General features: G+C 48.7%; 39 protein-coding genes. 30 read left to right on the top strand and 9 right to left on the bottom strand.

Going from position 1 to position 57,231, the window contains the following annotated elements:
• Positions 1-959: 959 nt before the first annotated feature.
• From KTH89_RS08815 to KTH89_RS08805, 3 genes are all read right to left on the bottom strand, one after another.
• Positions 960-2,132, bottom strand: coding sequence for an ROK family protein (locus KTH89_RS08815; protein ID WP_238721414.1), 1,173 nt, complete (start codon positions 2,130-2,132; stop codon positions 960-962).
• Between the two features lie 138 nt (positions 2,133-2,270).
• Entirely contained in the window at positions 2,271-3,782 is a 1,512-nt protein-coding gene (locus KTH89_RS08810; protein WP_158347058.1) for a response regulator, read from the bottom strand.
• The gene (locus KTH89_RS08805) at positions 3,760-5,559 is read right to left on the bottom strand and encodes a sensor histidine kinase (protein ID WP_238721413.1); all 1,800 of its coding nucleotides are present in this window, start codon (positions 5,557-5,559) and stop codon (positions 3,760-3,762) included. The genes KTH89_RS08810 and KTH89_RS08805 overlap by 23 nt, the downstream gene beginning before the upstream one ends.
• A gap of 288 nt (positions 5,560-5,847) precedes the next feature.
• Between KTH89_RS08805 and KTH89_RS08800 the strand changes: the two genes are divergently transcribed.
• The 18 genes from KTH89_RS08800 to uvrA all read left to right on the top strand — a co-directional run bounded on the left by KTH89_RS08800 (position 5,848) and on the right by uvrA (position 35,477).
• Positions 5,848-7,260, top strand: coding sequence for an ABC transporter substrate-binding protein (locus KTH89_RS08800; protein WP_238721412.1), 1,413 nt, complete (start codon positions 5,848-5,850; stop codon positions 7,258-7,260).
• Positions 7,261-8,042: 782 nt separating this feature from the next.
• Positions 8,043-8,924: a carbohydrate ABC transporter permease gene (locus KTH89_RS08795; RefSeq protein WP_158347055.1), complete on the top strand. Its 882-nt coding sequence runs from the start codon at positions 8,043-8,045 to the stop codon at positions 8,922-8,924.
• Complete coding sequence (locus tag KTH89_RS08790) at positions 8,924-9,754, top strand: carbohydrate ABC transporter permease (RefSeq protein WP_158347054.1); 831 nt, start codon at positions 8,924-8,926, stop codon at positions 9,752-9,754. Before KTH89_RS08795 ends, KTH89_RS08790 begins: the two co-directional genes overlap by 1 nt.
• A gap of 58 nt (positions 9,755-9,812) precedes the next feature.
• The gene (locus KTH89_RS08785) at positions 9,813-11,399 is read left to right on the top strand and encodes an alpha-amylase family protein (protein ID WP_238721411.1); all 1,587 of its coding nucleotides are present in this window, start codon (positions 9,813-9,815) and stop codon (positions 11,397-11,399) included.
• Between the two features lie 51 nt (positions 11,400-11,450).
• A complete protein-coding gene (locus KTH89_RS08780) occupies positions 11,451-11,822 on the top strand; it encodes a hypothetical protein (RefSeq protein ID WP_238721410.1) in 372 nt (123 codons plus the stop codon).
• A 39-nt stretch (positions 11,823-11,861) separates the two neighbouring features.
• Entirely contained in the window at positions 11,862-13,055 is a 1,194-nt protein-coding gene (locus tag KTH89_RS08775) for a serine hydrolase domain-containing protein (protein WP_238721409.1), read from the top strand.
• Between the two features lie 17 nt (positions 13,056-13,072).
• Positions 13,073-15,622: a hypothetical protein gene (locus tag KTH89_RS08770; protein WP_238721408.1), complete on the top strand. Its 2,550-nt coding sequence runs from the start codon at positions 13,073-13,075 to the stop codon at positions 15,620-15,622.
• Positions 15,623-15,695: 73 nt separating this feature from the next.
• Positions 15,696-16,505 carry an SGNH/GDSL hydrolase family protein gene (locus KTH89_RS08765; protein ID WP_238721407.1) on the top strand — a complete coding sequence of 270 codons (810 nt, stop codon included), beginning with the start codon at positions 15,696-15,698 and terminating at the stop codon, positions 16,503-16,505.
• 1,019 nt (positions 16,506-17,524) lie between these two features.
• Entirely contained in the window at positions 17,525-20,605 is a 3,081-nt protein-coding gene (locus tag KTH89_RS08760; protein WP_238721406.1) for a hybrid sensor histidine kinase/response regulator, read from the top strand.
• Between the two features lie 132 nt (positions 20,606-20,737).
• Complete coding sequence (locus tag KTH89_RS08755; protein WP_238721405.1) at positions 20,738-21,571, top strand: RNA polymerase sigma factor; 834 nt, start codon at positions 20,738-20,740, stop codon at positions 21,569-21,571.
• Between the two features lies 1 nt (position 21,572).
• The gene (locus KTH89_RS08750; protein ID WP_238721404.1) at positions 21,573-21,935 is read left to right on the top strand and encodes a hypothetical protein; all 363 of its coding nucleotides are present in this window, start codon (positions 21,573-21,575) and stop codon (positions 21,933-21,935) included.
• A complete protein-coding gene (locus KTH89_RS08745) occupies positions 21,932-22,249 on the top strand; it encodes a hypothetical protein (RefSeq protein ID WP_158341850.1) in 318 nt (105 codons plus the stop codon). The genes KTH89_RS08750 and KTH89_RS08745 overlap by 4 nt, the downstream gene beginning before the upstream one ends.
• Positions 22,250-22,663: 414 nt before the next feature.
• Positions 22,664-24,607, top strand: coding sequence for an extracellular solute-binding protein (locus tag KTH89_RS08740; RefSeq protein ID WP_238721403.1), 1,944 nt, complete (start codon positions 22,664-22,666; stop codon positions 24,605-24,607).
• 33 nt (positions 24,608-24,640) lie between these two features.
• Complete coding sequence (locus tag KTH89_RS08735; protein ID WP_238721402.1) at positions 24,641-27,229, top strand: hybrid sensor histidine kinase/response regulator; 2,589 nt, start codon at positions 24,641-24,643, stop codon at positions 27,227-27,229.
• A 227-nt stretch (positions 27,230-27,456) separates the two neighbouring features.
• Complete coding sequence (locus KTH89_RS08730) at positions 27,457-28,428, top strand: diguanylate cyclase domain-containing protein (RefSeq protein WP_238721401.1); 972 nt, start codon at positions 27,457-27,459, stop codon at positions 28,426-28,428.
• Positions 28,429-28,982: 554 nt separating this feature from the next.
• Positions 28,983-30,470: an ATP-binding protein gene (locus KTH89_RS08725; RefSeq protein ID WP_238721400.1), complete on the top strand. Its 1,488-nt coding sequence runs from the start codon at positions 28,983-28,985 to the stop codon at positions 30,468-30,470.
• A gap of 164 nt (positions 30,471-30,634) precedes the next feature.
• Entirely contained in the window at positions 30,635-32,620 is a 1,986-nt protein-coding gene (gene uvrB, locus KTH89_RS08720) for an excinuclease ABC subunit UvrB (RefSeq protein ID WP_158341840.1), read from the top strand.
• A 16-nt stretch (positions 32,621-32,636) separates the two neighbouring features.
• Entirely contained in the window at positions 32,637-35,477 is a 2,841-nt protein-coding gene (gene uvrA, locus KTH89_RS08715; RefSeq protein WP_238721399.1) for an excinuclease ABC subunit UvrA, read from the top strand.
• Positions 35,478-35,512: 35 nt separating this feature from the next.
• On the opposite strand, the gene KTH89_RS08710 is transcribed toward uvrA, so the two are convergent.
• On the bottom strand, positions 35,513-36,652 hold the full coding sequence (locus KTH89_RS08710; protein ID WP_238721398.1) for a DUF6033 family protein: 1,140 nt from the start codon (positions 36,650-36,652) through the stop codon (positions 35,513-35,515).
• Between the two features lie 268 nt (positions 36,653-36,920).
• Between KTH89_RS08710 and KTH89_RS08705 the strand changes: the two genes are divergently transcribed.
• The 10 genes from KTH89_RS08705 (at position 36,921) to KTH89_RS08660 (ending at position 47,445) form a co-directional block, all read left to right on the top strand.
• Positions 36,921-37,835, top strand: coding sequence for a diacylglycerol/lipid kinase family protein (locus tag KTH89_RS08705; protein ID WP_158341834.1), 915 nt, complete (start codon positions 36,921-36,923; stop codon positions 37,833-37,835).
• A 196-nt stretch (positions 37,836-38,031) separates the two neighbouring features.
• A complete protein-coding gene (gene mreB / locus KTH89_RS08700) occupies positions 38,032-39,024 on the top strand; it encodes a rod shape-determining protein (protein WP_158341832.1) in 993 nt (330 codons plus the stop codon).
• Between the two features lie 135 nt (positions 39,025-39,159).
• Complete coding sequence (recD2, locus tag KTH89_RS08695; RefSeq protein ID WP_238721397.1) at positions 39,160-41,385, top strand: SF1B family DNA helicase RecD2; 2,226 nt, start codon at positions 39,160-39,162, stop codon at positions 41,383-41,385.
• Positions 41,382-42,098: a ComF family protein gene (locus KTH89_RS08690; protein WP_275061765.1), complete on the top strand. Its 717-nt coding sequence runs from the start codon at positions 41,382-41,384 to the stop codon at positions 42,096-42,098. Before recD2 ends, KTH89_RS08690 begins: the two co-directional genes overlap by 4 nt.
• An 86-nt stretch (positions 42,099-42,184) precedes the next feature.
• Positions 42,185-42,640 carry a hypothetical protein gene (locus tag KTH89_RS08685; protein ID WP_158341826.1) on the top strand — a complete coding sequence of 152 codons (456 nt, stop codon included), beginning with the start codon at positions 42,185-42,187 and terminating at the stop codon, positions 42,638-42,640.
• The gene (locus tag KTH89_RS08680; RefSeq protein WP_238721395.1) at positions 42,615-43,571 is read left to right on the top strand and encodes a hypothetical protein; all 957 of its coding nucleotides are present in this window, start codon (positions 42,615-42,617) and stop codon (positions 43,569-43,571) included. The genes KTH89_RS08685 and KTH89_RS08680 overlap by 26 nt, the downstream gene beginning before the upstream one ends.
• A 58-nt stretch (positions 43,572-43,629) precedes the next feature.
• On the top strand, positions 43,630-44,511 hold the full coding sequence (cdaA, locus tag KTH89_RS08675; protein WP_158341824.1) for a diadenylate cyclase CdaA: 882 nt from the start codon (positions 43,630-43,632) through the stop codon (positions 44,509-44,511).
• Positions 44,489-45,766 carry a CdaR family protein gene (locus tag KTH89_RS08670; protein ID WP_238721394.1) on the top strand — a complete coding sequence of 426 codons (1,278 nt, stop codon included), beginning with the start codon at positions 44,489-44,491 and terminating at the stop codon, positions 45,764-45,766. Before cdaA ends, KTH89_RS08670 begins: the two co-directional genes overlap by 23 nt.
• 51 nt (positions 45,767-45,817) lie before the next feature.
• A complete protein-coding gene (gene glmM, locus KTH89_RS08665) occupies positions 45,818-47,167 on the top strand; it encodes a phosphoglucosamine mutase (protein ID WP_238721393.1) in 1,350 nt (449 codons plus the stop codon).
• 14 nt (positions 47,168-47,181) lie between these two features.
• Positions 47,182-47,445 carry an HPr family phosphocarrier protein gene (locus tag KTH89_RS08660; protein WP_158341818.1) on the top strand — a complete coding sequence of 88 codons (264 nt, stop codon included), beginning with the start codon at positions 47,182-47,184 and terminating at the stop codon, positions 47,443-47,445.
• 1,001 nt (positions 47,446-48,446) lie between these two features.
• On the opposite strand, the gene KTH89_RS08655 is transcribed toward KTH89_RS08660, so the two are convergent.
• The 5 genes from KTH89_RS08655 to KTH89_RS08635 form a co-directional block, all read right to left on the bottom strand.
• Positions 48,447-49,322 carry an alpha-1,2-fucosyltransferase gene (locus KTH89_RS08655; protein ID WP_238721392.1) on the bottom strand — a complete coding sequence of 292 codons (876 nt, stop codon included), beginning with the start codon at positions 49,320-49,322 and terminating at the stop codon, positions 48,447-48,449.
• 216 nt (positions 49,323-49,538) lie between these two features.
• A complete protein-coding gene (locus KTH89_RS08650) occupies positions 49,539-51,485 on the bottom strand; it encodes a DUF2142 domain-containing protein (RefSeq protein ID WP_158341814.1) in 1,947 nt (648 codons plus the stop codon).
• The gene (locus KTH89_RS08645; RefSeq protein ID WP_238721391.1) at positions 51,482-52,141 is read right to left on the bottom strand and encodes a hypothetical protein; all 660 of its coding nucleotides are present in this window, start codon (positions 52,139-52,141) and stop codon (positions 51,482-51,484) included. The genes KTH89_RS08650 and KTH89_RS08645 overlap by 4 nt, the downstream gene beginning before the upstream one ends.
• A 64-nt stretch (positions 52,142-52,205) precedes the next feature.
• Positions 52,206-53,666 carry a glycosyltransferase family 39 protein gene (locus KTH89_RS08640; RefSeq protein WP_238721390.1) on the bottom strand — a complete coding sequence of 487 codons (1,461 nt, stop codon included), beginning with the start codon at positions 53,664-53,666 and terminating at the stop codon, positions 52,206-52,208.
• A 13-nt stretch (positions 53,667-53,679) separates the two neighbouring features.
• Entirely contained in the window at positions 53,680-54,618 is a 939-nt protein-coding gene (locus tag KTH89_RS08635; RefSeq protein ID WP_158341808.1) for a glycosyltransferase family 2 protein, read from the bottom strand.
• Between the two features lie 195 nt (positions 54,619-54,813).
• On the opposite strand from KTH89_RS08635, the gene KTH89_RS08630 reads away from it, so the two are divergent.
• A complete protein-coding gene (locus KTH89_RS08630) occupies positions 54,814-55,560 on the top strand; it encodes a glycosyltransferase family 2 protein (protein ID WP_238721389.1) in 747 nt (248 codons plus the stop codon).
• Between the two features lie 159 nt (positions 55,561-55,719).
• The gene (locus KTH89_RS08625) at positions 55,720-57,210 is read left to right on the top strand and encodes an MBOAT family O-acyltransferase (RefSeq protein ID WP_158341804.1); all 1,491 of its coding nucleotides are present in this window, start codon (positions 55,720-55,722) and stop codon (positions 57,208-57,210) included.
• Positions 57,211-57,231: the final 21 nt, after the last annotated feature.

The raw sequence follows: 57,231 nt of genomic DNA, 5'->3' as shown, positions 1-57,231 counted from the left end.
TAATACTCCCTCGCAATCAATTATTTTATAATTAATTGCTTCGCTGCACATTTTCACCACCTTGTCAAGTACTTTTTTTATCTTAAGTTGACAACATTGTATGCGCTCCTGGGGAGACACAAAAGGCCCCGGCGGCCGGCAGCCCCCAGATACCGTCCCCTCTCCAGCCTAAAGCAACGTGCATACCCCACCCCGTGGAAGACCCGAGTCCGGCATGGAGTTTCTTTTCCCTCCGGATTTAGAACTTTCGGTGGTTGTGAGGAAAGTTATTTTGATCGGATGATTTTATAATGGGGGGTGTGTTCTGGCAGGTCAGTAATGGAGTGGCTATTGACGGCAGAGAGAAACAGAGAAAAACAGAAGGGAACAGAGGAAAACAGATATCCAATGGTTGTACTGGTGGGAATGGCTTGCTAGGCATTTGCGCTTGCATAAGCGGGAGATGGGGGAGGGGAGTATTTTATAAAATTTGGATTACTTTTTTCGTTTTGAGTTATATATCTTAATGTTAAGAAATAGTAAGACACATATAAGATGAAAATGTATCTATTTATTTGTATTTAAATGTAAAATATATTTATAAAAGAGTAGGCTTATTTAAATGTGGAGTTCATATGTGTAATAGAGGTTATAAAGACGTAGAAGAGACGAAGATGATGGCAAAAGGTGCAGGATGCGATAATGTGTGGCGTATACATAGGACCCAGATATGAAGGGGCATAAGCAAGTTCTAATGAACACTTAAAGATTTAATATAAAAGGCAGATGTTTATTTTTAGCATCTGCCTTTGCTTAATTATTAGTGTGTTAAATTATCGGTTTGCTTTATAGTTAGTATGCTTAGTGGTTAGTATGCTTAGCAGTTAATTTACGTAGTATTCAGTTGCTTAATAACCAACATATGTAGCCTGGAATTCTGTGATTCGTTTGCTGTGGTATTTACTTTTGGAGGATTACATTTATATAGTAATCTTTCCGGTGAACAGCTGATCCAGGACGATGCAGACAGATCCGTATAGGGCGCTGTTATCCTCGAAACGGGTCTTGAAGATGCGGATCGTGCGGTTGTTTTTGAAGATGCTGATCTGATTGACCGTGTAGGCTATGGAGGCCAGGATCTCATCGGGGAGATAGAAGGCTGAATGGCCGAAAACCACGGTGCTGATATCTATGATGTTGATCAGGTTGTTCAGTGCATAGGCGAATTGCTCGGAGACATTCTCAAGGATGCTGTAGGCCTTGGGAGAGGTCTTGCAATATTCCATGGCTTCCCGGAAAACCGTAAATTCTGTTCCGCAGGCCTCGTTTATTTTGGATAGGATCACGGGCACACTGGCGTACAGTTCCAGACAGCCCCGGTTTCCGCAGTTGCACTTGGGGCCGTCGAAGTTGATCGTGGTATGGCCCAGCTCTCCGCAGGAGCCGGTGAGGTTGTTGACCAGCTGCCGGTTGGATACGATGGCGGAGGCGATTCCGTTTGTGAGCCCGATATATAGGAAATTCTCTTTTTCCCGGCCGATGCCGTAGTACATTTCGCACAGCGCGGCGGCTTGCATATCGTTTTTTACGTAAACGGGAATCGGAAGCCTGGGCTGTAAGTATCCCAGGATGTCCAGTTCTTTGATATCGAAGAAGTTCGTTACATTTTTAATAATGCCGTGAAGCGTGTCGACGACGCCGATGGTGGAGATCCCTATCCCCAGAACCAGCCTTTCGCTTAAGTGCAGCAGATGATCCGCCAGATGCCAGATCCTTTGCAAAATCGTATCCGGGGTTTCATCCGGCCGGAATTCTTCCCGCTTGGCCGCAATCAGGTTCAGGCTGAAATCACTCAGTATTCCAAATAAAAAATCTTTGGATACCCATATTCCGGCAACTAACGGAGAGTTTGGAGAGATGGTCAGATATTTGGGGTTACGTCCCACATTCTTCACATCATTTTCCATATCAGATTCTACGATAATATTCTGCTGCAGCAACTCCGATGTGATGTTGGTCAGGGTCATAGAGGTCAGTTTCGATGCCTTAGCCAGATTATTTCTGGTAGTCTTGCTGCTGGTCGATATCAGCTGCAAGATCAAAGCGCGGTTAAATTCCTTAACACCGATAAGATTTAATCCTGACTTTTTCATGAACAATTACTCCTGATTAATAAAATATTTTTATTATTTTATTCTAACTCATTTCGCAGACGATGTAAACCTTTAAAAGACAAAGATATTTACCTAAAAAGACAAAGTTATTTTTCGATAGCAAGGCAGATGTAATTCTCAGATCTCCCGCAAAAACTGTTTTGGGGACAGTCCGGTTTCTTTTTTAAAGACTTTACTGAAATACAGCGGATCGTCATAACCCACGAAGGCCGCCACATCTTTGATCATCAGCTTCGGATTCGAGGCGAATAGTTTTTTTGCCTTGGCGATCCGAAGCTTTACAATATCATCCAACAGATTGGTATTTTTGTTTTCACGGTAAAGCTTGCTTAGATAAGCCGGGGTGAAGCCAAAGTGATCGGAGATCTGTTTGATGCTGATCGGTTCGGTGTAGTGCTGATGGATATAACTGTCAATGCGAAGCAGAATTTCATTTTTGTCATGGCTGTTTCCCTGGGAATTGCTCATCTCGCAGAAAAAGTCGTAAAAAACGGAGATGATATTTACATAGAGCGCCTCGTAGGATTCGGAGAATATGACGGCGTCGTTGACCAGCTCCATGGAGGAGGCGCTGTTGGTTGTCAGCTGCTGGCTGTTCAGACAGTTGCTCATCAGGACATTTAAGTATTCGGTCACACCGAACTGTGTCATTTTCTGCTGCTGCAGGGCTTGCAGGAAATGCCGTAGCACAGTTTTAAACAGCGAAATGTTGCGCTGTGTAAATAGATCGGCCAGCTGATTTAAGTAGTTGCTGAGCAGTTCATCGTAGGGAAGCCGGTAATCCGGCTGCTTTTTCTGATAGAATAGCAGCTGGGATTTGCCGATGACGATTCCCCGGCTTAACTGGAAACGCAGGTTCTGGATCGACTTGCCTACGGAGCGGATGCTGGGGGCATCGGCGCTGACGATGACGGTCAGCGGGGTGGGATGCGTGAGAACCGGTTTAAAAATGCTGCGGATCTGCTCCTCACGGCTGAGGTTCTGACCGGGTTTTAGGGAAAACATCATGTTTTTTTCAAAGATGGACTTTCCGGGGATAATCCAATAATCCTGCACCATGTCCGTATTCTGTTCAAACAACGCGTTGAGATCAAAGGAGTCGCAGTAATTCTTTGGTACCGCGTCAAAAGCGGTGGGGAGAAACGGAAAATTACCCATGCATAGAATTGCCAGACAGTATTCCGGATTTCTCCCGTCTTCCTTAACCGGGGGGAGGGGCGGTGCGGGATTGGTGTTCTGCATGCCCTCCAGACATTTTTGTTCATAAGCCTTTTTCAGATGTTCCTGGATCTCATTTTCATCAATGGGTTTTAGCAGGTAGGCAAAAACCCGAAGCTGTATGGCGCGTTTGGCATAGGAAAAGTCACTGAATCCGGTAAGGATCATACAAAGGATATGAGGAAAGTGCTGATTGATATGTTCGATCAGCTCCAGGCCGTCTATGACCGGTATGTGGATGTCGGTGATGACCACGTCGATCTGATTCCCCTTTTTTGACAAGAGGTCGATGGCTTCCTGGCCGTTGTAAGCGCTGCCTACGATTTGATAATTTTGCTGAAAGGATTTGATGGTACCTGCCAGGCTTCTGAGGATCAAAGGCTCGTCCTCAACAAGTAAAATATTCATCATCTAATTTTCCTCCTATTTCGATTAGGGTGCCGCCTTCTGCGAGGGACCGGATATGGAAGGTCAGGCTGTCCGGATAGCGCATTTTCAGCCGGGCGATTGTGTTGATTAAGCCCATGCCGCCGATTTTCAGGGAGGCTATGGTGTTGGATGAATTATCCATGAATTCCGATAACTTTTTCTGAATTTTTTCCGCTTCTTCATCGTTAATCCCGACTCCGTTGTCCTGAACCGTAATGGACCAGTAATAATCGTTTTTAATCGTGCAGGCGATCTTTAAGTGCCAGGGAGGCACCACTTTTTTAAATCCGTGCTGGAAACTGTTCTCCAGAAGCGGCTGCAGGAAGAGCTTGGGAACCCGGAACGCATCGATGTCCAGCTTGGAATTTATGTACAGATCGTAGTCAAACAGCCCCTCGTAACGGATTTTCATCAGATTCAGATAGGTTTCCGCGTCGTTGATCTCTTCGCGCATGGGAACGCCTTCCTGGTCGTAGGCTGAGATATACCGGAGCATACGGGCCAGATAGTCGCAGATCTGCCCTATTTTTTCCGTATCCTGTTCCCTGCTCATGGCTTTGATGATGGTCAGGATATTGCAGATGAAATGCGGATTTACCTGGGATTGGAGTGCGATCATATTGGCCCTGGCTTCATAGGCTTTGGCCTTTACGTTCTCCTCCATGGAATTTTTCAGACGTTTCATCATTTCGTCAAAGGCCATGGTGAGACCGGCAAGTTCGTTGGAATACTGGCTGGTGTCCACATTCAGGTACGGAGAGTTTAAGGTGATCATGTTGACGGAAGCGGTCAGCTGGCGGAGGGGCTCCGTCGTGTTCTTCATGATTTTAAACAGGACTGCCAGACAGATTAAAAGGATGCAGACACTGATGAGGAGTACGGATACGCATAGCCGGAAGACGATCTGGAAGACCTGATTCTGGTGCTGGGCCAGTAACAGGAACCATCCGTTCTCCAAGCGAACGGCGCTGTAGACATGATTATCCGCTATGGTATAGGACGGCGTCAGATCCGGGGGGCTTCCCTTCCGGTCAAAGGGGAGGCCGGCCAGAGCAGGAATCTTATCCGACGTACCATAAATCGCCGTTCCGTCGGCCGCATACAGGTAACTGTCCACATTGGGGACGTCCAAAACCATAATCTGTTCGATAAACTTGGAGGGACACTGGATCTCCACGATTCCGGTAGGCAGATCAATGACAATGGAATCAAAGATTTCCCGGTACAAAGATATGAATTGGGTCGGTTTTGAATTCCAGGTGTCCGAAGACAAGGGGGTGATATTGGAATTGCTGTGTATAATCGGGAGCGATTGGTACCACTGCAGATAATCTTCGGAACTGAGTTTATCATTTACCATAGATTTGCTGTAGGGGATACCGGTGGATATAAAGTTCCGTTTGTCGTTAAACAGGTTTATACGGAACCGGGAGGAAGAGTTGGGAACCGTGATGGAGGTAATAATATTGTAAATAGACATGGAAAGTTCCTGGTTTGAGACCTCTCGCATCCGGGTATCGTGGAAGGCTCTGATAATGTCCGGGTTCGTGGACACATACAGAGAAATTTTGTCCATATCATCAAAAAGAAGCGTCAGTTCATTGCCTGTCTTGGCAGCCAGCTCATTTAGATTATTCCGGGATGTTTTGGATATCTCCCGGTATACGTAGTTGGAGAAAAAGATCAGGAAAATCAATACCATGGATATGATAATGATAGAACTTTTCAGGAATAACTTTTTTTGGAAACTACTCTTCATGATACAATAACCTCCGTAAGCACAAGGATTTTGCTGCTGTATATCAGCATTATTATAGAATATGGAGATGGAAAAAGATACTCGATACAAAATATTTCCATATTTTAGGCTGTGATTTTCCATTTCGATTTTTGAAAAGAGCCCCTATAATAAAGGACATGAAAGAAATGTAAATTTACACGATTTCAAGCGCGCTGTAAGAACACGCAGCGCAGGGGATATGCAGGCAACGGCAGCCCCGGATTTTCAGTAACCGGAAAGAGGGAAGAATTTAAAGGAGGATTTCGTATGAAAAGTAAAGTTTTAAAAAAAATCTTGGCAGTTTCTATGGCGCTGGCCATGACTGCAGGTATGACAGCATGCGGCGGAAAAGGGGAAGAACCCGCGCCCGCGGATACACCGGCGGCAAAACCGGCCGAGTCGGAAGCGCCGGCAGCGGACGCCGGCGGATCGGACAGTGAACAGGCAGGAGAGGAAGACTTCTCCATTCTGGAGGGAAAGACCATTTCCTTTATGACCAGCCAGGCGAAATTCTTTGACGCCTATAACACCATGGCGGAAGCGATCAAAGCGGATTATGGCTGTGAAGTAGAATTCCAGGTAATCCCGGATGAAGAATACGACTCTTTGATTAAAGTAAAATTATCCACTTCCGAAGTACCCGATGTGTACGAGGCGAACCTGCCAAGCTTAAACGAGGCGTACGGAGCTCCCCAGTACTGTGAGGATCTGAGCAATGAACCGTGGGTGGCAAGACTTGTGAATCCGGGCCTGATCAAAGATATCGTAGACGGGAAGATCTACGGCATGCCGAAAGAATCTTCTTCGGGATACCAGGCCGTATACTACAACAAAAAAGTACTGGCGGACTGTGGAATCACCGATCCCCAGCCTAAGACCTACCAGGAATTCCTGGACCTCTTAAAGACAGTTAAGGAAAAAGGAAACGGTGTGGTACCTTTCTATCAGACCAACGCGGACACCTGGACCACCCAGATCTTCATGACAGGAGGAATCGCCTGCGCATTAGGAGATAAAGCGGTCGAGACCACGGATAAATTACTGAAAAATGAAATCAAATGGACCGACATTCCCGAGACCTCCCAGGTACTTCAGAATTACGTAGATCTGTACAAAGACGGATATATGAACAACGATATGATGTCTGTAGGCTATGACACAGCGGCTGAAGCCATCTGCACCGGCAAGGCGGCCATGTATCTGACCATCGAGCAGTGGGCGGCGGACGCCATGAAAAAATATCCCGACTGTGAAATGGGATCCTTCGTAATCCCTCATGCAGACCATGCGCTGCTTCCCACCGGAAATTACGTACAGGGCCTGTTCGTACCGAAGGCCGGCAAGCAGGTAGACGCAGTCAAAGCCTTCCTTCAGGTATGGTCCATGCCCAAATACCAGAATCTGTACTATGAAGAAAATCCCGGCTTCCCCGCCTACAGCGACGTGGACGGCGGCGATGTGGTACCCGTTGTACAAAGCCTTGTAGACCAGTACATCACCACAGGAAACTATGTATTTGAAATGAACAGCCTGATGGCTGCATCCAGCGGAATCAACGTAGATGTCTGGAACTATTACATCGAAGCGCTTCAGGGCGACAAGACACCGGATGAAGTATTTAAAGCAGTCCAGACCGACTATGTAGACTACATGGAACAACAGGGAGCGGAAGGCTTCTAATATCAGCCCCCCTATCTGAATAAAGACCGGAGCGGTCTGTCACAAGGGCTGGCGGCGCGGCGCCAAAAGCAGCAGAATAAAAACCGCATCAGCCAGCCCATACCCGCTCCTTTCATACAAATTTTAGATAAAAAAACGAAACAAATGATCTGATCCCATTACAACAATTCAGACAAAAGAAAGCATTACCGTTCCATTAAAAACAAGAAACACATATCATATATAAGAAATATTGTCCCATAATCCAATCATAAGTAAGTGTCAAATGAATCTGAACATGCCATTACAATGATGAAAATATAAAATATAACGATGAGAACACGGTTCTGAACATACCGCATCTACTGCATCTTCTGAATAAAACCCATAGAATCCACAGAACATGCAAACCATGCAAACCATAAAAGAACCATACAAATAATATCGTCAACAACGCAGAAGCCATACAAAACATTTAGAACATGGCGCTTCGCTTTCACCAGGAGAGGGAGCGTGGAGCGGGAAGTACGGGACAGGGCAAAAGAAACGGGGGCAAATCGCTTGAGGCCGGGCCCTAGAACGGGTTACGGAGATGGTGTGAGAACCTTGCAGAGCCCGGGGCGTGTCTGAGCCGAATGGCGAGTTTGCCCCGGGCTCTGCGAATAAGAGGTTCTCACGCCGTCGGAGTTACCCGTTCTTGGGTCCGGCCGAAGCGATTTGCCGCCGTTTCTTTTGCCCTGTCCCGTACTTCCCGCTCCACGCTCCCGGCCCCAGCTAGTGGGCCACAGTAAGGAGGAATCTGAATGGAGAAAAGAAAGAATAAGTTTTATCCTAATTATTTTACATTTCCGGCTATTCTTATATTTACTATATTTTTTGCGCTGCCGATTATTGCCGGGTTTGTCTTAAGCTTTACGGACTGGAATATGAAACGTCTGTATGAACCCCATTTTAATGGGCTGAAGAATTTTACATATCTGTTTCAGGATGAGTATTTCCTGCTGGCTTTAAAGAACACGTTTATCTTTGCGATCCTTACCACGGTACTGATTGTGGTGCTGGGGTTACTGTTAGCGTTGGTTTTGAATAACGCGGTAAAGGGAAAGAGCTTTTTTAGAACGCTGTTTTATCTGCCGGCTGTGCTGAGTTTTATTGTTATTGGTATTATGTTTACGTCTGTATTTAAAATGAATAACGGAGTGTTCAACCAGTTTCTGACTATGCTGGGGATGGAAGGGCTGGTAAATGACTGGCTGGGAAATAAGACCACGGCCATGGGCTGCATTATCTTTGTACAGGTCTGGAAATGGAGTGGTTTTGCCATGGCGATCTTCCTGGCGGGTCTGCAGGGAATCTCCAAAGATTATTACGAAGCGGCTCTGATCGACGGAGCGAACAAATGGCAGCAGTTCAAATCGATCACATTTCCGCTGCTGGCGCCGGCATTCACCGTAGTCGTTACGATGAACACGATCGGCGGTTTCAAAGTGTTTGAGCAGGTGTACGTTATGACAGGCGGCGGCCCGGGTAATGCCACACAGGTTTTAAGCACCTACATTTATAAAGCCTTCTCAAAAGGGACGCTGGGAAGATCGACGGCTATGGGCCTGGTGCTGTTCCTGATGATCGCGGTGATCTCGGAGATTATCAACCGTATGCTGCGTAAGAGGGAGGTAGATCTGTAATGAATGCAAAGACCAAAAAAATAATGAGCTCCGGTATCCTGACGTTACTTATGGCGGTGATCAGCCTTGTAATTATCATTCCTCTGCTGGTGATGATACTGGGATCTTTTAAGAACCCCACGGAAGCGCAGCTATTTAATCTGCACCTGCCTACGGAATGGCATTTTGAGAACTACAGCTATGTGATACAAAAGGGCGGGATCGGCCTCGCATTTATCAACAGTTTGATTATTACCGTGGTCGTGACGGTATTTGTCCTGATCAGTGGAAGCCTCTGCGCCTTTGTGGTTTCCAGGAAAAACACCAGATATACGAATTTTGTGTACAATCTGTTTTTACTGGGGATGATCTGCCCTATCCAGATCGTTACCACCTTCGGCGTGTTAAAAAGCCTGAATCTGGTGGGTACGTTCCTGGGCGTTATGGCGGTGGAATCTGCTTTGCAGCTGCCCTGGACGATATTTACCCTGTCGGGCTTTATCAAGAATGTGCCAAGGGATCTGGACGAGGCCGCCTTCATCGACGGGGCTTCTCCGGCCAGGATGTTTTTCACGATCATTATGCCGCTGATGAAACCGATCCTGGCTACCGCGCTGGTTACGACGGCCATGTATGCGTGGAATGAGTTCATGATTCCCATGTATTTCTTTAATTCCTCATCGAAATGGACCATGCCCCTGACCGTCTATAATTTCTTCGGACAGTACGCCAGCAACTGGAATTATGTGTTTGCGGATCTGGTACTGACTGCTCTGCCGATCGCGATTCTGTATCTGTGCTGTCAGAAATACGTAATCTCAGGACAGACGGCGGGCGCGGTGAAAGGTTAAGTACAGAAGAGCAATTGGCACGGTAAATGCGCGGCTGCATGCGCCGCAGGAGGGAAAAATGGATATGCGGTTTCGTCAGGTACATTTGGATTTCCATACTTCGGAACAGTTAGAACATATAGGGGAGAGATTTGATAAAAAGCAGTTCCAGCAGGCACTAAAAACAGGGCATGTGGATTCCGTCACGGTATTTTCCAAATGCCAGCACGGTTGGTCCTACCACCCGACAAAGGTGAATCAGATGCATCCGCATCTGCAGTTTGACCTGTTGGGGGAGGAATTAAAGGCGTGCAGGGAAATCGGTGTAAATGCCCCGGTATATCTATGTGCCGGCCTGGATGAGAAGGAAGCGGTCCGGCATCCTGAATGGCTGGTCAGAAACCGGGATGAGAGCTGCAGCTGGACGGGGAATTTCACAGGGGACGCCGGCGTGCATCTGCTCTGTTTTAATACGGGATATCTGGAACTTCTGCTGGACCAGATCGGTGAGGTTATGCAGAACTACAGCCCGGATGCGCTGTTTCTGGATATTGCCTCCGTTCACCCCTGTTATTGTGCCGCCTGCAGAAATGATATGATAAATAAAGGAAAAGATCCACGGGATGGGCAGGCGGCGATGGAGCAGGCGGAGGAAGTATTCCAAAAGTATGCCCAAAGGGTCCGGGAGACTGTGCGCCGGTACAGCAGTACCTGTGAGATCTTTCACAACGCCGGGCATCTGATCCGAGGCCGGAGGGATCTGGCGGCTTATAACACCCACCTGGAACTGGAAAGCCTGCCGACCGGCGGCTGGGGATATGATCACTTTCCGATGTCAGCATCCTATGTGGCGAATCTGGGCATGGACTATCTGGGCATGACCGGGAAGTTTCATACCACATGGGGAGAATTCGGCGGTTTCAAGCACCCGAATGCACTGCGGTATGAGACCGCTCTATGCCTGGCCCTGGGGGCAAAATGTTCCGTGGGAGACCAGCTTCATCCTTCCGGGGAGATGGATATGGCTACCTATGAACTGCTCGGTAAAGCTTACGGGGAGGTAGAAGAGAAGGAACCATGGTGCCGGGACGCGCGGAATTGTTATGATATAGGGATTCTGGGGGATGAGGCGGTGAACTGCCGGGTTTCCGACAAAAGTGTCCGGTCGTTTGCAGATATCGGAGCCAACCGGATCATGCTGGAAGGGCATTACCTGTACCGTTTTATTGACCTTGAGGAGGAGTTTCATTCGTATAAATTGCTGATTCTGCCGGATACCATAAGGCTGGATGATAAGCTGGCCAAACGCCTTGCGGATTATCTGAACGGCGGCGGAAAGCTGCTGATGAGCGGGCAGAGCGGTCTTGAGAAGGAGCGGGAGTGTTTTGCTCTCGATTTTGATACCGTATACAGGGGAGAGAACCCTTATAAGCCGGATTATATGATCCCTGGTTTTGCATTGAGCACCGGAGGCAGCGCCCATGTGATGTATGAACGGGGATATCTTATCGAGCCCGGCCCTTCGGCAAAGGTATTTGCCGGACGGCAGAATCCATATTTTAACAGAGATCTGCTTCACTACAGTTCCCATCAGCATACCCCTAACGACGACCGGGTCACCCTGCCGGCTGCGGTGCTGGACGGGAATATTGCCTATATCGGCTAGGATATTTTTACGGACTATGGAAAATTAGGATCGCTGCACCACAAGGAGACGGTGCGGTACGCGGTCGATCAGTTGCTGGGCCGGGAGAAGACACTTGTAACGGATCTGGCGGACCGGGGTATCACCACACTGACAAAGCAGCCGGGAGAAAGCCGCTATATCCAGCATCTGCTGTTCGCTCACACCACGAACCGCGGGACCTTTACCTGGGAAGGCCGGGAGAATCCCATGGAAGTGATCGAAGATATCGTTCCGCTGTATGGGGTAAATGTGTCCCTGAACCTGCCGGAAAGGGTAAAAAGCCTCTATCTGGCTCCACAGAAGACAAGACTTCATTTCCAAAGAGAAGGTGAACGGATCACCTATCAGGTGCCAAAGGTGGACTGCCATCAGATGGTTGTTATTGACGTGGAACCCATGTAGGATAAAATCATTACCTAAATTGCCTAAGGAGTAAAAAAAATGACCGGCCGTAATTTTTTAGTCACTGCGGAAGCAGGAATACACAGAATTGTCCAGGAAGAAATGAAACAGCAGCAGTTCGCCGGTGCATCCATCCGGATCCTGCACAAAGGCGTACCGATTTTTTGCGGAAACTATGGGTATGCGGACCGGGAAGCCGGCAGTGTAGTCCGGGATGATACGATATTCAGGCTCTATTCGCTGAGTAAGCCTATCGCTGCGGCAGCCGCTTACATACAAATAGAGCGCGGACTTCTGGATCTGGAAGATCCGGTTGCCAGATATCTTCCGGCATTTGCAAAGATGCAGGTTTATACGGTAAAAGGCCTGGTCCCTGCTAAAAGGCCTATCCTGGTCAGGGAATTATTGAGCATGACATCCGGGTTAGTCTATCCGGATCCCGACCCGGCGGGCGAGTATATGCGGGAGGTATTCACCAGAGCGGGAATCAGGAGCCAAAATGGGAATTCCATGACTACGGCGGAGGTGATTGACGCGATGGCTGAAAAACCTCTTGCCTTCCAACCGGGAGAACAGTGGAGGTATGGAACCGGTACGGATGTGATGGGCAGGATCATCGAGGTGACAGCAGGGATGAGACTGGGAGAATTCTACCGGAATGAGATATTTGAACCTCTGGGAATGAAGGATACCGGTTTCTATGTCCCGAAGGAAAAAACGGACCGGCTGGCACAGCTGTACTCCGTGGAAGAGAACGAAGACCATAGCCAGAGGCTGGTGATTGAGAGAGAGCGGACCTTGGGGCTGACAGACTGCCTCTCGCCACCGGCTTATGAATCCGCCGGAGCGGGCCTGTTATCCACGATTCGCGATTATGCCAAATTTGCCGTAATGCTGTCGGGAAATAAAGAGAGAAAAGGAACGGAAATCTTGGGGCGGAAAACGCTGGAGCTTATGTTAAGGCCGCAGCTGACAAAGGAGCAGGAAAAAACCATCTATTTTGAACATCTGAAGGGATACAGTTACGGGAACTTTATGAGATTTTACAAGGAGGCCAACGAGGCGGCCAGCAGCGGTTCGCCCGGCGAGTTCGGCTGGGACGGCTGGACCGGCCCCTATATGGCGGTAAACCGGGAAGAGGATTTCGTCCTGCTCTTTATGACACAGCGCTGCGGCTACTGCAATCCCGCATTTATCCGGAAGCTTCGGAATATTGCCTATGCCTTACTTTAATGACAGGGAGGAAAAATATGCTGACAGATACATTACCTAAAATCAGGGAAGACATAGAACTTGAACTTCCCCATTTCCCCACGAGGATGCAGGCTGTCATATTCAGACTCTGGGAGATGGTGCCGGCCGCAAGGCTTGCAGAAGTTCTGGAGACCGATGAGGCCCACATCCGGCAGCTGGCGCAGGATATGGCGCTACCGCCCCAGAAAAACACCGGGGAGTGGATGGAAAAGGGGTATATTACCATCATCCGCAGCGCCTGGTATCTGCTGCCCTATGAACAGCTGTTAAAGCTCTTGGACTGGGATGCCGAACAGCTGGCCTATATTCTGAAGGAGGACGATTTCCTGGATATTAAGCTGGGCAGTCTGAAACCGGCCTGTGAGCCGGTGCGATACCGGGAATTAAATGAGGAAGAGCGCCGGGAGACGAAACGGCTGAGGGAAGTGATGGAGCGGTATATCCGGAATTTAGACGGGGAAGACCGTACCCTGCCCTTTGCGTTCTTTGAGAAAAAGATACCGCCGGAAGAGTCCAATTGCGTTCCCAAAGAAGGCGGTACGAAGGAAACGGAGTCTGATCCCGGTACCGTCTGTCCCAATGACAAATGGGTGTTGGATGCGGACCCCAAGTGTCTTAAGTCGGAAGCGGTCAAACAGTTTTTTGATGACTTTCACATAGATTATGGATTCACATTTACCGCGCAGGACGAGAAAAACCCTGTCCCTGAAGGGCGGCTCACACTGCGCATTCATCCGGAATGGCAAAAAGAGCGGGAATATCATGAACTTACCATCGAAAAGCACCGGATTCTGATCGAGGCGAAAGAGCCGGACGGAATCTTCAGGGGGCTGCTTTATATGGAAGCGCTGTCCCGCAGCCCGGGACGTTTGGCATTACCCATAGCATCTTATAGAAGAACCCCCTCCTTTACTACCCGATTTATCTATTCTTACTGTGGGATCTATGGGAATGCCTTTGATGTGCCGGTCTTAATCTCCTATCCGGAACAGCTGATGAAATCCTATGCGAGACTGGGAATCAACGGCGTATGGCTTCCCGCCGTCCTGTATAAGATGACGCCGTTTCCTTTTGAACCCGCCCTGTCGGATGGATGGCAGGAGCGGATGGAACGACTGAATGAGCTGATTGCCCTTGGACGGCGTTACGGCATCCGCATATACCTGTACTTAAACGAACCCCGCTCCATGCCGTTGTCCTTCTTTGAAAAATATCCGGAACTAAAGGGCCATACCTTTGGAGAAAACGCATCCCTTTGCACACAGTCGGAGGGCGTGCAGCGGTATATCGCGGATGCCGTAAAAACGCTCTGTGAAATGGCTCCCGGGCTGGGCGGATTCTTTACCATTACCCGTTCGGAAAATCATACAAACTGCTATTCCCACGTGGATACAAAGGATGAGCAGGAATGTCCCCGCTGCCGGAACAAAGAACCCTGGGAAGTGGTCGCCGAACTAAATTCCCTCATAGCCAGGACGGCCCGGTCTGTGGACCCGTCCATACAGGTCTTTGCGTGGACCTGGTCCTGGTCACCCATGGGGAACGACGGCGTCCGCCGGTGTATCGAAGCGTCCGACCCGGGAATCACCCTGATGTGCACCAATGAGGAACATCTGGACTATACGGTAGGGCCTGTGAAGGAACATCTGCGGGACTATACCTTAAGCAGAATCGGCCCCAGTGTCCAAAGCCGTACGTTCTGGGATTATGCCAAAGCTAACGGCCATGCGACGGCGGCCAAAGTCCAGCTGAACAATACCTGGGAGGCTTCCACGGCGCCCTATATCCCGGTCTATGAAAATATATTAAAAATCATGCGGAACCTGAAAGAATTAGGTGTGGAAAACCTGATGGTGAGCTGGACCCTGGGTGGATATCCTTCCGAAAACTTAAAATTTGCCTCCAGCTTTTTCTTTGAGGAAGAAAACAAATCCTTTTCCTACGAGGAAGCCCTAAATTTCCTGTATCAGGAAAAGGCGCCGGCGGTAAGCCGGGCGGTTCACAAATTCTGCGAGGCATTTTCCAACTACCCGTTCTATGTGGAGAGCGTATACAACGGTCCTCACAACGCGGGCCCCTCCAACCTCCTGTACGGCCGCCCGACGGGACTAAAAGCGACCATGACCTGCTACGCGTTCGACGATCTGGACAGCTGGAGAACCATTTTTGAGGAAGAACTCTACGAGGATTGTTTCCGGCAGGTCGCCGAAGGATGGCAGGAAGGCATGACGGAACTGGCGGCGCTTGAAGAGTGCGAATTCAAGGATATAGCACGCATGTGCGGTATTTTATTTACCTCCTCCTATAATCAGATCCGGTTCATCCGAATCCGGGACGGCCATATAAAATTATCCCCGCAGGACCGGCGTCTGGCGCTCACCGAGCTGGCGAAACAGGAGCTTAAGCTGGCCGTAACCACCTACCGCCTGATGCTACGAAATCCCAGTATCGGCTACGAGGCGGCGAACCATTACTACTTCAACCGTTCCATGCTGATGGAAAAAGTCATAAACTGCGCGGACCTGATCCGAAAATATGAAAATTAATCCGAAGAATACATTTCGGTAGAAAACAATATTTTAAACAGCGCCCAACGCACGGACAAAAAGGAGAGATTCCATGCATACGGTCTACGAGATGGAAGAGCAGGCGGCCGCGCGCTTCCTGAACACAGCCCGAAACCACAAAATCACATGCCAAGCCAGGCCGTCGCATTTTGCCGCAATCATGCGGCAGAACACCGGGATGGTAGGAGAATTACTGCCCTGGGGACAGGACACGGACGGCCTGGAGCGGCGTAATCCACTGATCGTGGCAATAGGAGACAGCGTCACAGCCGGCCATTTTGAAAATCTGCAGCCCTTAGACCGTCCGTTTGACAAGAAGAGGCCAATCGAGATCGCAGATCCCAGGGAAGTATACCACGAAAAATTCCGTCTAAAGCTGATCGATACCTATGAGCAGACCTCGGTAAGCGTCCTCAACGCCGGAATCGCGGGAGACACCATATTCGGCATGGAGCAAAGGTTAAAACGGGACGTCCTGTCACACAGCCCGGATCTGGTCCTCTTAAACGGGACCATAAACTGGCGCCCCGATAAAACGACCGCCGACTTCCGTGACTCCCTGCTCCGCATGACCAATGCGATCCGCTCCCAAACCCAGGCCGACCTCATTCTAATGACGCCCAATCCTGTCATCTGGAGTGACCGGGATATGCAGCGGCTGTTCCGGGAGCGGATCGAATGCGTACGTGATCTGTCGGTAAAACAGAACATCTGCCTGGCCGACATCTACGCCATCTGGGAAGAATTCCTGACATCCGGCTACCCGCTCCGGAAAATGCTCTCCAATAAAACCAGCCATCCAACCAAAACCGGCCACGAAGTCTGCGCCCTGGAGCTGATGAACCTTGTGCTGGGGGCTTAGGTGACTTTAGGGGGGACGGGAATGCGGGAACCGGCGGGGGTATGGAGCACCCGGAGCGGCGCAGACGGATTCCGGCGGCCGGGAAGGGGCACGAAAAGTCCGGTGTTTCGGAATGCATCGGGAAAACCGAATCAGATCTAACTACGAAGAAACTGCCGCACGAACTTAGCGTTCTTTCTGGGGGCTTCGTATGCCCGTTGCTTATGGCTTGAAACCGCAGCGGTATGCGGGGACGCTCCGGGCGGCCGGGTTCTTTTGTATCTCCCCGGGAGCGCGAAGGGCTAGCGCTGGTATCCGCTAGGGGGAATCGAAAAGCCGGGTTCAGGAACCGAGCCTATTCACCAGGAACACGTGATGTGTTCCCGGTTCAGAGGCTCTTGCCCGTCGGACGTGAAGTCCGCCGGTCATCCTGAACCCGGCTTTCCGATTCCCCCAAGCGGATACGCAGCCGCCCTATGCGCCCCCAGGAAGATACAAAAGAACCCGGCCGCCCGGAGCGTCCCCGTATACCGCCCGCGGTTCCAAGCCCAAAGCGGCGGCCAGCGCAAGCCCGCCGCGTTCCCGGGAAGAGACAAAAGATCCCGGCCATAGGAAGGCATCCCCGGATATGGCTGCAGTCCCCATCCCGAAACGGCGGGCATACGAAGCCCCGAGGAAGAGCCCTAAGTTCGTGCGACGGTCTCCCGTGTATTTGTAGCAGTTTTTTGTATCTCGAGGGTGTCCTGTAAAAAGGGAAGCTCTATGTCTTTTTTCTGCTTAAGATAAGGAGCGGGAGGGTCAAAGATGATTGTGCAAAGGGTAAGAATCAAGTATAATTATTGTTAAAGTATCTGTTGTGGTAAGAACAGAACCGCCGGTCCGGCGGCAGGTAAGATGCCGCTTGCACGGTCCGACACAGGCGTAGAGTTTCAACGGCGAAACTCTTTTTGACGTTATAGGATTGCGGTTAATCATAGAAGAAAGCGGATAAGGCAGCCTTTGGCTGGGGGAAAGTGCTGATTCAGAGGAGGAAATATGGGATGATGGACGGAGCAGGGACGGAGAACTTGATAAAAATACTCAACCATATGGGGAACACTGCCATTTATGTAATAAAGCGGGATACTCATGAACTACTTTTTTTTAATGATAAAGTGAAACAGATTACACCGGATATTTCGCTTGGAAAAATATGCCATGAAGTGTGGCAGGGCAGCTGCGCCAATTGTCCCCTGCTTACGATGGGGGACCGGGAGACAAATACCAGGGTCAGCTACGGCGATCCTTTCGGAGAAGTGGTGGATATTTCGGCTACCATGTTCAGTTGGGGGAAGGAGAATATTCCCGCGTATCTGGTCTCCGTCACGCCTCATGTATCCAGCCAGGAAGAGCAGAAGCTGGAACGGGAAAGGGAAAAACTGATTATCGTGGCGGGCAAAGAGTATCCGGTGATCTATTCGGTAAACCTGACGAAAAATACTTATGTAAAATTAAACAGGGAAGCGTCCCAGGCGGTTCTTCCGCCGCCTTCCGGGAATTTTGATGATCTGCCCCTGAAAGCATCGGAGACGGTGCATCCTGACTACCGGGAGCGCTATTTGGAGATGTTCAGCCGGCAGAATCTGCTGGCCTGTTATGCGGCCGGGCAGATGGAACTGGAATTGGAATTCCCGCAGCTTTATCAGGATGGAAGCTATAAGTGGGTGCTTGTCCGGGTCGTATTCTTGGAGAGAACGGCGGAGCCGGGAGATGTGATGGAGATCACTCTCTGTAAAAATATAGATATCCATAAGAAGATGAAGGATCAGCTGGAGCTGGAGCGTCAGACCGCATTTGACAGTATCCCGGGCGGGGTGATCAAATGTCTGGCGGATGAGCAGTTTACCATATTGGAAATCAGCCGTAACTGCCGGGAGATGTTAAATATCTCCGGAATAGAACCAGGCGGCGGGCTGCGCTTTTTTGAAAGCGGGAAAAATATAGAATACTGCCGGGCCAGCTCAGCCAGAGGACTGCCGGTGAATTTTGACGGGCGGGTCAGGGGGACGAAAGGCCTGATACGTTGGTTCCACATTGAGGGCAAGAAAACCGGCGAGCGTGACGGCATCGCGGAGTATACGCTGGTGCTGCTGGATATTACGAAGCGTAAAGAAGCGGAGGCGGAGTTAGAGCAGGAGAAGCTCAAATACCGGATTGCTGTGGAGAATTCCGCGGACGTCATTTTTGAATATTATCCTGAGGAGGATCTGTTCCTGAGCCAGGAGAATGCGCAGATGGGCGGGAAGGCTGTCCGGGTGGAAAAATATCAGGAGAAGATGACAGGGATCGTATATCCGCCGGATCTGCCTCTGGTGGAGGAGCTGATGCGCGGGGAAACGCACCGGGCGGAAGTGCGTATGATCCCATATCAGGGCCAGGATTATCACTGGTATCTGATCCAGGCGGATTACATGCGCGGCAAAAACGGAGTTATGCGTCTGATTGGGACCATGCGGGACATTAACCGGGTGAAGAGGACGGAGGAAGAATACCGTTCCAAGGAAAAACTGCTGATTGACAGTGTCATGACTCTCTTCGGAGAATTTATCGTGCTAAACCTGGACACCGGCAAATTCGTTTCCTACAAATCGGATGAGGTCATGAACGCCATAAAAGAACAGGAAATTTTTCAGGCGTTTAATAAAGAATATGGGGAGACCATCATTCATCCGGACGACCGGGAGCGTTTCTTTGAATTCTTTAAGCTGGATCATATCCGCCGGAGAATGGAGAAGACAGATAAAAGGATCACGCTGGAAGTGCGCCGCCTGAATGCAGACGGCGAGTACCGGTGGTGTGAAATGATCGGTACTCTTCTGGAAGGGCGCGAGGACAATCTGGTTCTTCTGACTTTCCGTGACATCCACGAGCTGCATCTGGTTCTGCAGGATGCCCTGAAGATGGCGGAACAGGCAAATACCGCCAAAAGTGATTTCCTTTCCCGGATGTCCCACGATATCCGGACACCCATGAACGCAATTATGGGAATGACATCCATTGCGGCTGCGAATCTGGATAACCGCACGAAGATCGAAGACTGTCTGGCGAAAATCGGCTTGTCGGCAAAGTTTTTGCTGTCCCTTCTGAACGATGTTTTGGATATGTCCAGAATTGAGAGCGGGAAGATAAATATTGTCAAGGAGCCGTTTCAGCTCCAGGAAGTGATCCAAAACGTGATTCTGCTGATTGAGGGGCAGACCAGGGTGAAAAAACAGGAGCTTCAGATACAGATTGACGAGAGAGTTCAGGGGACTTATATCGGGGACTCTCTGCGCATACATCAGATATTGATGAATCTGCTCACAAACGCGGTTAAATACACCGAGGAAGAAGGACAGGTGTCCTTATGTATCACACCCATCCGCCAGGCGCAGGATGTCATGTGGACCCGTATCATGGTAAAGGACAATGGGATCGGCATGTCGAAGGAGTTTCAGAATAAAATCTTTGAACCGTTTGAGCAGGAAAGACAAAACGGCGGAAGAGTCTTTGAGGGGAGCGGCCTGGGGCTTGCCATTGTGCAGAATCTGATTCATATGATGGGAGGCAGTATCTCGGTGGAAAGCAGCCAGGGCGAGGGCAGCTGCTTTACCGTAATCCTGCCCATGAAAAAAGCGGAGCCCTGTCAGGAAACGGAACTTCCGCACGAGGAGGACACAGCGCCGGATACCAGGAATTATCAGGGGGAACGGATACTGCTGGTGGAAGACAGCGATCTGAATCGGGAAATCGCGCAGACGATTCTGGAAATGCGGGGCCTCAAGGTCGATACCGCCGAAAACGGAAAGCTGGCTGTGGAGAAATTTAACCGGTCGGTTCCCGGAACCTACCAGGCCATTTTGATGGATATCCGGATGCCGGTGATGGACGGGCTTCAGGCCACGAAAAAGATCCGGGAAGGTACGCACCCGGAAGCGAAGCATATACCGATTATAGCCATGACCGCCAACGCATTTGAAAATGAGAGACAGGAAGCCGGGCGGATGGGAGTGGATGAATACCTTACGAAACCCATTGACCAGGATCAGCTGTTTCATACATTGGATAAAGTGCTGCGGGACACAGATGTGCAGTTGCGTTAGATATCAAAATATCATATATTAGTTTCCGGAATTCCTTTAGGATGAAGGGGTATAAAAAAATTAAGAAATTATGTCACAACCTGGATTCCTGGCTGTCTAATATAGTGAAAAGAATAAAAGGAGGAAATGCTTATGCAGACGGAAACTTTTGAACTGATTGACAAAGCCGTGGCGGGCAACAAAAAGGCTCTGGAAGGGCTGATTCTGGGTGTGGAGGATATGATCTACAACCTTTCCCTTCGAATGCTGGGAAGTGTTTACGATGCGCAGGATGCAACTCAGGAAATTATCATCAAAATTATTACCCAGCTCTCGGCTTTTCGAAAAGAATGCGCTTTTAGCACTTGGGTTTACCGGGTGGCGGCGAACTATTTAATTAATTATAAAAAATCGATGTTTGCGCAGCGTCCGTTGAGTTTCGAGTTTTACGGCCAGGATATCGACGCGGGATTCCTGCCGAACTCAGACGATCTCTTGCAGGGCGTGGAGGAGGCGGTTCTGGCGGATGAGCTGAAACAGTCCTGCACCAATGTGATGCTGCAGTGCCTTGACCCGGAGAGCCGCTGCATCTATGTCCTGGGCCTGATGTTCAAGGTGGACAGTAAGGTATGCGCAGATATATTTGGCATTACACCGGAGGCCTACCGCCAAAGACTGTCCCGGATCCGGAAAAGAGTGGCGGAGTTTTTGGGAGAATACTGCGGACTGTCCAAAACAGGAAAATGCAGCTGCCAAAAGAGGGTGGGTTACGCAATATCGACCCATCGGCTGGATCCCAAGAATCTGGAATACAGTAAACTTGAGACCGTTGAGAATAACACCTTTAAACAGGCTATGGAAGAAATGGATGAGCTGTCCTTTATCTTTGCGGATATGCCCAAGTACCGGACGCCGCAGGAAACGAGAGCGTTTCTGGATCAGCTGCTTTCCTCGGACAGCATGAAAATCATCAGGGCGGAGGCGTAAAATGGCACGGGTTCCCAGAATAAAAAAACTGGAAAGTACAAGGCTTGCGAGTACATACGGCGGCTGGATATACTGCGGGGAGTGCGGACAGAGTATCGGTTATCTGTGTTATGTCACCTATGACCATTTTCGCTTTGCATACAAATGTAAATGCGGGTCCCGCGGCAGTATACGGATTGATTTTGAACAGGAAAACCAAAACATCTACTCAGATAAAAAACTCATAACCATAAAAAACAGACTGTGCTGCCCGGAGGACCAATCGCCTCTGTTCACTGTCCTTGAGAAAAATCTGGATTCTTACAATTACGAAATCGAGTGCGTAAAGTGTAAAACAAAATATGCGGAGGAAAAAACATTATGAAAGATTTCTTTGTCACCCTGCTCATAGGTATTGTGGCCGGCGCCATCGATGTGCTGCCGATGATTAAAATGAAACTGGACAGGCATTCCATTGCCTCCGCATTTGTGTTCTACCTGATTCTGCCCTTTGTTATTCTGAACATCGATCTGTACGGGCTGGCTTGGTGGATCAAAGGCGGCGTGACGGGTCTTGCTCTTGCGCTTCCGGTCGTGATCCTGGTATCCGGGGAAGATAAAAAGTCTGTTCCGCCGATGGTAGTTATGTCGGCGGTGCTGGGGACGGGTATTTCGGCGGCAGGTCATTTTATCCTGTAGGCATTGAACCATGAGGAGGACAATAGTTCCTGAGTCCTGGAAAGACGGAATTTCAGCATTTAGCTGGCGTTCCGTCTTATTTTTTTTCCATAGGGAGGTGCCTGTGTTATAAGAACCTGTTTAATAGCCATATTCTGTTGCAAAACAAAGCCATTTGAATTATAATAATCTGGGTAAGGTTCCAAGAAAAAAGCGCTGTTTTACAGTAACACATGGAGCGATCTGCTGTGGACAAAGCCCCTTTAAAATGAATCGGCTCATATGATCTCCGTTACTTTTTATCCACTGATCAGACCCTGTACACCTGCGGACAGGCCGTGAGTAATCAGTGGTGTTTTTATGATAACCTCAGGAAAGGAACTTATCATACCGTTCCCGGCAGCTTTTCAAAGATAACCAAGAGGAGGAAACCATATGAAATACAGTTTGACAAGAGGGATTGCTTATACGCTGAGCGCTGCCATGCTGCTTTTGTTATTTGCAGGCTGCAGCCAGCCGGCGCCTAAGGAAAAAATCGTGATAAAAATACTTTATAACAACAATTTTAAGCAGGTAGAGGAATTAGTGGAGTCTACCTATGACGATATTGATCTGCAGACAGAACTATCGCCCTATCCAAGCGAACAGCTTCGCCGTCTGGACAGAGGGGTGGGGCCGGATCTGGTGATTACGGCACAGCCGGATACTAATCTGGTACATAAGTATTTGCTGGATATCAGTGACACAAAAGCCAGCACCTCTTATGACGGTACGATTATGAATGCCTGGAAGATAGACGGAAAAACCTATCTGATTCCGCTGCCTGGTGTGTTCAGCGGATATGTGATTAACGAGACTTTATTTGAGCAGGCCGGTCTGTCTCTGCCGACCAATAATGTAGAACTGGTGGCCGCTCTGTCTGAATTAAAGGAAAAAGGGCTTGGCGTCGGTGAAGACGGCGTCAGTTTTTCTATCATGAGCGACTACAATACATCAGTGGGCTTGTTCTATGTTGGAAATATGGTGCCTGATTTTTTGGGAACGGTCGATGGAGTCAAATGGCTGGCAGATTTTAAAAATAAGGAAGCCACCTTTGCCGGCACTTGGGAACAGTGCTTCAACCTGTCCGATGCTCTTGAAGACGCAGGCGTTATGGACCCTGGCGATATAGCCCGTCAGCGCAACACTGTCCTCTGTATGAAGCGGCTGGGCAATGGAACTCTTGCGGCTGCCTTCGGTGATTCCACGCTCTATTATGAATGTGTGGAAAGCAACCGGAAAGAGGTAGAGGAAGGCGCAGGCGAGGCATATACCTACCGGATGCTCCCGCTTTTTAGTGAAGAAGGAAAGGAACCCTGGTTCCTGTTCTCTCCATCCGCCCTTATGGGTATAAACAGTTCCATTAGTGAAGAAAAGCAGGATGCTTGCAGACGTATCCTGGAATTACTTTCGACATCGGAAGGACAGGACGCTTTGATAGCGGATATGGGCGGAGGTAAGTCCTGTCTTACGGATTATCAGCAGCAGGAAGATTTGATTCCGCGGGGTGTAGAAGAGTATGTGGAATCGGGATATATTTACAATGTCTTGTTTCCGAGCAAGACTGTGGAATACCTGGGCGGTTACGTGAGAGAAATCCTGGCTGACAAATGCACGGTCGAAGAAGCTTTGCGGGCAATCGATCAGTTCTATTATGAGGGAACGGACGAGTCCTCCTACGATTTCAGTATTGTCGGAACGGTAGACCATGACCTTCTGCTTGATAATTTTAATGTCCGTCTCCATGAGACAGAGCTTGGCAATTTTATAGCGGACTGTGTTGCCGAGGCTTCCGGCGCTCCCATTGCAGTGGTGAACGGCGGAGGAATCCGGGCCAGCTTTTACGAGGGCGTGGTCTATGGCGGGGATATCGCCGTAGTGTGTCCCTTTGACAACCAGATCATAATATTAGAAATGGAGGGGAAAACCCTGTGGGACATGCTGGAAAACAGTGTGTCCACCTGCACCGAGGAGTTCCCGGGCGGACGGTTTTTACAGGTTTCCGGGATCCGATATACCTTTGACAGCGGCAGAGAGGCCGGCGGCAGACTCGAAAGTGTGACCATGCCCGATGGGACAGACCTGGATCCAAACGCAAGCTACCAGGTTGCGGTGACGGACTATATGGCCGGATCAAAAACCTATGCGGAAGGGAATGGGGACGGTTATACGATGCTCAATTATTATGACGACGCGGCCCCAAAGGGAAACGTGAAATTGATAAAAGAAACCGGCCTGCTTTACAGAGACGCCCTGGCGCAGTATTTTGAACAGCATCGGGATACCACGGTGAACGCGAAACTGGAAGGAAGAATCATCGATTTGGCGCAGGACAATTAAATAGACCTGGCAGGCGGAAAGGATGGAGGAGCATTGAAAACCCACATTAAAAAAAGTGATAAGCGCCGATTACTGGTGACGGTTCCGGCATTGCTTCTGATAGCCGGACTCCTTTGCCTGCTTGCGACGACGATATACGGGAAAGTATCAGAGCGCACTGTGACCAATATCAGCGGGGTCTATTTGCAGGAAATGACCACACAGCTCAGCAGCCATTTCCAAACCAATCTGGACAGCCAGTTTTCCCAGATCCGAACCATTGCAAATGCAATATCTGAAAACGACTTAAAAGATGAAGACAGCCTGGAGAATTTTCTGGCCCATGCGCAGATAAATAATGCGTTCCCTCATATCGCAATCATCAGTGACGAGGGAATCGCCTATTCCCCGGAAGGCGCTGCCCCCGCCATGTCCAAAATCTCCGGCCTTGACACTTTGCTGACCGGTTCCGGGGAACTGGTTTCCGTCAACGAAAATATTTGGGAAAGCGGCACGATCCTGTTGGGGACCACTATGGATCCCGTGCAGTTTCAGGACGGCCAGCTGGTCGCTGTGATCGTTGGAATCCATACATCCGACATTGGTTCCAGGCTGGGTATGGACAGTCAGACAGAGACAAATTCTTATACGAATATCGTGACCAAAAACGGGGATTTTGTGATCAAAAGCACCTTTTCGGAGGATGATATCGTACACGGAAGCAATTTATTTACGATCTATGAGCAGCAGGCAACCTTTGACAAGGGTTACGATTTTCAGTCCTTTCGCGCCGCAATCGACGCGGGCGAAAGCGGGCTGACACTCCTGAGCGTCGGCACACACCATGTGTACCTTTATTATATGCCGATCCAGGGAACTAACTGGTATATGGTAACCAGCATGGCATATGAAACCGTAAACGATCAAATTGTCTATTTGAGTCAGTTTATGGCGCTTGTTGGAGTTGGAATCTTTTTCATTGTGCTGGTCACGGTGCTTACCTTCTTTTTTCTGTTGAGGCGCAGCGAAAAGCGCAGTAATGAGCTGCTGCGGATGGAAAAGGATCGGGCAGAGGCCGCCAACCGTGCGAAAAGCGACTTCCTGTCCCAAATGTCCCACGAAATCCGTACGCCGCTCAATGGTATCATGGGGATGGTCGAACTTGGAAAAAATCATATTGATGAACCGGACCGGATGCGCAATTGCCTGGATAAGATCACGTTATCGTCAAATCACCTTCTCTCGCTGATCAATGATATTCTGGATATGTCTAAAATTGAAAGCGGAAAGATTGAGCTGCATCCGGAGCGGTTCGATTTGGGAAGGCTCCTGCGGGCGCTGATGACGGTATTTCATGTGCAGGCGTTCGCCAAACAGATTGACTTTCAAATTTTTATCCGCGGAGAGGTTTCGGAGTATCTGGTGGGCGATGCGCTTCGGCTGAACCAGATCCTGACCAATCTGCTGTCTAATGCGATGAAGTTTACGCCGGCGCAGGGACACGTCAGTCTGAATGTATCAACACTGTGCCGTGAAGAGAACCGGATCTGGCTCCGCTTTGAGGTCAGAGACAGCGGCCGGGGAATCGCGCCGGAAAATATAGACCGGGTGTTTGAAGTCTTTACGCAGGAGAACAGCGGTATTGTCCGGCAATACGGCGGTACCGGGCTGGGGCTGCCCATCACGAAAAATTTTGCGGAGATGATGGGCGGATCTATTACCGTCACAAGCGAGTTGGGGGCGGGGAGCGTCTTTGCGGTCGAGCTGCCCTTCGCCTGTGCGCCTGACGACAACGGTGAAAACGGGAACCGATGCGGAAACGGCCAGTCTGTCCTGATCGTGAATCAGGTAGATGAATTAAGAATACATCTTGCCGATTTGCTGGAAAAGGAGAATTTCCGGGTGGATGCAGCAGCCGATGCGGACACTGGCCTAAGCAAGGTACATACGGCGGCGCAAAGAGGTACTCCCTATGAACTGTGTTTTGTAAAGTGGAACGTAACCGGGGAGATGCGGCAGTTTATTTCAAAGATGAGAGAGAAGGATAAAAATCCTGCCCTGAAGGTCATTCTGACTGGGCAGGATCAGGACGAGCTGGATGATGCAGCCGGTTTATGCGGTGCAGAGGCTACCTTGTGCCGGCCGGTATTCCACTCGGATCTTGCAGAACTCATGGCAGAGTTGACAGGACAAGCCCAGGACCAGCCGAAAACGGGACAATCCACGGTGCTGGCCGGCAAACAGGTTTTGTTGGTAGAAGATAATGAAATCAATCTGGAGATTGCGGCGGCTCTGCTGCAAGACATAGGGGCTGTGATTACCGCCGCCCCAAATGGGCAGGAGGCTGTTGCGCGGTTTACGGAAGCGCCCGAAGGATTTTATGATTTGATTCTGATGGATATCCAGATGCCGGTAATGGACGGCTACAGCGCGACACAGGCCATCCGCGCCCTTCCCCGCCCCGACGCAGGGACGGTACCCATCATTGCCATGACAGCCAATTCTTTTCGTGAAGACGTACAAAAGTGTCTCGACAGCGGCATGAACGCGCATATTGCAAAGCCCTTTGTGGTGAATGATATTATTAGCGCATACACTGAAATTTTACAAAAGGCGGGAAAAGGTCTGTCTGATGCAAATTAATTTCTCCCGGAACTGATAGCCGGGCACATGGGAATGGAAGCTTTCGTCGGAGCGGCGTTTCGTATAAATGATAGGTTTTGTATAAATGATACGTTTTGCATGAATGAATTTTGTATGAATGACGTTGCAAAATGCGGACATTTGGGGTATGCTTTTGACTGTTGATAACAGGGGGGTTAGGTTGCAAGTATTCTAGTGATGCCCACGCTGTGAAAGGAGACGGAAACATGGATAACGGTATATCTGCGAATGATTTTTGCCGCAATATCTGGAAACTCTATTTGGAGGAGCGGCGGTATGACCTTGTAGGCGATTATATCTCTGACAGAATCAGCGTTATTGGAACGGGTGCTCATGAAGTGGAACGAAATTTGGATGAATTCCTTGGTACCATCGAACAAGAAAGCCGTGAATGGAACGGCCGGTTTACAATCCAGGACCAATGGTATCAGACCACGGAGCTTTCGGATAAACACTCCTTTGTAATGGGGGAACTGATTGTGCGGGAAAATGCGCCGGACGGGATTTTGTATGATATGCGTTTTCGCTTCACGGTGGTTCTGGAGAGGTCGGAACATGAATGGAAGGTGCTGCATATCCATCAGTCCGTTCCGGATCCCAATCAGACGCGGGATGAGTTTTTTCCTCATCATATGGTGGAGCAAACCCATACGCAGATCATTTACAATCTGCGCCACGATTCGCTGACCGGATTGCTGAACCGGTTATACTTCAAAGAAACCTGTGAACGGTTTTTGGCATCCGGAGACAGTGGAGCGTTTTTGATGATGGACCTCGACTGCTTTAAACAGGTTAACGATCAGTATGGCCATCCTGACGGCGACAAAGTGCTGATTTCCTTTTCCGAAAGCTTAAAGGCCATCTGTTTTTCTACGGCTTTGGCGGGGCGCATGGGGGGAGATGAATTTGCTGTTTTTCTGTCGGGCTTCAATCAAAAGACAGAAGTGGAAACTTTTTTTGACAGGCTGAAAAAAGATTGGCAAGAGCGGCAAATAGTGCTGCCCATGAAAAATCCCTTGTCCGTCAGTGTCGGGGTTGTCTTTTCCGGAACCGGGGAAACATCCTGTGACTCGCTTTTGAACAAAGCGGATCAGGCGCTTTATGAGTCAAAAAAAGAAAAGGGGACGGAACTTATTCATTGGGCATTCTATACGGCAGACGGCGTCAGTAGTTTTTGAGACGGGTAAAGACGGGATTTCAGCAATTAGCTGGTATTCCGTCTTTTTTATTTGTAATTGGAAATGATCACGGAACAGGTTGGTAATATTTAGATGCCAAAAAAAGAACAGGTGTTCCATTTTTCCCTATACTTTTTTGAATGTCTATGTTATAATTCTTGGTAGCTTAGAAGGCCTGGGTGGTCAATGAAAGTGACTCATATTTATAAAATATCGAAAAAGTATCTATATACCAGTGTTCTAAATACTTGAATATAAAGATGTTATGGATTAATAGTTTATACAAAGGGTGAACTAGAGGAATGCTTAACTTGTGCAAATTTTGCACAAGTATGAATTCTTAGATAGCAATAATGTTTAGACAGTGCTGAGAAGCCGGTTATGGGGCTGACAACTTGGAAAGATGCTCCAGATGGTAAGGTATTAAAATGAAGGAGAACAGGCCGAATAAAGGAGAAAGATCTTCCTATTATGCAAGTTATGTGTATGCTTGGCGTGGGTAACAACAAAGTTTTAGTGCATCAAAAACGGGAAACAGAAATGAGGTGGGGCTGTTGATTTTTAATATTTCGAAATTTGATTCATATAGAGAAGATAACCGCCGTGAAGTGAAGAAAGCAAGAGGAGGCTTGCCGTTATCTTTATGGGACACATACTCCGCTTTTGCGAATTGCTATGGTGGAGTTATTATTCTTGGGGTAAAAGAAAATGATGATGGCAGTTGGCGGGCAACCGGTTTGACAGATGAAGCAAAACTGCGGAAAGATTTTTGGGATACGATTAATAATAGGAATAAGGTATCGGTCAATTTGTTGACAGACAGAGATATTGAAACTTTTACCGCTGATAATGACGATGTTGTTTTGGTGATTCATGTACCCATGGCCAAGCGCGAACAGAAGCCGGTGTACATTAACAATGATATGTTTAGCGGAACTTTCAGGAGAAATTGGGAAGGAGACTATCATTGTGGGCGGAATGAGGTACTAGCGATGCTGCGTGACGAACCGGAAATCACCATGGATATGAAGGTATTGGAGCGTATGCCATTGTCGGATATTGATTTGGAAACTTTACATGGATATCGGAACCGCCACATGGCATATCGTGCCGGACATCCCTGGGAAAACTTAAGTGATGAGCAGTATCTTGAAAGAATTGGAGCAGCAGCTTATTCAGGAGAAGATGGGCAACTGCATCCGACAGCGGCCGGCCTATTAATGTTTGGCGAGGAATATCATATTGTTCGCGAATTCCCGGAGTATTTTTTGGACTATAGAGAAGTTTTAGATCCAACAATACGATGGACAGATAGACTGCATTCCAGTTCAGGAGACTGGACAGGGAATCTGTTTGATTTTTATTTTCGGGTCTACAATAAATTGATTAAAGATATAAAAATACCATTCAAATTGGAGGGTGGGAATCGTGTTGATGATACACCGGTGCATAAAGCACTGAGGGAGGCGCTTGCTAACTGTCTGGTAAATGCGGATTATTATGTGGGACGTGGGATTGTTGTTAGGAAAAATCAGGAATCTATTGTTATCGAAAATCCTGGATATGTAAGGATTGGAAAACGACAGATGCTAAAAGGTGGAATTTCAGATCCGCGAAATAAGGCATTGATGAAGATGTTTAATATGATTGGAATCGGTGAGCGTGCGGGAAGCGGTGTTCCGGATATTTTTTCTGTTTGGGAACAGGAAGGGTGGAAAGAGCCTGAGATAGAGGAGCAGTATGGACCGGATCGTACAATTCTGACACTATCGCTGGTTAAAAAAACGGCGATAAAAAACGGCGATAAAAAAACGGCGATAAAAAACGGCGATAAGAAGTCCGTATCTAAAAAAACAGACAGACAATTAGAGAAAATCGTGCTTATGATGGAACCAGGAAAAGAATATAAAACTGCCGAAATTGCAGGATGGATTGATTTAAAATCATCCAGAACGCGTGAACTGTTGAAGGTGCTTACGGAGAACGGGGAAATAGAGGCAATAGGAAACAATCGGGATAGGACATATAAAAGGACGCATTGATATTTAATGATTAAGAAGTAGAAGAAAAAATGTATTCAAGTAGCCAATACTTGTAAAAATTCGAAAGTATGTCTATATGCCAGCTTTTTTGAATATTTAAATTTACGAATTTATGGTCTATACAAATACTTTTTATCGGGTCACCAAGGAGGTAAAAACACATTATGGAGTTCAAATTACACAGTGAATATCAGCCCACCGGCGACCAGCCGCAGGCTATCGAAACTCTGGTAAAAGGCTTCAAGGAAGGCAATCAATTCGAGACTTTACTAGGCGTCACGGGCTCCGGCAAGACCTTCACCATGGCCAACGTAATTCAACAGTTGCAGAAGCCGACCCTCATCATAGCCCACAACAAAACCCTCGCTGCGCAGCTCTACGGCGAGTTCAAAGAGTTCTTTCCGGAGAACGCGGTAGAATACTTTGTCAGTTACTACGACTACTATCAGCCGGAGGCCTATGTTCCCTCCTCGGATACCTATATTGCAAAAGATTCCTCGATCAATGATGAGATAGACAAGCTGCGCCTCTCCGCGACTACCTCACTGTCGGAACGGCGGGACGTGATCATCGTATCCAGCGTGTCCTGTATCTATGGTCTGGGAAGTCCCGTGGATTATCAGAACATGACCGTATCTCTGCGGCCCGGGATGCAAAAAGACCGGGACGAGGTGATCCGCAAGCTCATCGACATGCAGTATGACAGAAATGAGATGGACTTTAAGCGCGGTACCTTCCGGGTGCGGGGCGATGTGCTGGAGATCATCCCGGCCGACTGGAGTGAAACCGCGGTGCGGGTGGAATTTTTCGGAGACGAGATTGACCGGATTGTGGAGATCGACATGCTGACCGGGGAGATTAAGGGTACCCTGGCCCATATTGCCATCTTTCCCGCGTCTCACTACGTGGTCCCCCAGGATAAAATCAATGAGGCCTGTAAGCATATCGAAGAGGAGTTAGAGGAGCGGATCCGCTATTTTAAGAGCGAGGACAAGCTGTTGGAAGCCCAGAGAATATCGGAACGGACAAATTTTGATATCGAGATGCTGCGGGAGACCGGTTTCTGTTCGGGAATTGAGAATTACTCCAGGCACCTGTCCGGCCTTGAGCCCGGCACACCGCCCTGGACATTGATCGATTATTTCCCGGACGATTTCCTGATTATGATCGATGAGTCCCATAAGACGGTGCCTCAGATCCGGGGAATGTATTTTGGGGATCAGAACCGGAAGAAGACGCTGGTGGAATACGGCTTCCGGCTTCCCTCGGCCAGAGACAACCGGCCGCTGAACTTTGGGGAATTCGAGAGTAAGATCAATCAGCTGCTGTTCGTTTCCGCGACGCCGGGAGAGTATGAGGCGGAGCATGAACTGCTGCGGACGGAACAGATCATCCGGCCCACGGGCCTGCTGGACCCGGAAGTGGAGGTACGTCCTGTGGAAGGCCAGATCGATGACCTGGTGGGTGAGGTGAATAAAGAGGTGGCCGCCCGCCACAAGGTGTTGATCACGACGCTGACCAAGCGGATGGCGGAGGATTTGACGGATTACATGAAAGAGCTGGGAATCCGGGTAAAATATCTGCATTCCGACATTGATACGCTGGAACGAACGGAGATCATCCGGGATATGCGTCTGGATGTATTCGACGTGCTGGTGGGAATTAACCTGCTGCGGGAGGGTCTGGACATTCCTGAGATTACGCTGGTAGCCATATTGGATGCGGACAAGGAAGGGTTCCTGCGTTCGGCCACCTCATTGATCCAGACGATCGGCCGGGCTTCCCGTAATTCCGAGGGACATGTCATCATGTATGCGGATAAGATTACGGATTCCATGAAAGAAGCCCTGGAGGAGACCGGCCGGAGACGGCAGATTCAGCAAAAATATAATGAAGAACACGGAATCACGCCACAGACGATCCAAAAAGCGGTAAGGGATCTGATCAGCATCTCCAAAGCGGTTGCAAAGCAGGAGATGATATTTGAAAAAGATCCGGAATCCATGAGCAAGAAGGAGCTGGAGAAGCTGGTGGCGGATTTGAACAAGCAAATGAAACAGGCGGCGGCCGATTTAAACTTCGAAGCTGCCGCAGAGCTGCGTGATAAGATGATCGAATTGAAGAAGCAGCTGCATGATCTGGAAGGATAAGAGCAGGAGTAAGACAATGACAAAAATAAAAGATACGAAAAATTATATTAAAATACGGGGAGCGAATGAGCATAATCTGAAGGATCTGAGTGTGGACATACCGCGCAATGAATTTGTGGTCCTCACAGGTTTGAGCGGGTCCGGCAAATCCTCCCTGGCGTTTGATACTATATACGCGGAGGGACAGAGACGGTACATGGAATCCCTGTCCTCTTACGCCAGACAGTTCCTGGGTCAGATGGAGAAGCCCAATGTAGAGAGTATAGAAGGGCTGCCGCCGGCCATTTCCATCGATCAGAAATCGACGAACCGCAACCCACGTTCCACGGTGGGGACTGTGACGGAGATCTATGATTATTTCCGTCTGCTGTATGCCAGAATCGGAATCCCTCATTGTCCGAAGTGCGGCCGGGAGATTAAAAAACAGACGGTGGACCAGATGGTAGATCAGATCCTGGAGCTGCCGGAGGGAACCCGCATCCAGCTGCTGGCGCCGGTGGTCCGGGGCAGGAAGGGCGAGCATACGAAGCTGTTTGCCAAGGCAAAGAGAAGCGGTTACGTCCGGGTCCGGGTTGACGGAAACCAGTATGAACTTTCGGAAGACATTCAATTGTCCAAGAATATCAAACATAATATAGAAATCATCGTGGACCGTCTGATTGTAAAGCCTGGAATCGAAAAGAGACTGACGGATTCGATAGAAAACGTGCTGGAACTGGCGGAGGGCCTGTTGATCGTGGATGTGTTCGGAGGCGAGCCGATCAATTTCAGCCAGAGCTTTTCCTGCCCGGACTGCGGGATCAGCGTCGATGAGATCGAGCCCAGAAGCTTTTCCTTCAACAATCCGTTCGGCGCCTGCCCGGACTGTTATGGTCTGGGGTATAAGATGGAGTTTGATGAGGATCTGATGATACCGGATAAATCCGTCAGCCTGGCCGACGGAGCGATCGTGGCCATGGGCTGGCAGTCCAGCACGGACTCCGGGAGCTTCACGCATGCGATTCTGAAGGCCCTGTCGGAGACGTACAAATTTGATCTTCACACCCCTTATCAGGAGCTTCCGGAGAACATTCGGGACGTGATCATTAACGGTACCAACGGCCGGGAAGTAAAAGTACACTATAAGGGGCAGCGGGGAGAAGGCGTCTATGACGTGGCTTTTGAAGGCCTGATCCGGAATATGGAACGCCGGTACCGGGAAACCGGTTCCGATACTATGAAACAGGAATATGAGACCTTTATGCGCATCACCCCCTGTAAGACCTGCGGGGGCCAGAGGCTGAAAAAATCCGCGCTGGCGGTCACGGTTGGAGGTAAGAACATCTATGAAGTAACCTCCATGTCCATTCTGAATCTCAGACAGTTCCTGAATGACTTGGAACTGACAAACCAGCAGATGCTGATCGGCAAACAGATATTAAAAGAAATCAAATCCCGTATCGGATTCCTGAATGATGTGGGATTGGAATACCTGACCCTGGCCAGGGCTACCGGAACACTGTCCGGAGGAGAAGCGCAGCGGATCCGTCTGGCCACGCAGATCGGTTCAGGTCTGGTTGGGGTGGCCTATATCCTGGACGAGCCCAGCATCGGGCTGCACCAGCGGGACAATGATAAACTGCTTCGGACGCTGAATAACCTTAAGGAACTGGGAAATACGCTGATCGTGGTGGAGCATGATGAAGACACGATGTTTGCGGCGGATCATGTGATTGATATCGGACCCGGAGCCGGAGAGCATGGAGGACATGTGGTGGCCCAGGGTACGGCAGAGGAAATTATGAAATCGAAGGATTCCATAACCGGAGCCTATCTGAGCGGAAAGATTAAAATTCCTGTGCCGAAGGTGCGCAAGCAGCCCACCGGTTTTCTTACGATCAAAGGAGCCAGGGAAAATAACTTAAAAAATATCGATGTAAATATACCGCTGGGGGTTATGACCTGTGTCACCGGAGTATCCGGGTCGGGAAAAAGCTCCCTGATCAATGAGATTCTGTACAAAGCGCTGGCGAAGAAGCTGAACCGGGCCAGAACCATACCCGGAAAGCATACGGAGATCCTGGGCGTGGAACAGCTGGATAAGGTAATCGATATAGACCAGTCCCCCATCGGAAGAACACCCCGGTCGAATCCGGCTACCTATACCGGAGTATTTGACCAGATCCGGGATTTGTTCGCGGGAACTCCCGACGCCAAAGCACGGGGATATAAAAAAGGCCGTTTCAGCTTCAATGTGAAAGGCGGCCGGTGTGAAGCCTGCAGCGGAGACGGTATTATAAAAATAGAGATGCATTTCCTGCCGGATGTCTACGTGCCATGCGAAGTCTGCCAGGGAAAACGCTATAACCGGGAGACGCTGGAGGTTCACTACAAGGGAAAGAACATATACGATGTGCTGGACATGACGGTAGAGGAAGCAAACAAATTCTTTGAGAATGTGCCGTCGATTCAGCGAAAGATCTCCACCCTGAACGACGTGGGCCTGTCTTATATCAAACTGGGCCAGCCTTCCACCACGCTCTCCGGCGGGGAGGCGCAGCGGATCAAGCTGGCTACCGAGTTAAGCCGGAGGAGCACCGGAAAGACGATCTATATCCTGGACGAGCCGACTACCGGCCTGCATTTCGCAGATGTCCATAAACTGATCGAGATCCTTCAGCGGCTGGCGGAAGGCGGCAATACAGTTGTGGTCATCGAACACAATCTGGATGTGATCAAAACAGCGGATTATATCATCGATATCGGCCCGGAGGGGGGCGACGCCGGCGGTACGATCATAGCCACCGGGACGCCGGAAGAAGTGGCGAAGAATCCGAAATCCTACACGGGTCAGTATGTGGCGAAATATCTGGAATAGCTGATGTCACAGCCCCTGTCGTTTCACGCATATGGTCATATGGTTATATCTATCGTGACAGCAGTCCCGCCACTCGGCATGGCGGCAGCGGAGGGGTTACCCGGCGATGCGGCGGGTGAAGAAGGCGAGGCCATATCACGGCCGGTCTGGGAGATTCCTCCGACGGCGTTTTTTAACTGGTCTTTCAGACGTTCTTCTTCGGCCTTGAGTTCCTGCGGGCTGGGATAGTAGTCATGTATTTGTCCGTATTCGCGAACCGTTCGTTTTACCTGTTTTTCTTTGAGGAGACGTTTTAAATACATCGCTTTTTTCAGATTACGACTGCGCTCAGCCCTCTTCCTGGCAGAGTCTATGAGTTCTTCTCTCTTCAGCTGTTTGCTTTTCAACAGGGCCTTCCGAAGGACCTGTTCCGCCTGGTTCGTAAGAGGCATAGCTTCCTTGGCGTCATAGGAGCCGGATTTCAGCTGATAGATGCTCCGGCGGATTGAACTTATCGTAACTTTGACCATCTGTTGATTTCTGGCCCTGGCCAGACGGGACAGGTCCCTGGAAGGAGTGTAAGAAGGCTTCTTTTTCAGGGTTATGGTGGAGCCGTCCCTATTATGATAACGGCTGATGGAATTTCCCTGGAACAGGGCTTTCGTGGAAGGACCGGGCAGGTTTTGGACATTACCCGGCTCCTGGCTGGCGATCCATTGACAGATCTTTCCGTCAGCCCCAACATAGATACCGGTCCCCGTGACCTTTCGTCCGGAACTGGTGTAACGTTCCGCCTGATTGAGCAGAGATTTCCAGGTCTTCGAAAGCTCATCCAGACACCAGTCTCTGAATTCCGTGTCGTTTTGCATTTTCTGTAATACTTCCGGAGACAGCACCAGTTGGAACTGCCCCGGATGGTTCCTGGCGTAAAGGATCAGCTGATCCTTTCCCGACAGATCCTGCACCGATATCCGGGCGCCGGGCAGCCACTGCTCCAGATTCAGGACATTGAGAGCGTCCGTCATATTCCGTATATCACCGGCTGTTTTCACAAACCGGTCCATAGGCAGCCTGCCGGCAGCGGATGCATGATCTTCAGAACGGATGGTCTGCGTACTTTGTGTTCTGCCGTCTGTGATGCTGCGATTTTCAGGAGCGGGAGCTGCATATGCTCTCTGATTTTGTTCGATTTTCAAAAAATCATCTCCCCCCGGTCCATTGCCGGTATTTTTATACGGTCAGGATGCGGCGTTTATTATCCTTATTATATAACGTTGAAATACAATTGTTAACGTCTAATTTAAAAAACTCTAAAGGAAATTGAATTATCTAAGGGAACTGTCCGGACCTCATAAAAAATCCCATATATCCTTGTTATCGTATATATTAAGAGAAAATTAAGTTGCGGGATTAAAACGCAAGTAGTACAATTGTGATGGTAACGATTCGACAGAGGGAGTTTGTATGAGAAAAAAATTACTGTTTATCTATAATGTCCATGCAGGTAAAGAGTTAATTAAAAATAAATTGGCCGGAATCCTGGATATATTCGCCAAGGCCGGATATGAAATCACTGCGTACCCTACGCAGAGGAGCAAGGATGCGGAAGAGAAAACCCGCGAGGATGCGGGGGATTACGACCTGCTGGTCTGCAGCGGGGGCGACGGCACGTTGGATGAGGTGGTCACCGGAATGATGAACCGGACCGAGAGGATTCCGATTGGTTATATCCCGGCGGGTTCCACCAATGATTTTGCCAACAGCCTCGGCCTGCCCAAAAATATGCTGCACGCGGCGCGGGTAGCTGTGCGCGGGGAAGGCTTCCCCTGCGATATCGGCGCGTTTAATGACAATTTTTTTGTGTATATCGCGGCGTTCGGGATATTTACGGACGTTTCCTATTTGACACCCCAGGAGCGGAAGAATGTGCTGGGACACATGGCTTATGTTCTGGAAGGAGTGAAGCGACTGTACTCGATCAAGTCTTATCGGATCCGGGTAACCTACGATAACGACAGTAAGGTAATCGAAGATGAATTTATGTTTGGTATGGTCACAAATTCAAGATCGGTGGGAGGTTTCAAATCAATTATCGGCAAACATGTGGTTCTGGACGACGGTGTGTTTGAAGTCACTCTGATTAAAAAGCCCACGAATCCCATCGAGCTCAATGAGATTCTCTCATCCCTGCTGATCAAGGAAATAAACACCAAACATATGTATACATTCCGGACAGGAAACCTCCATATTGAATGCAGAGAGGAGATTCCCTGGACGCTGGACGGAGAATTCGGCGGAGAGCACACGCATGTGTTCATAGAAAATCACCACCGGGCGGTGGAGATCATGGTGAAGAAGCCTGAGATCGCCCTGAAATAGAAAATGTAGCATGGTAGATACAGCGTTAACGATAAAAATGGAATAAAATACCTTTAGAAATTGGGAAAAACGTAAAAAATTATGAAAATACTTTGATTTTTCAAATGAATTGTATATAATAATGGATACACACGTTTAAATATGCTTACGATTGGAAAAAATAAATGAAAAACGAGAATGATGAAAGGGGATAGACATGATAGCAACAGATATCGGGATTGACCTGGGTACCGCCAGTATTCTGGTGTACATCAAAGGTAAAGGCGTTGTACTGAAAGAGCCCTCGGTTGTAGCTTTTGATAGAGATACGAATAAAATTAAAGCCATAGGAGAAGAGGCCCGGCTGATGCTGGGGAGAACTCCCGGCAATATCGTGGCGGTGCGTCCGTTGAGGCAGGGTGTAATTTCGGATTATACCGTTACGGAGAAGATGTTAAAATATTTTATACAGAAAGCCATCGGCAAGAAGACCTTCCGGAAACCCCGGATCAGCGTCTGCGTTCCAAGCGGTGTGACAGAGGTGGAGAAGAAAGCTGTGGAGGATGCAACCTACCAGGCCGGAGCCAGGGAAGTATCGATTATCGAGGAACCTATTGCGGCTGCTATCGGCGCGGGGATCGATATTGCCAGGCCCTGCGGTAATATGATCGTGGATATCGGCGGCGGTACTTCGGATATCGCGGTAATCTCCCTTGGAGGCACGGTGGTCAGCACTTCCATCAAGATCGCCGGCGATGATTTTGATGAAGCGCTGGTTCGTTATATGCGTAAAAAACACAATCTTCTGATCGGCGAGAGAACGGCGGAAGATATCAAGATAAAGATCGGATCGGCCTACCACAGGGCGGAGACAGATTCCTATGATGTAAGGGGAAGAAACCTGGTTACGGGTCTTCCGAAGACCGTTACCGTCACCTCAGATGAGACGGAAGAAGCCCTTCGTGAGACAACCGCACAGATTGTGGAAGCCGTGCACAGCGTATTGGAGAAAACGCCTCCTGAGCTGGCGGCCGATATTGCGGACCGGGGAATTGTCCTGACTGGAGGCGGCAGCCTTTTAAGAGGGCTGGAAGAACTGATCGAAGAGAAGACGGGCATCAATACCATGACAGCAGAGGATCCGATGACCGCTGTGGCGATCGGAACCGGTAAGTTCGTAGAGTTCCTGTCCGGTAAAAGGGATGATTAAAGCTGAATAAGCAGGGACGGAGGCTTTGAGGTTCGCAGTGCCGAACCGGTAAAAGCCCCCGTCCCTTGTTGTATATGCAGAATGTGCCGCAGGCGGGGAGCTTCGCCTGCGTAACATGGTAAGAAGGGTGACGGGATGGAGAAGCTGGAAGGATACATAGAGCATATTGTGTTCCGAAATGAAGAAAATGGATATACGGTGTTATCCATGATCAGCGAAGGGGAGGAGATCACCTGTGTCGGATCTTTTCCTTATATAAGTGAAGGGGAGCGGTTGCAGGCATCCGGCAGCTATACGGAACACCAGATCTACGGGCGTCAGTTTCAGGTGGAAACCTTTGAGTTGAAATCACCGGAGGATGTGATGTCCATTGAGAAATATCTGGGGAGCGGAGCGGTCAAGGGGATCGGCGCGGCCCTGGCGGCCAGGATCGTCCGAAGATTCGGTGAGGACACATTCCGCATTATGGAGGAGGAGCCGGAACGCCTGGCGGAGGTCAAGGGGATCAGCGAGCGCAAAGCGCAGGAGATCGCCGCCCAGGTTGTAGACAAGCATGATATGCGCAATGCCATGATATTTCTCCAGAAATATGGAATCAGCACAAACCTGGCCGTCAAAATCTATGGCCATTACGGACAGGAGCTGTACAGGATTATACAGGAGAACCCATACCGGATGGCCGACGAACTGGCTGGAGTGGGGTTTAAGATCGCCGACGAGATCGCAGCCAGAGTTGGGATCCAATCCAACTCGGACTACCGGATCCGCAGCGGTATTCTCTATGTGCTGATGCAGGCCGCAGCGGAAGGACATACCTATCTGCCGGAACCTGTGCTGCTGAACCGGACAGGGGAACTGCTCCGGGTGGAGATCACGCATATCGAAAAGTTTATCATGGATCTTTGTATGGATAAAAAACTGATCGTAAAGGAAAAAGACGGAGTCCGGAATGTATATGCCGCCCAATATTACTACCTGGAGTTAAATGTGGCTGCCATGCTGCATGATTTAAATGTAAACTGTGAGATTTCTTCCGAAAAAATCAGTGAACGTCTGGAGAAGATCGAAGAAGTGGCTCATATCGAGCTGGATGAGATGCAGCGGATGGCCGTGATTGAGGCGGTGAAGAACGGACTGCTGGTGATAACCGGAGGTCCCGGCACCGGTAAAACAACCACGATCAACGCTATGATCAAATTCTTTGAGACGGAAGGCCTGGAGATCAGGCTGGCTGCGCCTACTGGGCGTGCGGCGAAGCGGATGACCGAGGCCACCGGCTACGAAGCGCAGACTATACACCGAATGCTGGAGCTGGCCTATGTGCCGGATGATGACGACGGGCGGATTAATTTTGAACGAAATGAGCAGAATCCACTGGAGGCGGATGTCATCATGATCGACGAGATGTCCATGGTGGATATCAGCCTGATGAATGCCCTGTTAAAAGCGGTAACCGTAGGGACCCGCCTGATTATGGTAGGGGACGTGAACCAGCTGCCGTCGGTAGGCCCCGGAAGCGTGCTGAAAGATATTATCGAATCCCATTGCTGCAATGTGGTCCGGCTGACGAAAATATTCCGGCAGGCCTCCATGAGTGATATTGTGGTAAACGCCCATAAGATCAATGCCGGCGAGCAGGTGGTACTGAACAATAAAAGTAAGGATTTCTATTTCCTGAAGCGGGAGGATGCCAACGTCATAGCCCAGTCTATCATTTACCTGGTGGACAAAAAGCTGCCTCCTTATGTGGAGGCCAGGCCCTACGATATTCAGGTGCTGACCCCCATGCGGAAAGGCAGCCTGGGCGTGGAGCAGCTGAACAAAACCCTCCAGCAGGCGTTGAACCCTCCCGGGCCTAATAAGCGGGAGAAGGAGTACGGTGATCACATTTACCGGGAAGGCGACAAGGTAATGCAGATCAAGAATAATTACCAGCTGGAGTGGGAAGTGCGGGGCCGTTACGGAATAACGGCAGACAAGGGCACCGGCGTCTTCAACGGCGATATGGGAGTCATCAAAGAAATCAATCTGTTCGCGGAGCTTTTGACGGTGGAGTTTGATGAGGGCAGATGCGTGGAGTACAGTTTCAAGCAGTTAGAAGAGCTGGAACTGGCCTATGCCATCACGATCCATAAGGCCCAGGGCAGCGAGTACCCGGCGGTGGTTATTCCGCTTCTGACAGGCCCCAGGATGCTCCTGAACCGGAATCTGCTGTATACGGCGGTGACCAGGGCCAGACGGTGCGTAACGATCATTGGAAGCGAAACCACGTTTCGGGCCATGGTGGAAAACGAGAGTGAACAGTCACGCTATTCCGGTCTGCGGGACCGGATCAGGGAGGTGTCACAGCAGCATATATGAGATGGAAAGAGTTGTTATTAGATTTTTTCTTCCCCAGAAGGTGTCCTGTCTGTGATCAGATCGTGACGCCGTATGGGGAGAAAATCTGTAAAAAATGCCGGACTCAGTTCAAGAGGATTGCCGAACCGAAATGTAAAAGGTGCGGAAAACCTTTGGAAAAGGAAACGGCGGAATATTGCTATGACTGCGCAAGAAAGACCTTCCACTATGAGAGCGGCATAGCGGCGTTTGTGTATGACGCCGGTATGAAAAACAGTATCGCCCGATTCAAATACGCCCCGTTTAGGCGTGAATACGCAGATTACTATGCGGAAGAAATGTGTAAGGCCAGCCGCATACAAATGCGCAGGTGGAAGCCGGACGCCCTGATTCCCGTGCCCATACACAAGGCAAGGCTTGCCTTCCGGGGCTTTAATCAGGCCGAATTGCTGGCCAGAGGTCTTTCAAAAGAGTTTCAGATACCTGTCCGTACCGATCTGGTATATCGTGTTAAGAAAACAACCCCCCAGAAAGAATTAAATGACAAAGAACGCAAGAATAATTTAAAAAGCGCTTTTCATGTAAAGCCAAATGCGATAGAATGTAAAACAGTAGTGCTTGTGGATGATATCTACACCACCGGAAGTACCATGGATGCGCTGGCGAAGGCGCTGAAGGCGAATGGCGTGGAACAGGTATACTTTGTGTGCCTGGCGATTGGCAGGGGATATTGACCAAATTACTTTTCATTCCCGGCCTTCTATGTTATAATAAGTTTTATCAGAATTTGGAAATTCAATGAATGCTTTGAGGTGACCAGATGGTAAATGAAGAAAAGATCAGGTTGATGACAAAGCTGGCGATTTATGAGGAGAACGACGGAAAGAAAGAGATTCCTCTGGCCAGTTATTTTCAATCCGATTATATCAGTTATAATGTAATCAAAACGGCAATATTTGTGACGATTGCATATGCCATTATGCTTGGGCTCTGGGCTGTCTGTAACATGGACTATGTTCTTGCGAATCTGAATCCCGACCAGTTGGTTGTTATGGTGGAAAAGATCGTAATCATCTACGCGGCGGTTATGCTTGTATATCTGATATGTTCCTACATTTTATATCGGATCCGCTACAAACAGGCGAGAAAAGATTTGAAAGATTACTACAGGCTGTTGAAAGAACTGAATACCTTTTACAGTCAGGAAGAGCAAAAGACAGGGCGCCAAGAACGATCAGGAGGACAACTTTATGATGATCACATTACTGGAATTTAGGGAGCAGTTGAAAAACTTCTACGCAAAATTTGAAGTTTATATCACACCGCTGTATAAGTTCTTAGTTTCCTTAACGGCGTTTCTGTTGATTAACCAGAACATGGGTTATTTAAGACCGCTGAAGAATCCGGCGATTGCAATTATACTGGCGTTGCTTTGCTCTTTTCTGCCGATGAATTTCGCGGTATTTTTTGCGGGGCTGCTGATACTCGGCCATGCGATTGGCCTTTCTTTAGAGGCCGGGATCGTAATCCTGTGTGTGGAACTATTGATTCTCATGCTCTATCTCAGGTTATCTCCGAAATCCAGCTTTATTTTGCTGCTGACGCCTATTGCGTTTGCGCTGAAGGTGCCCTATGTGATACCGATTTCCGTTGGGCTGGTGAGCGCGCCGGTAGCAGCGCTGCCTGTAGGCTGCGGAGTAGCCGTATATTATATGATTGATTTACTGAAGACCAACGCCAGCGCTTTAAGCAATTCGGATGCGGAATCGATGCTGACCAGGATCAGCCTGCTGGTCAATGGCATTATCGACAACAAGGCCATGCTTTTGACGATAGCGGCTTTCACGATAACCATTATGGTAGTATATATCATCCGACGTTTGTCTGTGGACTATGCCTGGGGGATCGCGATCGGTGTGGGGGCCATCACGGATATTTTTGTCCTGCTGATCGGCGACTTTGTGCTGGATGTGTCCAATTCCCTGCTTATGCTAATCGTGGGAAGCCTGGTGGCGGTGCTGGTGGCGCTGGTACTGCACTTTTTCCTGTTCAGTGTGGATTATTCCAGGACGGAACGGGTACAATTTGAGGACGATGAATATTACTATTATGTAAAAGCGGTTCCCAAAATGAGTGTCACGACACGGAAAAAACAGATCAAGAAAATCAACGCAAAAAAAGATGACAGAAGAAACGAGAGATACTAGAAGACAGAATGAAAACCGCAAAAGATAGTTAGAAATAACAGAGAAAGGAAGTGAGAAAATGAGTACGCTGGCAAATTTTTTCAGTCAATATATGACTGATCTGAAACCCCTGAACCTGAAACTGACGGATTTCGTAGAAGTACTTATTTTGGCCTTCCTGATTTATGAGATACTGGTATGGATCAAAAATACGAGAGCCTGGATTCTGCTTAAGGGATTTATACTGCTGATGCTCTTTATCTTAATGGCGCTCATTTTCCGGATGGATACGATCCTGTTTATTGTGGGTAAATCTGTAAACGCCGGAATTATCGCGCTGGTGGTCATATTCCAGCCGGAGCTTAGAAAAGCCCTGGAGCAGCTGGGTCAAAAAAATGTGATTGCCAACATAGTCTCCTTTGATAGCAACAAGGAGCCTTCCGAGCGCTTCAGCGACCGGACCATAAACGAAGTAGTGAAAGCCTGCTTTGAGATGGGCAAGGTGAAGACCGGCGCGTTAATCGTAATAGCCATGGACATACCGCTGACCGAGTATGAGCGGACGGGAATCGTCATTGATTCCGCCATATCCAGCCAGTTAATTTTGAATATCTTTGAGCATAATACACCATTGCACGATGGTGCTGTTATCATGTGTGGAGATCGGATCACAGCCGCGACCTGCTACCTGCCTCTGTCGGACAACATGGAACTCAGCAAGGAGTTAGGAACCAGACACCGGGCGGCCATAGGGATCAGCGAGGTTACGGATTCCTTTACAATTGTCGTATCGGAAGAAACCGGTGCGGTATCCGTTGCGCAGGGAGGACGTCTGTGGAGAAATGTGGATCAGGATGTGCTTAAAAAACGTCTGGTAGAAATACAGGGCAAGGAAGCCGAATCCAGACGGTTCAGACTGTGGAAAGGAAGGCATAGAGATGAAAGAAAAGCTGGCCAATAATATTGGTCTAAAACTGATCTCGCTGGCCGCAGCTATCGTCATCTGGTTCCTTGTGGTACAGATCAACGATCCGGTTATTTCCCAATCCTATGACGGAATCGCGGTGGAGATGCTGAATGTAAAAGCGCTCACCAGCGATCAGGAATACAGTGTGCTGGATGACAGCGATCACGTGGATATCACGGTAAAAGCGAGAAAATCAGTCATACAGGAATTAAAGGCGGAAAATTTTAAAGCCCATGCTGACATGCTGGAATTGACACAGATGGGATCGACGTGGGTGGCGCCAATCGATATCACTCTTCCGGATGATGTCAACGAAAGTGATATATATTACCGTCCTCATAATTTGAAAATATCAATTGAGGAATCGGAAACAAAAGCGGTGAAAGTCTCAGTCGTAACGAAAGGAACACCTGGAGGCGGTTATGTAGTTGGAGAAAAGATACCGACAATCAGTTCCATTGAAATTAAAGGACCGGAGTCTGTGGTGAAAAAAGTTAAGAACGCCGTGGCTACGGTAAATGTTACAGATATGACTACGGACCAGACATTCTCTTCTATAAAGCTTACTATGGTGGACAGTGACGGAGATCCGGTAGTTAACGCAGATAAGCTTAAATTTGAACAAAAGGAAAGCGGGATCAGTGTCAAGATTGTTATGTACAAGAAACAGCTGGTCTCTTTGACAGGATCTTATAACGGAAATCCGGCCCAGGATTACAGGGTAACCAACGTTGTGTGTGATCCGGATCAAATTACGGTGGCCGGTCCGGAAAGTGCTCTTGAAAAACTTGGAAATTCAATTACGATTAGTCCGTCATTGTTAACAATTAGCGGTGATGAGAAAGATGTAAGTGCAGTGATTGATATTGCTTCAGAAGTCATAAAATCTGATGATATCAAAGTCGTAGACCCGGTGGACGAGGATGGAAAGAGCCAGGTATTGGTGATCGCCTATATAGAAAAAATGGTGGAATGGAATGAGCTGGTGTCCAAGGACAGCATCGAAGTGACAGGCGCTCCGGAAGGGTACTCCTACTCCTTCACTGACAGTATGGGAAATCTGGTTATTACTCTGGAGGCGCTGGAAGCGGAAAAAGCTAAATTTGACCAAAGTACCCTGAAGGCTTCCATAGATTTGTCCGGTTATAAACGGGCCGGCAGTTATGAAGTTCCGGTAACCGTGACCGTTCCAAGTCCATATACTGTAAAAGACCAGGTCACTGTAAAAATCGATTTAAAAAAGAAATAGCAAATTTTTAAGTGACCATAGAAGAACAAATATAATATTTGGAGGTTTTAAATGGGAAGACTATTCGGTACCGATGGCGTAAGAGGAGTAGCCAACACAGAGCTGACTCCCACACTTGCAATGCAGCTTGGACAGGCGGGTGCCTATGTTCTGACAAAAGAAAATGAACACAAACCAACGATCTTGGTGGGATGTGATACAAGAATATCCGGCGGGATGCTGGCGAATGCCCTGATGGCAGGAATCTGTTCTGTGGGCGCCAACGCAGTTTATATCGGTGTGCTGCCGACTCCGGCTGTGGCATACTTGACCAGAAAATACCAGGTAGATGCAGGCGTTGTGATATCTGCCTCCCATAATCCGGTAGAATTCAACGGAATCAAATTTTTCAACGGAAGCGGATACAAGTTATCCGACGCATTAGAGGACGAGATTGAAGAAATCATTCGTAACGGTATGAAAGACCTGCCGGTACCCGTAGGTCCCATGGTCGGCCATGTCAGCTATCGGTTCGACGCGCGGGAAGACTACATTGAATTCGCAAAATCAGTGGTAGATGTAGACTTGAAAGGCATGAAAATTGTCGTAGACTGCGCGGAAGGAGCCTCCTATTACACCGCGATCGAGACCCTAACTGAGCTGGGAGCCGATGTGGTAGCGATCCATACCGACCCGGATGGCACTAATATAAACGCCAACTGCGGTTCAACCCACATGGAAGAACTTATGGCCCGTGTGGTATACGAAAAAGCTTCCCTGGGCCTGGCATTTGACGGTGACGCGGACAGACTGCTGGCGGTAGACGAGCAGGGAAAAGTCGTGGACGGCGATCAGCTGATGGGTATCTGCGGATACTACCTCAAAGAACAGGGAAAACTAAAACAAAATACAATCGTGGCAACAGTCATGAGCAATCTGGGCTTCTTCCTGATGGGTAAGAAGAACGGTCTGGTGATCGAGCAGACGAAAGTCGGCGACCGGTACGTATTAGAACGGATGATAGAAGCCGGCTATAACCTGGGCGGAGAGCAGTCCGGTCACATTATCTTTCTGGACGAAAACACCACCGGAGACGGACTGATCAGCGCGCTGCATCTGTTGGAAGTCGTGTCCAAGACAGGAAAACCGTTGTCCGAGCTGGCATCCATCATGCAGGTGATGCCCCAGGCTCTGATCAACGCCAAAGTGCCGACTCACAAAAAAGACCGCTACATGGAATATCCGGAGATAGCAGCCGCCATCAAAGAGCTGGAAGATAAATTTGCCGGAGAAGGCAGGGTACTGATCCGTCCCTCCGGTACGGAACCGCTGGTAAGAGTAATGATAGAAGGCAAGGACCAGAAGCTGATTGAAAAAGAAGCGAAAAAACTGGCAGATTTGATAACAAAGACCATGCTGTAGAGGAGGTATCATTTATGGTTAGCCAAAAAGTAGTAATCAAGAACCCGACCGGTCTGCACTTAAGACCCGCCGGAATTTTATGTAAAACGGCCATGCAGTTTAAATCCGTGATTACATTCACATTTAAGGAAAATACGGCGAACGCCAAAAGCGTTTTAAGCGTATTGGGGGCCTGTGTAAAATGTGGAGACGAAGTAGAGTTCGTATGTGAAGGCGAAGACGAGGAACAGGCTTTAAAGACCCTGATAGAGGCCATCGAAGGCGGCCTTGGGGAGTAGGTTGGGGGAATGTGCGGAGGGACGGATCGGAAGGACAGTGGTCGGCTGCGGTCTGCGTAAGCGGGTTTGGGCGGCGGGGCGCTGGGGTGCCGGGTTGATGCAAGGGCTGGGTTCCGGCCGCTGGCCGGCGTGTTCCATCCGGCTGCGCTGCTCTGTCACAGCTTTAAGTACCTCTAAAATGAAAAACCGCAGGAAATTGAAGAATCGGGCTGATTCGCGGAGAAACCTTGATGGTTTCTCCACTCAACAGCCCTCTCAAAACGGTATGGAAAACCGTTTTGAGTCTTCGATTTCCTGCGGTTTTTCATTTAAGAGGTACTAAAAGCTGCGCCAATGCAGCGCAGCCGGATGGAACACGCCGGCCAGCAGCCGGAATCCAGCCCTTGCATCAACCCGGCACCCCAGCGCCCCGCCGCCCAAACCCGCTTACGCAGACCGCAGCCGGCCACTGTCCTTCCGATCCTTTGCAGATTCCCCGATAGTAGGTTTGCAGTTAACGGGTAGCTTAGTTGATGGGATACTTTCTTAATTAGCTAAAATAAAAGCATAATCGACGTCTTCATCGACAGGACAGCTTACATTCCAGCCGGATATCAGGAGGATTAAAGGATTAACGTATATTTATTTTGTATTAAAGTAGGAGCTAGGGGAGGGGCGCGGATGCGGGAGGGAATGGCGGGGGATTTTGAAACCGGGGTTGGCGGGCTGCTGTTCCCGTGATGCGGCATTGGCCAATCGTATTAGATGTACTTACAGAGAAGGAGAAAAAGTCCCGTTTTCCGTCACACTGTCCGAGCCGTTTTTTGGCGAGTTTGTGACGGAAAATGTAATAAGGACTTTTTCTCCTTCTCTGTTAGTACATCTTATACGATTGTACACAGCCGCATTACGGGAACAGCAGCCCGCCAACCCCGGTTTCAAAATCCCCCGCCATTTCCTCCTGCATCCGTGCCCCTCCCCAAGCTCCGGCCCCAGAACAAAACATAATCCGGGCAACCACCTCAGGAAGCAAGAATCTCAGCCGGTACCGCAGTCCAGTCGGGTAGGTAGAAATCATTGGTCCAGAGATCCGCAAGGGGGGCTATGACTTGCTTGGAAGGATTCGGGTTCAGATAGGCGGCCCACCAGGAAAAGGTACTGTTGGCCAGGATCTGATGGCGGCAGGCGGACATTAGATAGAATTCTTCCAGGTCGGTGGGCGTGAGGGAATCGCTTAGGAAGATTGGCGAGGGGAGAGCGCTTAAGGCCTGCTTTACGTAGGGAATATCGTCGGAGAAGATGTAGAGACGAAGGTCCGGACCGGCGGATTGCTGCAGGAGGTTGAGCGCCTGGAGGTAGTACGTGGGAGACAGGCATTTGCCGCCTTTGAAATGCACATAGTCTCCGCGGCGGATGTGGATAGCTGCGGAGTTTGTGGAACGGAGTGTGGATATCTGCTCCCGGATTTCAGCACGAAAAGGGGTCTTGGGGGTGTATTGGCGAAGCAGATCCTCCCGATATTGGTCGAAATAACGGTAGTTTTGCCAATAACCGGTCAGATGGATGTTGGCGTCATAGGAGAATTGCTCCGGAATGTAGGCGAACTCATTTTCTTCCCGTACCATTTTGATGGGGGATGGGAGTTTGCGGGCACGTTTAAGTTCATAGAGCTTCGTGCGGAATGGATGCTTGTAGCGGTCAAAAGGAGCTGTGGGCGGCAGAAGCGTTTCCTTACAATCGATGTTTAACTGATCCAGCTGGAAACGGCGGAAATAACCACAGTCATAGAGATGCTTGTCCAGGATCATCGTGTCGTTGTTCTGCTTTGCGGTAGCGTAGGCGCAGGCGTAGGAAAATAGCTGATTTCCGAAGCCGCCCATAATTTCAGAGATAACCATTTTAAACTCCTTTTATGATTAGGTATAGTTTTTATAGCTATGAACACTTAGCGCCTGTATTATAGGCGCTTACGTGTGATGCATGAAAAATAGTCAGCGAGGATTTTTCGAGCGCTACTATTTTTTATAGCTATGAGCCCTTAGCGCCTGAATTTTGGCGCTTACGTGCGATGCATGAAAAATAGTCAGCGAGGATTTTTCGAGCGCTACTATTTTTTATACGTTGAACGGAAGCATGATGGAATAAGCTCCGTAAAGTACCACGAAAGTCATGATAGCCATGACAATACGGTTGTAGTTCTGCAATTTCCCATGGCAGACCAGGGTTTTATTCCTGCAGAGGAACGGCAGCATCACCATGATTGGAAGGTAATAGCGAGGCTGCACTCCGTTGAAGCCCAGAGCGCCTATTTGGGTAAAGCTTAAATACAGGGCGGTCCAGATCAGACAGAATACGCCGAAGACGAGGACGCCGATTAACAGCTTGTACTTTTTGTCCAGCACATATTTCGTTTCTTCCTGGCAGGAGATGAAGCCAAGGCCCAGGAAGAGCGGGGTGAACAGGTAGGTAAACTGCGCGGAATAAGCTCCCAGGAAAGCAAAATTGGCATTGGCGCCGATTCCGAATATATAGTCGCAGAATGTCTTGAAGATCGTTCCTACCAGCAGTTTCGTATAGGTCCAGGGGTGATCCAGGATCATCATCAGCTGTTTGACAATACCCGTCTCGGACTCTTCGTTTCTTACGTCAGATCCCCAGTTTACATTTCCCATAGAAGTCTGGGAGGCCACAGGGAACAGGAAGGTGTAGATGATGGTTATCATGACCGCTACAACACCGGCGATAAAGAATATCCTCTGCTTCTTGCTGCCGAACTTTGTCTTTGGAAAGAAACACAGCAGGCCCAGCAGTATGATATAGATCGCTTTGGGTAAGCTGGCGAATACGAAGCAGCCGACGATTGCCAGCACATTATACCATTTCAGCTTCTTTTCCTTGTCCAGAACCTCATTTAACCAGAGGATAAAGCCCAGGATGGTGAAGGAGATAGCCACACCGTCGTAGGCATAACAGGTTGCCTGGAACAGGCAGGTGGGGAGCAGAGCGATGACGGCGACGATGGCCTTCCCAACCTTCGCGTATTTGATGGCCAGCGCGACAACCAATGTGTATAGGAGCAGATTACCGAATTTACCAAACATATAGAGAATGGTAAAGGGCAGATGCAAAAGCCGTCCTATTGCCAGGAACAGAGTCTGGGTAATGTAAGCCCATTGGTTATAGGGAATAAACCGGGGTTTGCTTACCAGAACCGCCTGATCGGTATTGTCTTTAGAGTTAAAATAGTCGGCGATGTATTGCCGCTCTTCCAGTGTGTTATAATAAGGCTGGTGCGCCTCTTTCATGATGGTAGCGGCTTCCGTATACTGAACCGTGGAAAAATAGGCGTTGGAGTAGGCGTTGTCAAAATGAACCTGCTCGTCCCAGCCGATCCGGAGGGTACCGCCGAATATAATGTAGATACTTCCGGCCAACAGACTTAGGAAAGCAAAGTATACTTCCAGCTTCCGACCAAATACAGGTGCGCCGAAGATCAGGAACAGGATGCAGCTGAATACGACCGCCAGGAAGAACATGCGGTAGGGATTCATGGTCAATTCATTGCTGAATTCGATGAAATCAATGGTTCCGTTGAAGTTATTGACCACACGGATTTTGCACCCGGTGGCGTCCTGGCCGATGTTGTTGTAATAGTCGGTAAAGGCGGCCAATGACTGATCGTAATATTCCGTGGCGGCGGTTTCTCCATATCCATTGTCATTGTAGGCATTCATGGTGATGGAAAAATCAACCGGTGACTGGTAGCCGATGTGCAGCTTTTTGATATACATTTTTTCGGGGAATGTAAAGGTATAGTCCGTTTCCAACCCCTTGCTTTCCACAGTTTTCCCGTCCTGCTCGGTTGTGGTAGAGTAGTCCACATCTTCGATTTTTACATGATCATACGTCTGGCCGCCGGCAAAATCGTAGCGTGTTGTGTAAGTGTCATCGAACAGGGAATGAAAGTTGAACACCAGAAGTTCAACCAATACTGTCAAAAGAATTACCGCACCGGCCATGACCAATAATTTGCGCCAGTGTTCTTTGATATAAGTTTTCATGCCTTCTTTTTCCCCTTTCTGATGAGTGGAGCGTCCTTTTCCGTGACGGCAAACAGGGTCAGCAGTACAAACAGGAAAAGAATGAAATACCACAACAGCGGTTTGTTGTATGCGGGATAACAATAAGTCATGATCATATTTCCCTGAAGGACCTGGCCGTTGATGCTGGTGGCGACATCCGGGATGATCTGCGGATTCGTATAGATGCCGGGATAGTTGCCGTCGGTTACGCCGTCACACCAGATACGCAAAATCAGCGAGCCGGAACAGGTTTCAAAACCGGTGAACGGCATCAGTACATCCTGCCCCTCTGCGATATTGGGGGCTGACATAGCAGAACTTCCCAGCGAATGACCGTCTGTCTGAGACAGGACTTCGTAGTGAATGACACCGGAGGTCAGCTTCTTGTCGTACGTAGTATACTTGACCTGTATTCCCAGCAAACGCTTTTCGACCTGGAACTTGTACTCCATAACCGTTCCCTCGGTCAGCGGGTTTTGGACCAATTGTTCCGCCTTGGTGTTATACCCCTGTGTTGCCATGTATTCATTGGGAAACAGGAAGCTTGCGATGATTCCGAGAACACACAGCAGCATCCCCAGCAGAAGCAGACGGCGGATATTCCTGTCTATCCAGTTACACACTTTTTTAATCATGTCTTACCTCTTTTCTTTTTCGAATGTACAATTTTTACCATCATACTATAAGCGGGGAAATGTGTCAATTTTCGGCTGTATCATAAGACCTTGCCGCAGAATAGAATAAAACCTGGTATTCGTCGAAGAAAAATATTCCCCTGTATTCCGGCTGGTAACCGGCTTCTTTAAAGTCCTCCAGGATTGCTTTATGAGAAGGATCAGCAGCAATCCAGATACGCCCGTGAACCTGATCCAGCTGGGAAAGAGTGTTTAGTTCTCCAATTCGGTAATTTTGATATACTTGTTGATAGACGTCCGTAATTTCCGAACCGTACAGCTCATGCTGCTGTTCCGGAAAATAATACGCGAAACATTTCTGTACTCCATTGTGAGTATGCACGATGACGTCTCCGGGCTCCAATACGGATTCCATATAGGATTCCATCTGCTCCACACCGGATTGGTAACGCAGTTCCAATATGTCTGCATAATTCAAGATACTGCACAGGATAAGCCATGCGGTTAACAGACGGGTAACAAAAGGGCGCCGGATATTACGGGCTTCGATCGCGAAAAAAAGCCACATGCAGCCATAGGAGGATACCATATAGCGCTGATAAAATACAGGCCGGATCAGGAAGGAGGCGGCAAGGCCTACCAGGACCATGCCAATGGAGGTGCTGAAGCAAGCCGCAGCGAACCAGTCGTCCCGGTCCTTTTTCCGAAATAAAAACAGACAGAATACCGCCAGAAACACCAAAAGAAGTAGCAGGGAGAGCAGGTGGCTGCGTTTGACGGCAAAGGTATATTCGATATAAGTCAGCAGTGTGGAAAAAGTGATGGGAGGAATCCAGTATTCTTCTGTTACCTGGGATATCTGCCGGAGTACGACTCCCAGCCAGGGCAGATAGGCCATTACTGTGAAAACGGCACAGAGCATCCATTTTTTCAAAGCCGCTTTATTCACTCTGAATGCGTGGATCAGAAGGTAAAAATAGAGGAAGGCCACAGCCGCGCAGGCAAAATAATGGGTATAAGCGGCCAGAAGGCTGAAAATTGTAAAAAACAGCCAGTTGCGGAATCTCCCGTTCAAAATAATTTCATATGAAAACAGCGCTGCGGCCGTAACAAAGAACATGGCCCAGCTGTACATACGGATATCTGTGGAGTAATACAGCATTTTCGGCATACCGAACAGACAGAGCAGAAACAGAAAAGAAGTCCTGTCGCCAAAACGTTTTCGGACCAGTGTACAGCCCAGAAGCATTTGAAATAGAAAAGGAAGAAATGATACCAGGTGCATTGCCATGAGACTGGTTCCGAAAATTCCGGTCAGAAATTTCAGAATCAGATAATAAACCGGGGGATGTACATCGGCGGCGGTCAAAGCGATGACATCCCGGTAGGAATGTCCCGACAGAGCAATTGTAAAGGCCTCATCCATAAATATATTTTTATGAAATAGGAGGGTAAGCATCAACAGGCTTTCCAGAATACATAAACCAGCTAGAAATACAGTTTTCCGCTTTTTTGATAAAACCATAACTAAAATCCTTCTACTTATCTTCGATGTTGGTTTCCTTGCAAATAAACAAGGGACGTTTTTTTGTCTCTAGATAAGTCTTAGCCAAATATTCGCCTAAAATACCTATACTGAATAATTGTAAGCCCCCCAACAGAAAGATAATACAGACCATGGATGGCCATCCGCTGGTCGGATCGCCGAAAATCAAGGTCCGTATAATGATAAAGCAGATCATAACAAACGCAGCCAGACATAGAATGACGCCTGTAAATGCAGCCAGTGCCAAAGGCGCGGTTGAAAAAGCCACAATGCCCTCGATGCTGTAAACCAGCAGCTTCCAGAACGACCATTTTGTCTCTCCGGCCACCCGTTCTACATTTTCAAATTCAATCCACTTGGTCTCAAAACCCACCCAGCCAAACAGCCCCTTGGAAAACCGGTTGTACTCCCCCATCTCCAGAAGCGCGTTGACAAACTGACGGGTCATGAGCCGGAAATCCCGGGCCCCGTCCACGATCTCGGTTTTGGATATTTTGTGCATGAATTTATAAAAACAACGGGCAAAAAACGATCGGATCGGTGGCTCGCCCTTACGGGTTACCCGGCGGGTAGCCGCGGAATCGTAGCCTTCTTTCGTGATGGCGTCGTACATCTGCGGCAGCAGTGACGGCGGATCCTGCAGATCCGCATCCATAATGGCGGCGTAATCGCCCTTGGAATAGGAGAGGCCGGCATAGATGGCGGCTTCCTTGCCGAAGTTCCGGGAAAATGAGACGTATTTTACCCTCGGGTCTTGTTCGGCAAACTGTTTGGCTATCGCCAGTGTCCGGTCGGTTGAGCCGTCGTTGACGAATATGATCTCAAATTCCACATAGGGCATGGATTCCGCAACGCTGCATATTTCTTTGTAAAAGTAGGGAAGGGCATCCTGCTCGTTATAGCAGGGGACAATTGCTGAAAGTTTTTCCATATAAAATATTCACGCACCTTTTTGTTTTACAGGATATAAGTTTATTTTTAAATGTAGCTGATTTATTCATGGACTAAATTTACAGCTACTATACCATAAACAGGCAGAACTTGCAAAGTCTGGTATTTGGCAAATAATCTAAATTAGAGAAGAATCCAGTTGAAAATCGGACAAAAACTTGCTATGATGGAACACATGAATAAGCCAACTGTATCAGTGATTACAACCACATATAATAACGCGGATAATCTTAGGCAGACCATGGAGATGATATTGTCCCAGGACTATGAGCAGATTCAGTACGTGATCGTAGACGGAGGATCTACGGATGAAACGCTTAAATTAATCCGGGAATACGAGCCCAGATTCGGGGAGCGTTTAAAATGGATCTCTGAACCGGATGAGGGTATCTACGATGCGATTAATAAAGGGTATCTGCTGTCCGACGGTGATATCATCGGATACTGTTTTGACCGATACGCGGACGAGCATGTGATCAGCCGCATGGTCGATACGATCATACGAGAAAAAACGGACGGCGTGCACAGCGATCTGATCTATCTGGACGGAGATAAAGTCGTAAGGAAATGGCATATGGGCCAGGGATCGATCCGGACCGGCTGGATGCCGGCTCATCCTACCCTCTATCTGAAGCGGGAAGTCTATGAAAAATATGGTCTGTATAAGACGGACTATAAGTGTTCCGCGGATTATGAATATATGATCCGGTGTCTGAAAGACGGACAGGTAACGTTATCTTATATACCGGAAGTACTCATTTATATGTACTATGGGGGGACCAGCACCAACGGTCTGTCCTCTTATCTGTTGTCCCTGAAGGAAGGACACAGAGCCTTGAAGGAAAACGGGATGGCGTTTGCTTGGGTGACGGATTTTTTGCGGATTATCCGGGTGTGCCTTCAGTTCTTAACAAAATCTTAAGGGTTTTTTTGTTGACTTCAGCACTAGAATACAGTAAAGTAAAATGAGTCAGAAATTAAGTTAGTAATTATTCATTCAGAACATAATTATATTTATATATATAATAAAACCGTGCGTGAAAAGTAGTGATAAAATTTACTATGGAAAGGCGGCGGTAGGGTGTCGTTTAATTCGATGGAATTCCTGCTGTTTTTCCCGGTCGTGGTACTCATTTATTTTATCATTCCGCATAAGGTTCGATGGGTCTGGCTTTTGCTGGCCAGCTATTATTTTTATATGTCGTGGAATCCCAAGTACGCGCTGCTTATGGGTACTTCCACAGTAATTACATACCTGTGCGGAATCCTGATCGGGAGGACGCAGCAAAAGAAAAGCAAAAATCAGATATTTATGAAAAAGCTATGGGTAGTTTTAAGTCTGGTATTGAATCTGGCCATACTCTTTTTCTTCAAATATTTTGATTTTGCCGTAAGCAGTATAAACAGTATTTTTTCGTATCTGAATCTTGCGCCGGTGCAGGTGTCGTTTGATGTGATCCTGCCGGTGGGAATTTCTTTTTATACCTTTCAGGCGCTTGGCTACACCCTGGATGTCTATCGCGGCGAGATTAAGCCGGAGAAGAATCTTGGGAGGTACGCCCTGTTCGTCTCATTTTTTCCGCAATTGGTAGCGGGACCGATCGAGCGCAGTAAGAATCTGCTGCATCAGCTTCGGGAGAAACATACCTTTGATTTGGACAGAGTCAAAGACGGGCTTTTGCTGATGCTATGGGGATTTTTCCTCAAAATCGTAATCGCGGACAGAGCCGCGATTCTGGTCGATCAGGTTTACAATCACTATGAGGAATATGGAGCTGTCGCGCTGATTCTGGCAACAGTCTTATTTGCTGTCCAAATTTACTGCGATTTCAGCTCTTACTCCAATATCGCAATTGGAGCGGCTCGGGTAATGGGCTTTCACCTGATGACAAATTTTGAAGAGCCATATCTGGCTTCGTCGGTTGCCGGCTTTTGGAGAAGATGGCATATTTCCCTTAGTACATGGTTTCGGGATTATGTCTACATACCCCTGGGAGGAAACCGGGTCAAAAAAGGAAGATGGGCTTTTAACGTAATGGTCGTTTTTTTACTGAGCGGGCTTTGGCACGGAGCGGGATGGACCTTCGTAATCTGGGGCGGACTTCATGGAGCCTACCAGATCATAGGAGGTTATCTAAGACCCTGGAAGCAGAAAATCTGGAAAGCCATGCATGTGAATGCAGACGCTGCCAGCTTTCGGATTGGGCAGATCCTGGTGACGTTTCTGCTTGTGGATTTTGGATGGATTTTCTTTCGATCCAACTCCTTGGACCAGGCTAAAACAATTATAAGAAAAATGTTCGTGGAATTTGAGTGGCCGCAGCTGTCCCTGAATTATCTGACCACTTTAGGTTTGGACTACCAGCAGCTGATGATACTCTTAGGAGCGGTTCTGGTGCTGGCGGTTGTCAGTCTGTGCCATTATCGGGGAATTCATATTCGTCCTCTGATCGAAAGGCAGCAGCTTTGGTTCCGCTGGTCCTGTTACCTGAGCTTGCTGTTTGCTGTTTTGAGCTTCGGCATACTGGGGGTTCGGTATACAACGAGTCCATTCCTGTATTTCCAGTTCTAAATATTCGATCAAAACGGTTGA

The organism is Diplocloster agilis, assembly GCF_019042275.1.
GTDB lineage: Bacteria > Bacillota > Clostridia > Lachnospirales > Lachnospiraceae > Diplocloster > Diplocloster agilis.
The sequence above is the reverse complement of the archived record's forward strand: the minus strand, read 5'-3'. Positions and strand labels throughout refer to the sequence as shown.

Coding starts and splice junctions, on each gene's coding strand:
- KTH89_RS08705 (WP_158341834.1), top strand. CDS start 36,921: ATGAGAAAAAAATTACTGTTTATCTATAATGTCCATGCAGGTAAAGAG.
- KTH89_RS08765 (WP_238721407.1), top strand. CDS start 15,696: ATGCATACGGTCTACGAGATGGAAGAGCAGGCGGCCGCGCGCTTCCTG.
- KTH89_RS08730 (WP_238721401.1), top strand. CDS start 27,457: ATGGATAACGGTATATCTGCGAATGATTTTTGCCGCAATATCTGGAAA.
- KTH89_RS08630 (WP_238721389.1), top strand. CDS start 54,814: ATGAATAAGCCAACTGTATCAGTGATTACAACCACATATAATAACGCG.
- KTH89_RS08815 (WP_238721414.1), bottom strand. CDS start 2,132: ATGAAAAAGTCAGGATTAAATCTTATCGGTGTTAAGGAATTTAACCGC.
- KTH89_RS08655 (WP_238721392.1), bottom strand. CDS start 49,322: ATGGTTATCTCTGAAATTATGGGCGGCTTCGGAAATCAGCTATTTTCC.
- KTH89_RS08650 (WP_158341814.1), bottom strand. CDS start 51,485: ATGAAAACTTATATCAAAGAACACTGGCGCAAATTATTGGTCATGGCC.
- KTH89_RS08760 (WP_238721406.1), top strand. CDS start 17,525: ATGATGGACGGAGCAGGGACGGAGAACTTGATAAAAATACTCAACCAT.
- KTH89_RS08645 (WP_238721391.1), bottom strand. CDS start 52,141: ATGATTAAAAAAGTGTGTAACTGGATAGACAGGAATATCCGCCGTCTG.
- KTH89_RS08805 (WP_238721413.1), bottom strand. CDS start 5,559: ATGAAGAGTAGTTTCCAAAAAAAGTTATTCCTGAAAAGTTCTATCATT.
- KTH89_RS08635 (WP_158341808.1), bottom strand. CDS start 54,618: ATGGAAAAACTTTCAGCAATTGTCCCCTGCTATAACGAGCAGGATGCC.
- KTH89_RS08640 (WP_238721390.1), bottom strand. CDS start 53,666: ATGGTTTTATCAAAAAAGCGGAAAACTGTATTTCTAGCTGGTTTATGT.
- recD2 (WP_238721397.1), top strand. CDS start 39,160: ATGGAGAAGCTGGAAGGATACATAGAGCATATTGTGTTCCGAAATGAA.
- KTH89_RS08810 (WP_158347058.1), bottom strand. CDS start 3,782: ATGATGAATATTTTACTTGTTGAGGACGAGCCTTTGATCCTCAGAAGC.
- KTH89_RS08785 (WP_238721411.1), top strand. CDS start 9,813: ATGGATATGCGGTTTCGTCAGGTACATTTGGATTTCCATACTTCGGAA.
- KTH89_RS08680 (WP_238721395.1), top strand. CDS start 42,615: ATGATGATCACATTACTGGAATTTAGGGAGCAGTTGAAAAACTTCTAC.
- glmM (WP_238721393.1), top strand. CDS start 45,818: ATGGGAAGACTATTCGGTACCGATGGCGTAAGAGGAGTAGCCAACACA.
- KTH89_RS08685 (WP_158341826.1), top strand. CDS start 42,185: ATGGTAAATGAAGAAAAGATCAGGTTGATGACAAAGCTGGCGATTTAT.
- KTH89_RS08740 (WP_238721403.1), top strand. CDS start 22,664: ATGAAATACAGTTTGACAAGAGGGATTGCTTATACGCTGAGCGCTGCC.
- mreB (WP_158341832.1), top strand. CDS start 38,032: ATGATAGCAACAGATATCGGGATTGACCTGGGTACCGCCAGTATTCTG.
- uvrA (WP_238721399.1), top strand. CDS start 32,637: ATGACAAAAATAAAAGATACGAAAAATTATATTAAAATACGGGGAGCG.
- KTH89_RS08795 (WP_158347055.1), top strand. CDS start 8,043: ATGGAGAAAAGAAAGAATAAGTTTTATCCTAATTATTTTACATTTCCG.
- KTH89_RS08770 (WP_238721408.1), top strand. CDS start 13,073: ATGCTGACAGATACATTACCTAAAATCAGGGAAGACATAGAACTTGAA.
- KTH89_RS08670 (WP_238721394.1), top strand. CDS start 44,489: ATGAAAGAAAAGCTGGCCAATAATATTGGTCTAAAACTGATCTCGCTG.
- KTH89_RS08690 (WP_275061765.1), top strand. CDS start 41,382: ATGAGATGGAAAGAGTTGTTATTAGATTTTTTCTTCCCCAGAAGGTGT.
- cdaA (WP_158341824.1), top strand. CDS start 43,630: ATGAGTACGCTGGCAAATTTTTTCAGTCAATATATGACTGATCTGAAA.
- KTH89_RS08800 (WP_238721412.1), top strand. CDS start 5,848: ATGAAAAGTAAAGTTTTAAAAAAAATCTTGGCAGTTTCTATGGCGCTG.
- KTH89_RS08745 (WP_158341850.1), top strand. CDS start 21,932: ATGAAAGATTTCTTTGTCACCCTGCTCATAGGTATTGTGGCCGGCGCC.
- KTH89_RS08660 (WP_158341818.1), top strand. CDS start 47,182: ATGGTTAGCCAAAAAGTAGTAATCAAGAACCCGACCGGTCTGCACTTA.
- KTH89_RS08755 (WP_238721405.1), top strand. CDS start 20,738: ATGCAGACGGAAACTTTTGAACTGATTGACAAAGCCGTGGCGGGCAAC.
- KTH89_RS08775 (WP_238721409.1), top strand. CDS start 11,862: ATGACCGGCCGTAATTTTTTAGTCACTGCGGAAGCAGGAATACACAGA.
- KTH89_RS08790 (WP_158347054.1), top strand. CDS start 8,924: ATGAATGCAAAGACCAAAAAAATAATGAGCTCCGGTATCCTGACGTTA.
- uvrB (WP_158341840.1), top strand. CDS start 30,635: ATGGAGTTCAAATTACACAGTGAATATCAGCCCACCGGCGACCAGCCG.
- KTH89_RS08750 (WP_238721404.1), top strand. CDS start 21,573: ATGGCACGGGTTCCCAGAATAAAAAAACTGGAAAGTACAAGGCTTGCG.